We start from the raw sequence: 57,671 nt of genomic DNA, 5'->3' as shown, positions 1-57,671 counted from the left end.
GCCAATGGCGTGCGCCACATTTCTCCTAGACTGTACACACCTTGGCGAAAAATATTAATAATAAAAAAGTAACCGCCAGAGAATACTGACTTTTTTTGTTTATCATTACTATTTTGACGGCTTTTGAACAGTAAACTCATAATACCCCCTCAGCCAGTGGATCTTGGCTCATTCGTCCATCATGAAGCGTTAAACTGCGGTACTTCATCCGTGACACTAAGCCCAAATCATGAGTGGCAATTAAAACCGTGGTGCCATGTTTATTAAAGTCTTCAAACAGTCGTAATATTTCCATTGATAATTCAGGGTCTAAGTTACCGGTAGGTTCATCGGCTAGCAATATAGGTGGCGAATTGACGATGGCTCGTGCAATCCCTACTCGTTGTTGTTCACCACCAGAAAGTGTAGAAGGGTGACAGCGCACTTTATCTAACAAGCCCACTTTATCAAGCGCTCCATGCACACGTTTGGCAATTTGCTTGTGGTGAGTACCTTCAATAATTAAGGGCAAAGCAACGTTATCAAATACCGTGTATCGCTCTAATAATCGATGATTTTGAAAAATAATACCAATGTCGCGACGTGCATACGGAATTTGACGGGAATTTAATTTATTTAAATCCACGCCATTAATAAACACGTTTCCTGCAGAAGGACGTTCCATTAAGCTAATAAGCTTTAATAGTGTACTTTTACCAGCCCCACTGTGGCCAGTTAGAAAGGCCAATTCGCCAGGCTTTATATGAAAGTTCACTTTTTCAAGCGCGCGGTGTCCACCGGCATAGGTTTTACTTACTTGCTGAAAATTTATCATTTTTTATTATTGCCAATTTATTGTTAGCCTTAGGCTCTAAATAAAATGGTATTCCTCGCAATTAAAAAGGGAGCAGGCTCCCTTTTGGTAAATTAAGCGTCGTCCTCATCTTGACTAAATAGCGCGTCAATAAAGTCATCGCTCTTGAAGGTACGTAAATCATCAATACTTTCACCTACGCCAATGTAACGAATAGGAATATTAAACTTATCGGCAACGGCAAAAATAACCCCACCTTTAGCAGTACCATCAAGCTTTGATAATGTGATACCTGTTAAACCTACACATTGATTAAATAGGTTTACTTGGCTAATTGCATTTTGGCCTGTACCAGCATCAATAGTCAGCATCACTTCATGAGGTGCATCAGGGTCTACTTTTTTCATTACACGGGCTATTTTTTCAAGCTCTTGCATTAAGTTATCTTTATTTTGCAAGCGCCCTGCTGTATCAGCAATTAACACATCGACATTACGTGCTTTTGCAGCTTGAAAAGCATCAAATACTACCGATGCACTATCAGCACCTGTATGTTGAGCTATTACCGGAATGCTGTTGCGTTCACCCCATACTTGAAGCTGCTCTACCGCTGCAGCTCTAAAAGTATCACCGGCAGCAAGCATGACCGACTTACCTTGATTTTGGAATTGCTTGGCCATTTTACCAATGGTGGTGGTTTTACCTACGCCGTTTACCCCTACCATTAAAATAACAAAAGGTTTTTTATCTGCTGGTATTTCTAAAGGCTGCTCTGCTGTTTTTAGCATAGTTGCCATTTCTTGTTTCATAAGCTCATAAAGCGCATCGCCATCTTTAAGTTGCTTGCGATCGGCTGCATCAGTTAAGTTATCAATGAGCTTCATGGTGGTATCAACACCGAGATCAGCAGTAAGTAACTGAGTCTCTAGCTCTTCAAATAACTCATCGTCAATTTTTTTACCGCTAAAAATTGACGAAAAACCAGAGCCAATATTAACTCGAGTTTTAAGTAAGCCTTTTTTGAGACGAGAGAAAAAGCCTTCTTTTTTAGGTTTCTCCGCTTTCTTTGCTTCTTCCTCTGCAAGCTCTGCGGTCAGTCGCTGTTGCTCTAGACGCTCAGCCTCTTCTTCAGTTGCAATACGCTCTTGCTCTAAACGCTCATTTTCAGCTTGCTCTGCTGCAATACGCTGTTGTTCTAAATGCTCACTCTCTGCTTGCTCTGCTGCAATGCGCTGTTGCTCTAAACGTTCATTCTCTGCTTGTTCTGCTGCTATGCGTTGTTGTTCTAAGCGCTCATTCTCAGCTTGCTCTGCTGCAATACGCTGTTGCTCTAAACGCTCATTCTCAGCTTGCTCTGCTGCAATACGCTGTTGTTCTAAGCGCTCATTCTCAGCTTGCTCTGCTGCAATACGCTGTTGCTCTAAACGTTCATTTTCAGCTTGCTCTGCTGCAATGCGCTGTTGCTCTAGACGCTCATTCTCAGCTTGTTCAGCCGCGATACGTTCTTGCTCTAACAACATTTTCGCTTCTTGTTCAGCTAAACGTTTAGCTTGCTCTTGTCTTTGCTGCTCTGCATCCGCCTGTTGTTTAGCTAATAGCTCAGCGTTAGCTTGTTCAATCGCTCGTTTTTCTGCCTCCGCCGCGCGTTGTGCTTGCGCCTGTGTCTCTTGCTCTAAACGTTCAGCTTCTGCTTTTTCAGCTGCTATACGCTCTTGCTGTAACAACATTTGCGCTTCTTGCTCTGCTAAACGTTGAGCTTGCTCTTGTCTTTGCTGCTCGGCATCTGCCTGTTGTTTAGCCAATAGCTCAGCGTTAGCTTGTTCAATCGCTTGTTTTTCTGCTGCCGCAGCGCGTTGTGCTTGCGCCTGTTTTTCTTGCTCTAAACGCTCTGTCTCTGCTTTTTCGGCAGCTATTTGTTGTTCGGCTTTTTCAGCTTGCTCTTGCGCTAAACGTTCTGCTTCAGCTTGTTCAGCTGCAATTCGGGCTTGTTCTAAACGTTCGGCTTCAGCTTCAGCTTGTAAACGCTCTGCCTCGGCTTTCTCTGCTGCTAAGCGCTCCTGTTCGGCTTTTTCTGCCTGCTCGTTTGCCAATGCTTGTTGTTTATCAGCTTCTGCTTGTTTTTTATCTGACTTGCCAAAACCGAGCCACGACATGAATTTACTTTTTTTTGCCATACTTGCTAATAACCACTTATAAAAATCTGATAAACTAACGATAATGATAGCGTGCTTTTAAGCCTAAATAATTGCTTTTTAGCAACACGTTATCCTCGAGGGTGCATAATAGTAACACTTTTAGCGCAGTTGAAAAATGACACGCCGTGATATGATTGCAATATTATCTGAGCTAGATCATAGATACCAATTTTTAGTGAGTTAAATGAGAAAAAAAATCACACCAAATAACACCACCCATAAATCAGTCGATGGCGTTATTAGAATCATTAGCGGCCAATTTCGCGGTCGAAAACTGCCAGTAAAAGACGTTCAAGGCTTGCGCCCTACAACCGACAGAATAAAAGAAACAGTATTTAATTGGTTAATGCACGATACCCTCGATGCGCGCACTCTCGATTGCTTTGCCGGTTCCGGAGGTTTAGGGTTCGAAGCGCTATCTCGCTTTGCTAAAAACACCACATTTTTAGAGCTTGATCCGTTAGCAGCAAAACAGCTAACGCAAAATGTTGCCACCCTTAATGCGCAAAATGCACAGGTACTCAATACTAATACCCTGACCTTTCTTGAAAGCAGAAACACCAATGACACATTTAATTTAGTTTTTATTGACCCGCCATTTCGCAAAAATTTAGCCCAATCATGCTGTGATTTATTAGAAAATAATCAATGGCTCGACCCTGACGCACTAATATATGTTGAAGTAGAAACCGAGTTAACTTCGTTTAAAGCACCTAATAACTGGTTGTTAATAAAAGAAAAAAAAGCTGGGCAAGTTTTTTGCAGGCTATACCAACGGCATATAAATTAGCACTGTTTTAGCCGTCGGGTTTCTGTTAATATTATCCTTTACATGTGGTGTTGCTTCGGATTACAATACCGCACCATTTTTGAACCACTTGATCAATGTTTGATCAACTTGAGCAACGCTCATAATTTAGGTAGGTGAATTTTTAATGCCAGTAATTAAAGTAAGAGAGAACGAACCGTTTGACGTAGCACTTCGTCGCTTCAAGCGTTCATGTGAAAAAGCAGGTATCCTTTCAGAAGTTCGTCGTCGCGAGCACTATGAAAAACCAACAGCTGAGCGTAAGCGTAAAAAAGCAGCTGCTGTTAAACGTCACATGAAAAAACTTTCTCGTGATAACGCTCGTCGCGTTAAATTATACTAATATATTAGGTCTTGTATAAATGAGCCTTTTAATAACGCTAAAAGATGCGCAAAAAGATGCGATGAGAGCCAAAGACAAACAACGTCTTAACCCAATTCGTATGGTACTTGCTGCAATCAAGCAACGTGAAATTGACGAGCAAATAACACTAGACGACGCAGGTATTACCTCCGTTATAGTGAAGCTTGTTAAACAACGTCGCGACTCTTACACTCAGTATAAAGATGCTGGGCGTGATGATTTAGCTGAAATTGAAGCCAATGAGATTACAGCACTTGAAGCTTTTTTACCTCAACAATTGAGTGAAGAAGAAATCATTGCTCTCATTGACGCGGCTATTGCTGATACTAACGCAGCAGGTATGCAAGACATGGGTAAAGTAATGGGTATAATCAAAAGTAAAGCCGAAGGTCGTGCCGATATGGGCAAAATCTCAGGTTTAATTAAGCAACGATTAACTGCCTAATACTCCCACATACATTAAGTATGATTGAAGTAAACCGAGCCTTGAGCTCGGTTTCTTCGTTTAGAGCACTTCAAAAAAATATGCATTTGTGTTCCAATCTCTGCGTATTATAATTCGCTTTTAACACTTTTATATTTACCTTAGGGCTGTACTTTAAACAATGGCTGGAAAGATCCCACGCAACTTTATCGATGATTTATTGGCACGAACCGATATTGTCGACCTGATTGACTCAAAGGTAGGGTTGAAAAAAGCGGGCAAAGACTATCAAGCTTGCTGTCCTTTTCACAATGAAAAATCGCCTTCGTTTACTGTATCGCAAGATAAACAGTTTTATCATTGCTTTGGCTGTGGCGCTAACGGCAATGCTATTTCTTTTGTTATGGAATATGACAAACTTGAGTTTGTTGATGCAATTGAAGAGCTAGCCAGTTTACTTAACCTAGATGTTCCTCGCGAACAAGGAAGTAGTAATGGCCCAGAACGCACCGCAGCACAAAAACGTTCAGACTACGATTTAATGCTCCATGCAGCGCGTTTTTATCAACACCAGTTAAAACATCATAGTAATTCTGAAACAGTAATAGATTATGTAAAAGGTCGCGGCTTAAGCGGCGCAACAGTTAAAAAGTTTATGATGGGCTATGCGCCCAGCGAATGGGAAGGCCTCTGCCAACAACTCGGGCGAAACCAAGAGCAAAAAGAACAATTAGTTGAGCTAAAGCTCGCATCTGAAAAAACGCCAGGTAAGCAATTCGATTTTTTCCGTGATCGTTTAATGTTTCCTATTCGTGATAAACGCGGTCGCGTAATTGCTTTTGGTGGCCGTGTAATGCAAGCAGATCAGGGGCCAAAATATTTAAACTCTCCTGAAACACGAATATTCCACAAAGGCTTTGAACTTTATGGCCTTTATGAAGCAAAACAAGCACACAAAAAGCTCGATCATGTACTTATAGTAGAAGGTTATATGGACGTCGTTGCGCTGGCTGAACAAGGCATAGAATACGCAGTTGCCGCACTCGGCACAGCGACAACCAGCGAGCATATGCACACCTTATTTAGAACCACCGACAAAGTTATTTGTTGCTACGACGGTGACCGTGCAGGTAAAGATGCCGCGTGGCGTGCACTGGAAAATGCACTTCCTTACTTAAACGATGGCAAAGCACTGCATTTTGTATTTTTACCCGATGGTGAAGACCCTGATTCACTTGTACAACAAGAAGGTAAAGAAGCTTTTGAGCAACGCCTTGAAAACGCCGATGACTTCACTAAAGTGCTGTTTAATAAACTAAGTAAAGAGATTGATTTAACGCTCGATTCCGGTAAAGCTAAGTTACTCAGTGCAGCACTGCCATTAATTGAAAAGATCCCAAGTGAGTTCTATCAAGAAAATATCTTGGAGCAACTTGGGCGTTTAATTGGTCGCACCCGTGAGCAACTCAATAATCACTTAAAAACACCAAAACAGCAGCAAGCAATTGAACGTAAATTTAAAATTACACCGATGCGCCAAGCGATAGGCATTTTAATTCAGCATCCTAATTTGGCGAAAAGCGTGCCCTACTTGCCTGATTTAGCACAAATGAATATTGCAGGAATCGGCTTATTATTGCGCTTACAACATCAAGCGTTACAAAAAGATGGCATTACCACTGCACAAATTCTTGAATCATTTAGAGATACTGATGACTATGAGCCATTAACTAAGTTGGCTACATGGCAACATCAAATAAATGAAGAGCGTTTAGAGACTGTTTTTCAAAATACTTTTAAATTTATTGAAGATCAGTGTTTAAATTATCGACTAGAGACCCTATTAATAAAAGACAAGACACAGGGCTTAAATAGCGATGAACGACTAGAATGTCATTTGCTAATGACAGCGTTAAAAACGACTAACGGCTAGTCAGATTTGATTTAGGCTGTTATACTGTGCTATTCACTGCGTCACATTATTCTGGTTAGCCTTTGAGCAAACTCCATGATGGCGCCTGTTGTATCAACTTATCAGAGTGGAAGAAACAATCTCTATGGATCCAACTCCTCAGTCACAATTAAAACTTCTGATTCAAAAAGGTAAAGAGCAAGGTTACTTAACTTTTGCAGAAGTTAATGATCACCTTCCACAAGATATTATCGACTCAGATCAAGTAGAAGATATCATTAGCATGATTAATGACATGGGTATCAAGGTTAGCGAAAACGCGCCTGATGCTGATGAATTAATGATGCAAGAAACCACGACAGACGAAGACGCAGCGGAAGCTGCCGCTGCAGCCCTTGCTACTGTAGAAAAAGAAATCGGCCGTACAACAGATCCTGTTCGCATGTACATGCGTGAAATGGGTACTGTTGAACTTCTTACCCGTGAAGGCGAAATAGTTATCGCTAAACGTATTGAAGAAGGCATTAACCAAGTACAGATTTCGGTTGCTGAATACCCAGAAGCGATCACTTACCTACTTGAACAGTGGGATAAGTTTGAAGCAGAGGAGATGCGCCTTAGCGACATTATCTCTGGCTTTTTCGATCCTGATGCAGACGAAGCACCACCAATTGCTGCCACTAACATTGGCTCTGAATTAAGCGAAAAACAGCTTGATGACAGCGACGATGATGATGACAGCGATGATGAAGACGAAGAAGAAGTAGATACAGGTCCAGATCCTGAAGAAGCGCGCATCCATTTCGAAAACTTACGTGACTTATACACTAAAGCACGTGAAACATTCGATAAGAAAGGTCGCTCTCATCCAGAATCTCAAGCCGCTATTTTAGAAATTGGTGAGTTGTTCAGAACCTTTAAACTTGTGCCAAAACAATTTGACCGCATGGTTAATAACATGCGTGAAATGATGGACCGAGTTCGCGTTCAAGAACGTCTTATCATGAAGCATGCAGTACAAGTTTCAAAGCTTCCAAAGAAAACCTTTGTTAAGCACTTTGCAAACAACGAAACTGACACAGCATGGCTTGATATTGAAATTGCAGCTAACGAAAAGCATTCAGCTAAACTTGAAGAAGTGAAGCCTGAAATACTTCGTTGTATTAGCAAACTTTCTTCAATGGAAGAAAGTACTGGCTTAAGCATTGAGCGTATTAAAGATATAAACCGTCGCATGAGTATTGGTGAAGCGAAAGCGCGCCGTGCTAAAAAAGAGATGGTAGAAGCGAACTTACGTCTGGTAATTTCAATCGCTAAAAAATACACCAACCGTGGTTTACAGTTCTTGGATTTAATTCAAGAAGGTAATATTGGTTTGATGAAAGCGGTTGATAAGTTTGAATACCGTCGTGGTTATAAGTTCTCTACTTATGCTACGTGGTGGATCCGCCAAGCAATTACTCGCTCTATTGCTGACCAAGCAAGAACGATCCGTATTCCAGTACATATGATTGAAACGATCAATAAATTGAACCGTATTTCACGTCAAATGTTACAAGAAATGGGTCGTGAGCCAAATCCAGAAGAATTAGCTGAACGCATGATGATGCCTGAGGATAAAATCCGTAAGGTACTTAAGATTGCAAAAGAGCCAATTTCAATGGAAACACCGATTGGTGATGATGAAGATTCGCACTTAGGCGACTTCATTGAAGATACGACTATTGATTCGCCTATCGATTCGGCAACAATGGAGTCTCTTCGTGGCGCAACTAACGATGTGCTCGCTGGCTTAACTGCCCGTGAAGCGAAAGTACTGCGTATGCGTTTTGGTATTGATATGAATACCGACCACACGTTGGAAGAAGTAGGTAAGCAGTTTGATGTAACACGTGAGCGTATTCGTCAAATTGAAGCGAAGGCACTACGTAAATTACGTCACCCTTCTCGCTCTGATTTACTGAAAAGCTTTTTAGACGCTAAATAATCTAGCGTTACATTATGAGTTAACTCAAAAGGCCGCTGTAGCGGCCTTTTTTCTATTTCAAGGAAATAAACATGGCTTGGATCCAAATCCGTATCAATGCCAATGCTGCAACCGCAGATGCAGTTAGTGACTTATTAATGGAAGCTGGTAGTGCTTCTGTTACTTTTATTGATGCTAAAGACACCCCTATTTACGAACCCAAAATTGGCACTGTCGTTTTTTGGGCTGATACCACAGTAATTGGTCTGTTCGAAGCTAATCACGATATGAACGCCGTGGTTGCGTTATTAAAGCGCCATGATGAGCTCAAAGACAATTTAGTTTACAAAATCGAGCAACTCGAAGACAAAGATTGGGAACGTGAGTGGATGGATAACTTCCACCCTATTCAATTTGGCGAAAAACTATGGATTTGCCCTAGCTGGCGCGATATTCCAGATCCAGACGCAGTCAATGTGCTACTTGATCCTGGTCTTGCATTTGGTACTGGCACGCACGCCACCACCGCGCTGTGTTTAAAGTGGCTTGAAAGCCAAGACTTGAGCGGCAAAACGGTAGTCGATTTTGGTTGTGGTTCAGGCATATTAGGCATTGCAGCAATTAAACTAGGTGCAGAGCGCATGATAGGGATAGACATTGATCCGCAAGCGCTAGAAGCAAGCTTAGATAACGCTAACCGTAATGGCGTTGCTGACAAGCTTGAAGTTTATCTACCAGAAAACCAGCCTGAATTTACAGCCGATATTGTTGTGGCAAATATTTTAGCGCAACCTCTGCGTGAGCTTCATAGTGTGATTTTAGGATTATTAAAACCAGGCGGTAAAATTGCCATGTCGGGCATTTTAGAAGAGCAAGCAAAATCGGTTGCCGATATATATGCGCCCTTTATTGAACTTGATGAGATTGCCATTGAAGGCGACTGGACCCGAGTCAGTGGCATTAAAAAAGCATAATAGTGCGTTTTTAAAAGTTTAGAGTATTAACTCAAAAGTCGTTTCTAGAGCCTGTATTTAACAGGCTTTACTATTTTTTTACATAATAAAAAATAAAGACTTTTTATTATAAAAACAACGACCGTTCAAAATTCACACAAATAAACCGCTTCGTCATACGGTTATCAAATGTCAATACGAAAAGAGCAAAAAAAAGTCACTTTTGTTCAATTTATAGCCTTTGATTTTTGCGCAAAAAGCCGTAAACTTAGCGCCCCTTGAAAAGAGGCCTATTGAATATCGTGCGTATCGGTTCATACCAACTTGAGAATAATGTCATTGTCGCGCCTATGGCGGGCATAACAGACAGACCATTTAGACAGTTATGTCGTCGTTTAGGCGCTGGCCTTGCTGTGTCTGAAATGCTGTCGTCTAATCCGAAGGTTTGGAAAACCGAAAAGTCGATGAACCGAATGGATCATTCTGGTGAGTCGGGTATACGTGCGGTGCAAATTGCAGGAGCAGACCCTGAGCTTATGGCACAGGCCGCACAATTCAATGTTGCAAACGGTGCACAGATCATAGATATCAATATGGGGTGCCCAGCAAAAAAAGTGAACAAGAAACTTGCAGGCTCAGCCTTATTACAGTTTCCAGAACTCGTGGAAGAGATTATTGATGCCGTCGTTAATGCGGTTGATATACCTGTAACACTTAAAATCCGTACTGGATGGGATCAGGACAACCGTAATGGTGTAGAGATTGCAAGAATAGCTGAACGTTATGGCATTGCATCACTGGCTGTACATGGGCGCACGCGCGCATGTATGTACAAAGGTGATGCTGAGTACGCCACAATTAGGGATATAAAACGTTCAGTGTCGATACCTGTGGTTGCTAATGGTGATATTACATCACCTGAAAAAGCAAAGCAGGTTTTGGACTATACGGGTGCAGATGCCATCATGATTGGTCGAGCCGCCCAAGGTCGCCCTTGGATATTTAGGGAGATAGACCACTATTTGCGAACTGGTGAACATATGCAGCCACCTGCTATTGCAGAGGTGCGCAGTATTTTAATGGAGCATTTAACCAACCTCCATATGTTTTACGGTGAGCCAATGGGAGCACGAATCGCTCGCAAACATGTATCTTGGTATTTGCAAACCCATGACAGTGACGGTCAGTTTAGGCGAGTATTTAATGCGCTCGACAATTCCGAGGAACAGGTCGTCGCATTAGAGCAATACTTTAAAACACTAGCAGCTAACTAAGAAAGAAAGAGACTTTATAATGTTCGAACAAAACGTGACTTCTCCATTTATCACAAACCCTCATGTTCAGTCACACGAGAAACCGCAGCCATTGCGTGATGCAGTAAAAAAAGCTGTTCACCACTACTTAAAACAGCTTAACGGTCAAGATGTGCAAGACGTTTACGACCTTGTTCTTTCTGAGCTAGAAGCGCCATTGCTTGAAGAAGTAATGACTTACACACGTGGCAACCAGACTCGTGCGGCAATTTTACTAGGTATCAACCGTGGTACTTTACGTAAAAAGCTAAAAAAATACGGTATGAACTAATTGATGCCGTAATTGCTTTACCGCGCTTACTGATTCAATACACTGAGTGTTTTATAAAACACTCTTAAAAAAGCACCTTAGGGTGCTTTTTTTATCTGTAAAATTTATTAACGAAATTGCAAAATGCTCACGCTTTATGGGTCGTTATAAGTCGTTTTTTGAGTCGTAATCAGTTAAAATACGCGCTTCTAAGCTAGCTCATTAACTGAGGAAATCAAACTACAATGGATACACATCGTCCTATACGTCGCGCACTTTTGAGTGTGTCAGACAAAACCGGTATTGTTGAATTTGCCCGTGCACTAGAAGCACAAGGTGTTGAAATACTTTCAACTGGCGGCACTTGTAAACTACTTGCTGATAATGCGATTAAAGTTACCGAAGTATCAGATCACACCGGACACCCTGAGATCATGGATGGTCGCGTAAAAACCCTACACCCAAAAATTCATGGCGGTATTCTTGCTCGTCGTGGCCAAGATGAAGGCGTAATGGCAGATAACAACATTTCTGCTATCGACATCGTTGTAGTTAACTTATACCCCTTTGCGAATACTGTCGCTCAAGAAAACTGCAGCCTTGAAGATGCTATAGAAAACATCGATATTGGTGGCCCAACTATGGTGCGTGCAGCAGCTAAAAATCACAAAGATGTGACGATTGTTGTTAACGCAAGCGACTACGACCGTGTTATCAGCGAAATGCAAAATAACAACGGCTCAACGACTTACAAAACCCGCTTTGATCTAGCTATTGCCGCTTATGAGCATACAGCGCAATACGACGGTATGATTGCTAACTACTTCGGTAAAATGGTTCCTGATTACACAGAAGAAGCCGCTGAAGATACTAAGTTCCCTCGTACTATCAATATGCAATTCACTAAAAAACAAGATATGCGTTACGGTGAAAATTCGCATCAGGATGCCGCGTTTTATGTTGAAAACGACATCTCTGAAGCGTCAGTGGCGACAGCCACTCAACTGCAAGGTAAAGCATTATCGTTTAACAATATTGCCGATACCGATGCCGCACTTGAGTGTGTTAAAGAATTTGATGTACCGGCGTGTGTTATTGTAAAACATGCTAATCCATGTGGTGTTTCAATTGGCGAAAATATCTTAGAAGCATACGATCGCGCCTTTAAAACTGATCCAACGTCAGCGTTTGGCGGCATTATTGCTTTTAACCAAGAACTTGACGCAAAAACTGCACAAGCGATTGTTGAACGTCAATTTGTTGAAGTTATTATCGCACCAAGCGTGAGTGCAGAAGCCGCTCAAATAGTATCAGCTAAACAAAACGTACGTTTATTAGAGTGTGGTGAGTTCTCTGCTAAAGGCACAGGCCATGACATTAAACGCGTTAATGGCGGCGTTCTAATTCAAGACCGTGATTTAGGTATGGTAACGCAAGGCGACTTAACGGTTGTCTCTAAGCGCCAGCCTTCTGAGCAAGAACTTAAAGACTTACTGTTCTGCTGGAAAGTGGCTAAATTTGTAAAATCAAACGCCATTGTTTATGCCCGCGACGGTATGACTATAGGTGTAGGTGCAGGCCAAATGAGTCGTGTTTACTCAGCTAAAATTGCCGGTATTAAAGCCGCTGATGAAAACCTTGAAGTAAAAGGCTCGGTAATGGCATCAGATGCATTTTTCCCATTCCGTGATGGCATTGATGCTGCAGCTGCAGCAGGTATTACCGCGGTTATTCAACCGGGTGGTTCCATGCGCGATGAAGAAGTAATTGCCGCCGCTGATGAAGCCGGTATGGCAATGGTGTTTACGGGTATGCGCCATTTCCGCCATTAATCGCTTAAAGAGCTAACTGCTTCAGTTAGCTCTTTTTGTTTGCATCAAATTCACGTATTCTGCTTATTCTATAACCATGACTAACAATTATAATGTGAAGGATTAGACGATGAAATTTGCACTAAAATCTCTACTGGTTGCCACGCTGTCATTAAGTTCAACAATGGCATTAGCACACAACCATGGCCACGACTCAGCATTAACAAATGCAGTTAAAGCAAGCGAGCGCAGCAGTGAACGCGACCAATACCGCAATCCTGTAGAAACCCTCGAGTTTTTTGGCTTTAAACCAACAATGACTGTGGTAGAAATTGCGCCTGGCGGTGGTTGGTATAGTGAAATTTTAGCGCCAGCACTAAAAGAGCAAGGCACCTATTATGCCGCGCATTTTCCTGCTGATTCATCGGTAGGTTACTACCAACGTTCTCTTGCTGGTTTTAAAGCTAAAATCGCTGAAGATGCCCGCTTTAGTGACGTTAAACTTACTGAGTTTGCTCCTTCTACTCATTTAGATATTGCACCTGCAAGTAGCGCCGATATGGTACTTACTTTTCGTAATGTCCATAACTGGTTCATGAGTAAAGACAAAGACGCAGCAAGCAATGCGTTTAAGTCTTTTTATACAGCACTTAAGCCTGGCGGCACTTTAGGCGTAGTTGAACATCGCCTACCCGAAGAGCAAGCCGATGAAATGCAAAAGTCATCAGGTTATATGAAGCAGAGTGTGGTTATTGCACTTGCTGAACAAGCAGGTTTTGAACTTGAAGCAAAAAGCGATATTAATGCAAACCCTCTTGATACAGCCGATCACCCTAAAGGGGTATGGACCCTTCCACCGAGCCTTAGACTTGGCGAGCAAGATGCCGCTAAATATAAAGCCATAGGTGAAAGCGACCGTATGACGCTGAAATTTAAAAAACCGCTTTAAATAGGATATTCGCCATGAATGTATTAGTCATTGGCAGCGGCGGCCGCGAACACGCACTTGCGTTTAAGGCCGCTCAAAATACAAAAGTAAACACTGTTTATGTTGCTCCAGGTAATGCGGGCACAGCCCTTGAGCCAAAACTTGAGAACGTAGCAATTAACGTTGAAGATCTTGATGGGCTACTTAGCTTTGCACAACAAAATAATGTTGAGCTAACCATTGTTGGTCCAGAAGTGCCGCTAGTATTAGGTGTTGTTGATAAGTTTCGTGAACACGGCTTAGCTATTTTTGGCCCAACAGCAGGTGCAGCCCAGCTTGAAGGGTCTAAATCGTTCACTAAAGACTTTTTAGCACGTCATGCTATACCAACCGCTGATTACCAAACGTTTGAACAAATCGACCCTGCGCTTGCCTATTTAAAAGAGAAAGGCGCACCGATTGTTATAAAAGCCGATGGTTTAGCGGCAGGTAAAGGCGTGATTGTAGCTATGGATGAACGCGATGCAGAAGAAGCCATTCGCGATATGCTTGCGGGTAATGCCTTTGGTGAAGCTGGCAGCCGCGTTGTCATCGAAGAGTTTTTAGAAGGTGAAGAAGCGTCGTTTATCGTAATGGTTGATGGTGAAAACGTACTGCCATTCGCAACTAGCCAAGATCATAAACGTGCTTACAATGGCGATGCTGGCCCAAATACTGGCGGTATGGGCGCTTATTCTCCGGCACCGGTAGTGACTGATGAAATTCATCAACGCATTATGAATGAAGTGATTTACCCTACGGTAGAAGGTATGGCTAGCGAAGGCCACCCGTACACTGGCTTTTTATATGCAGGCTTAATGATAGATGACACCGGCACACCAAAAGTAATTGAATATAACTGTCGTTTTGGCGACCCTGAAACACAACCTATGATGCTACGTTTGCAATCAGATTTAGTTGAGCTGATTGAAGCTGCTAACCGTGTAGAGCTTGATAAAACTACCATTGAGTTTGATTCACGCGCTGCTGTAGGTGTTGTTTTAGCTGCCAAAGGCTACCCAGATAGCTACCCGAAAGGCGATGCGATTAGTGGCCTGAAAGTAACTTACCCTGAAGGCGAAAAAGTTTTTCACGCAGGGACTAAGCAAGATGGCGATAACGTAGTAACTGCCGGTGGTAGAGTATTATGTGCAACGGCACTAGGTAATACCGTTACCGAAGCGCAACAACGTGCCTATAAACTGGTTGATGAAATCAGCTGGGACGGCATGGAGTACCGTACAGATATAGCCTACCGTGCAATTGCTCGTGAACAATAATTATTGAGTTTTACTCATTAAACTTTATAAGCGCAGATTATCTGCGCTTTTTACTGCTACACTATAAAAAAACAATCAGGGCACAGGTTAATATTGGAATTTAAAACCTTGCGCTATCATGCGATAGCGGTCGTAATACTTATTTTTATCTTTTTTATTATCAGCACATTGGCAACAAACTTTGTGATGCCATCTCGCTATACCATAGATAAAATAACCCCTGTTTATCTTGATCATGCATATTACATAGACAAGAGTAAAACACAAAACTTCGCAGAAGTAATGAGCAATAAAGCGCAGTTTACACAGCAAAAATTTAACGATATTCCTTGGAGTTTTCAACAGCAAAATTATTGGTTACGCCTTGATTTAGAAAACAAAAGCAGTCAACAAGAAGATGTGGTGGCGCATTTTGATAATCCGATGGTGGATCACCTCACTATATATAGGCTCAATAGTAATAACCAGCTACTCGACACTTATAAGCTTGGTGATAAAGAGCCGCGTCTTACTTTATTTAAGTACAGCGTGCCCCATATTCGCTTTAAACTAGATGGTCAGTCTAAACAACAATTAGTCATAAAAATAGATACCGTGGGGATCAGTAAAACCCCAATTCACTTATATCGCCATACTGTATTTGTTGACTTAGTTCGCTCACAAACAGGCATTTGGGGAATTTTTGCTGGCGTACTATTAATGGCCTCGCTATATAACCTATTACTTTATTTTGGTATTAAAGACCGCGTATATTTAGTTTACATTGGCTACATTATTAGCGCTATTGCATTAATGGGCACCGTGCTGGGGTTTGGCTTTTATTTATGGCCGCTTGAATGGCAGTTATTTATTCACGAAAAAGTCATTGTGGTCAACTACACCATTGCGTTTTTTACCCTCGCCTTTTGCACACTGTTTTTACGTTATCATAAAGACGGTTGCTGGCGCTATAAATTAAGCATCGGCTTATTAAGACTGATGCTAGTTCTAGGGACATTGAGTTTTTTCATTCCTGAAAATATAGCCGCACCGATATTTTTTGTGATTTTAGGATCGCTCTATATTGTCTGCTTCATTTTAATTTACAACAAATTAAGAAGCGGTTTTCGTTGGGCTAAGTTTTACGTATTTTCGTGGGTGCCACTGATCATTGGCGCAGCTATCCAACCTCTAGAGCTCACAGGCGTTATTTCCTATAGTTTTTCAATACGCCATGCTTTTTTAATGGCCATTTTGTGTGAAATTGTCCTAATGGCAATGGCACTCGCTGATCGGATTCGTTATCAGCGTGAGCAAGCGCTATATCATGCAACACATACCCAGCAAACTAAGCTACTTAATAGCGCTAAACTAAAGTATGCCTTTATGGCACTTAAAGCCCAGCGACGCTCTACCACTTTATGCTTGGTGAAAATACGTCATTTTAACTCTCTAAATACCATTATCACGCCCTCGCAAGGGTATGAGCTAATTAAACATGTTGCTCACGAACTTGAATGCCAATTAAGCTTTGAACGAGAGTTTTTTCATCTCAACAATGGTATTAATCAGCCAGCTAAAATTGCTGATTTAGGCAGTGGCGTATTTGCCTGTATTTCCACTAAAAACCAGAGTCAGCATACGCTCGAAGAATTACTCAAACAGATCTTAAATAAGTTACCAAAAACATATCAAATTAAAGGTCTAGACTTACAACTTAATTACAGTGTTGGCATTAGTGGTTACGGTAAACGTGATGATTTTGAGTTTTGGTTAAAACGAGGCTATTTAGCATTACACGACGCTAAACATAGCCTAAGCAAAGTAAGCTCATCACTTGCGCATGATAACCTTACCATGGACGTTGCTCTTGCAGCCAAGCTACAGCAAGCGATAAGAGAGGATCAACTTGCCCTTTATTATCAACCACAAGTGAGCTTAGAGGAGTGCAGTATACATGGCGCGGAAGCCCTACTACGCTGGCCAGGTGCTGACTTTAAAAATATTTCGATAGAAAAGCTAATTATACTCGCCGAACACACTGGTATTATTAATGAATTAACAATTTGGGTTATTGAACAAGCCTGTAAAGACATTGCGAAGCTGGCATCCGATGGCATAAGCAATCATAGTATTAGTATTAATTTAAGTGCAAAAAATCTAGCCATTACTAATTTGACCGAAAAAGTAGAGAATATTTTGATTAAGTATCAGGTTGCTCCTCACTTATTAAAGTTTGAACTGACTGAGTCTGCTTTTGTCGAAAATCAAGATGCATTAGTCACCTTAGTTGATGAGCTTGCTACTTTGGGCGTTAAAGTAGTACTGGACGACTTTGGCACTGGTTATTCATCGCTTAGCTACTTGGTTAACTATCACTTTAGCGAACTTAAAGTAGATAAGTCATTCGTGTTTGATTTAACTGATAACCGTGCGCATCAGGTTATTGTGCAAACAGCCATAGATATGGCACATAATCTGGGCCTAACTATCACGATTGAGGGCGTAGAGACTCAAGAGGTTCATCAGCTACTTACAACAATGAACGCCGACCGTACTCAAGGCTACCTGTATGCCAAAGCACTCTCTTATGATAATTATTTAGACTTCTTAAAAAGCCAATACAGCCTAAAAATGTTAAACTCCCCTTTTTAACATCTTTGGGGCCAAGAAAAGATGCAAGGTACACTGCGTAAATTAAAGTCGAGCTTAACAGAGCCGGTTCAATACCACCTACCTATAGGTGATGAACTGGTTGATTTAAATGCCTTAATTGGCAAACAGCTGACCCTTACTTTTAGTGGCACAATTTTGTGCTCTAACTGTGGTAAAAAAACCAAAAAAAGCTATTCTCAAGGGCACTGCTTTGTGTGTATGCGCAAACTTGCCAGTTGCGATATGTGTATCATGAAACCGGAAACCTGCCATTACGACCAAGGCACCTGTCGCGAGCCAGAGTGGGGCGAAGAAAATTGCATGATCCCGCATTATGTTTACCTAGCAAATACCTCAGGATTAAAAGTAGGTATTACTCGCCATACACAAATTCCTACCCGTTGGATTGACCAAGGGGCAACCCAGGCCTTACCTATTTTTAAAGTGCAGACTCGTTTGCAATCGGGCTTAGTTGAAGTGGCGCTGGCACAGTTTATTGCTGATAAAACCAATTGGCGTAATATGCTTAAAGGACAAAACGACACGCTTGATTTAAAAGCAGCAGCCGCCGAACTTATTCCACAAATAAGCGAAAAGCTTACAGAGCTGAGTGAGCTGTTTGGCGCAACCGCCATTGAACAACTTGATGAAGACGTAGTAAACCTTGATTTTCCAGTTAGTGAATACCCAACTAAAATTAGCTCATTTAACTTTGATAAAAACCCTGTTGTTAGCGGTATTTTACAAGGTATAAAAGGTCAGTACTTAATTTTTGATAGCGGTGTGATTAATATTCGAAAATTCACCTCTTATGAAGTGAGCGTAGACTCAGAATAACCTTTTGCTGCTTGGTTATAAAATGCTATCCATTGCTGTCGTGTTAATGGATAGCAATAATGGTAACCCTGAATAATATTACAGCCTATCGTTGCTAAGTGTGTCTCTTGCGAGGCATGCTCAACTCCCTCAGCAACCACATCCAATCCTAAACTTGTCGCCATGGCTATAATCGCCGCAACAATTTGGCTATTGCCGTATTCATCAGGAATTTTCGCAATAAAGCTGGCATCTATTTTTAACGTATTAAAGGGCAGTTTGGTTAAATAGCTTAATGCCGAATACCCCGTGCCAAAATCATCAAGCGCAATATGTACACCTAACGTTTTAAGCTGTTGTAACTGTTCTTTTGCCTGTGAAAAAGAACCTATAAAGCTACTTTCGGTCAGCTCTATTTCAAGTAAACTCCCAGGTAATTGATAGCGATTAAGCATGACCTTAATGTTATCAGCTAACTTACCTTGGCTTAGGTGGCAAGCAGATACATTAATCGCCAAACGTCCGGGATTCATTCCTTGTGCTTGCCAAAGAGTTAACTCCTTACCGGCTTGGTTAATAACCCATAAATCGAGACGAACAACTAAACCTAACTCTTCAGCAAGCGGAATAAACTGCGCTGGCGAAATAGTGCCTAAATCAGGGTCTTGCCAACGCAGTAGTGCTTCAGCCCCCATAATCCCCCCTGTTTTTAAACACTGTTTAGGCTGAAAATAAAGCTCAAACTCATCATTTTCAAGTGCATGTTGAAAGCGGCTCATCATTGCCAAGCGCTCAAGGGAGCGGGCATTCATTGAGGGTTGAAACAACTGAAACGAATTACGCCCCACATCTTTTGAGCGATACATGGCAATATCAGCATGCTTTAATAATATTTCACTGTCTAAGCCATCATCTGGATAAACCGCTGCACCTATAGAGGCGGTAACACCCACTTCAAATCCTTCCAATTTAAAGGGAGTATTTAAGTGATTTAAAATACCCTCTGCAAGTCTGATAACAGCTGCTACGCTTTCAACCTCACACAAAACAATAAACTCATCTCCCCCTAATCGTGCCAGTGTATCTCCCTCATTGAGGGTGTTAATAATGCGCTCAGAGACTAATTTTAATAAGGTATCACCGGCGTTATGGCCCAAGCTGTCATTTACCTCTTTAAAACGGTCAAGGTCAATAAACATTACCGCTAGCATTTGTTTATCTCTGTGAGCAGAGGCCAGTGCCATAGAGAGCCTATCATTAAATAAGCGCCGATTAGGTAAACCGGTTAGTTCATCAAAATATGCTAGCTGCACTACTTTTTCTTCTGCACTCTTTCGCTCTGTTATGTCACTAAAAATAGCGGCATAAGTAACATCACTATGACTTGGCTCTTTTATTTCTATAATACTAAGCCACTCAATATAAATATCGCCAGATTTTTTACGGTTATGAATTTCCCCCTGCCATACGCCTGTTTTAGTCAGTGAATCCCACATTTTTATATAAAAGTTTTTATCATGACGTCCTGAACTCAACATATTAGGCCGCTTTCCTATCACCTCATATTCTTTGTAGCCGGTTAAATGAGTAAATGCAGGATTTACTTGCATAATCACTCCATTCGAGTCGGTGATCATGATGCCATCTAGGGAGGAGTCGATAATTTTATTGGCTAAAAATAAATTACGCTGTGAGTGCTGCAGTGCAATATCACGCTGCTGAAGTACCTTTTCAAGCTCACAACAATAAGCGGTTTCAATTTCATTAATTAAGTTTTCAAGTGATAATACGCCGTTAATTTGATTATTTTCGCTCACCACTAAATGCCGAATGCTACTTTCAGACATCAACCTGTAAGCATCAAAAAGGCTGTCTTGTGGGCTTATTTTATACAGAGGACGGCTCGCCAAATCCCAACAAATAAGATGATTATGCTGCTCGGTGATGAGTTTTAGTAAATCTCGCTGGGTAATAATGCCATGGATATTTTCATCTTCATTAAATACTAAAACAACTTTCTCGGCGTGTTCACGCATTAAGTTAACTGCATCATTGATGGCTAATGAACTTGGGACTACCCTAATATTTTTATTATATTGCTCGTTTATCGGTCTAAATTGCAGGTAATGCTCTAACCCTTGATTACTCACAATATCAGTAATACTAATCACCCCGCTTGGGTTATCATTCGCATCGGTTACCAGTAAGTGTCTTACGCCATGCTTATTAAACACCATGGCGGTATCGGTTAATAATTGCTGGCTGGGTACACTCAACACCGGGCTCGACATTACCTTTTCAATCATTATTTGTCTAAGTGTCAGATCAGAAAAGTTAAGCGTTAAGCAATCAGTTTCAGTCCACACCCCCACTATTTGCTGCTGATGTTTAACAAAAATAGCGCTAACATTGTGCACACGCATTAGTTTCACCGCTTCAATTAAAGGGGTATCCTTAGTACAGGCGATCACCTTATTGGTAAAAACATCGCATACTTTTTGATAGCGGCTAGTGTGGGGCATTGCTTTTACTTCCAAAATTAAACCAATGCACGATTATAAATTATTCAGTAAATGACAATTTGATTTAGGACAATATATGAGCATCAGTTACCCATTAATTATTATTTATAATAATGAGATTGAGCTATTAGAGCATGCCGATGAGTTACATGATTTTATTTATACTATGGACGTGAATGAGCAGAAAAACGTGGTTATTTTAGATAAGGTAAGTGGCTATCAAGGTTTAAATGGCGATGCGCATAATGCACTCAGTGCAATACAATTAGCGCAATTGGTAAAGGAATATTTAGCAAAAGAAGGACAATGTTGCCTCAGTAAAATAGAGCAGCTTACTCCTGATCAGGCATTTATGTTACTCGCCGAAATCAACTAAGGCTTTAACGTGTGCAATCGCGCTGCGCCCGAGGGCAGACAGTGAGTATCCTCCCTCTAGGTAAGAGATAATACCTAAGCAACTATGTTGTTGGCTAAATTGCGCTAACTGCTCAGTAAGCCATATATAATCACTTTCGACAAACTTTAAACTGGCCATATCATCTTCAAGGTGCGCATCAAATCCTGCGCTTATAAAAAGTAGCTCAGGCTTAAATTCAGTTAATTTTGGTAGCCACTGCTGCTCATAAAGCGCTTTTAAATCAGTACCATCACTAGCAATAGGCAAAGGTGAATTTACCAACGTGGCGTTATTTTTAATAGCGGTATTTGGATAAAATGGATATTGAAATAACGAGCACAGCAACACATTTTCATCATCCATAAAAATATCTTGCGTGCCATTGCCATGGTGTACGTCAAAATCGATAATGGCAATGCGTTTCACCCCTTTGCTTTGTGCATATTTAACCGCAATCGCAAGGTTGTTAAACACACAAAAACCAGAAGAGCTATCTCGGTTAGCGTGATGCCCTGGCGGGCGCACTGAGCAAAATGCAGCATCCAATTTACCCTCTAAAACCTCATCAACAGCGAGTAACCCTGCACCTACTGCACGCTCAATTGCTTTCAATGAATCGGGGCATAACCAGGTATCGCCGTCCAAATCGCTAAGCCCTTCGGTTGGGATCATACTTTCTACATGCTTGATGTGTTGTTCACTATGCGCCAATAAATAGTGCTCACGCGAGGCCTTAGGTGCTTGTTTCTGCTCGATAGCGACATCCAGCCCACTTGCAAGTAGACGGTCGTTTATCGCATCCAAACGCTCAGGGCACTCTGGATGATCGTCAATCATTTTATGTTTACGGCAGTGGGGGTGAGAAATAATCGCAGTGCGCATAGCTAACTCCAAAAATAAGTTGCTTAACGAGTATAACAAAGCCACCTGAGGGTGGCTTTGCGACTTTGGTTGATACTAAACGACTATTTAACCAAGGTTCTGGTTATTTAGCTTTTAAGTCAAGGTTTCTAAAATCAAAGCTAAAATCGGTCACCTGCGTTGAAACTGCGTTCATTTTCGCCGATTCTACACGGTTATCTGCACTCATAGAAAAACGAATAAAGGCATCTGCCTCTAATAGCTTTTCATCCCATTTAACAATAAAGGTATTACCTGTGTAATGCTCCAACTCACCTTTGAGGCGCTTTGTATGGGTAAAATCAATGCGTAATTTACCATCTAACTCTTCAATTATTACATCGCCATACCAATCATCATGCAAAGTACCGGTGTAATTAATGGTTGGCAATGCCGGCTGGATATCTGCAGGCACTGATGGAGCCGCGTTAGCATAGGCTTTTTCTTTACCTGCAAAGTGCTTTTTAGCTAAATCTTCAACCCAGTCTTTATCTTCAAGCTCTAGTACATCTTCAAGTACTTCATGAGTCACCGCCGATAATGCAGAAAACGCTTGTTGGTTGCTTAATATCACAATTCCCACATTTTTCTCTGGCAAAAGAGTAACCTGCGAGACCATACCTAAAATACCACCACCATGTGCCAGCTTCTTAACGCCGTGGTAATCTTCTATACTCCAGCCCAACCCATAACCTCTAAATTGTTGATGGTACGCTTCATAAGCACTTTTAGATGCTAGTGAGGTAATATGTGGGTGCCACATTTGTGCTTGCTGCTTTTCACTAAATAGCTGCTCGCCATTAGGCATTTTGCCACCAGCGAGTTGAGTACGTAGCCATTGGCTCATATCATTTACGCTTGATGCAATGGCTCCTGCGCCTCTGAAGTCTTCAAGGTAATTAACAAAAAAGGGATGCAATTTACCGTCCATTGGGATGTGTCCAATTGCCCAGTTTTTGTTATTTTTAGCGATACGCGAAAAGCCAGCCCGTGAGTTGCTCATATTGAGCGGCTGTAAAATATTTTTTTCAATGTAGTCGTTCCAGCTCATCCCCGATATACGGGCAACAACTTCACCAGCGGTAACAAACATTAGATTGTTGTAAGCATATTGGCTACGAAAACTGCTCGCAGGTTTTAAATATTGCAGCCCCGATAAAATATCGGCTACCGATTTATCAGTACTTGGCCAAATCATTAAATCACCTTGACCAAGCCCTAAACCACTGCGATGGCTTAGCAAATCGCGAATTCGCATTTCACGGGTAACGTATGGGTCATGCAATCTAAATTCAGGGAGATGATCAATTACGCGATCATCCCAGCTTAATTTGCCTTCATCCACCAGCTTAGCCAGTGCTGCACTGGTAAATGCCTTGGTATTTGAAGCAATGCCAAATAAAGTGTCTTTATTCACCTTGCTATTTGTATTGAGGTTGGCAACACCAAAGCCTTTAGCAAATACTACTTTGTCATTTTCAACAATAGCAACGGCCATTCCGGGTACATCAAAACGTGTCATTGAAGCGTTGATCACCTCTGAAATTTTATCGGTATCAACCGCTGCAGAGCTCGTGAACGCCCAGCCAACCAATAATGCGGCTGTGGCTAATTTTGTTAGTTTCATAGTGTTACCTTAGGTTATTATTTTTGTTTAATCTTGATGAACCGCAAATTCTATGTCGGCGCGCGCTTTATTCGTATCTTGCTTACTAGGATAAGCTAAAATACGTTGACTATAATGCTCTGGCACACCGGCCTCAAGCGCACCACGATATACATGCTGCACGTACCAATCATAAGGTAGCAGTGTATCGTCATGTGTGTTTGCTATGTAGCAATGCACATTAATGTCATCGTCATCTAAAAGGCTCACGGTTAAATCAACACAGTCGTAATTAGGGCCTTCAATTTTATCTAAGATCTCTTTTTCGGCCTCATTAAGCTGATACACCACCCCATATACAACTGCATCGGGTTCGTTGGTGGGCACAATAGTGCATTTACCTGAACCATCAGCAAAGGCCATATTAAAGGTTAACTTATAGCCTTTTAAAAGCGCCGTACCCACACGTTTTGCGTTAGGTAAACGTGCCAATAAACGATTAGATGACATATTGGAGCCAAACGAAAAATTATATAACGCCATACTATTCCTTAGGGTCTATCAAATAACAACTCGCACAGCCAGTGCGATTAAAATAATGCCAATGCCACGATCGAACCAATAGCCACTTTGTTGAAAAAAGTTTCGCACACCTGCTTTTGATAACAATAGCGACAAAATAGAAAACCAAGCCCAAGTTGCCAGCGCCATATAAACACCATACCCCACTTGCACTATTACCGGTGTCGTTGGGCTAATCACCAAGGTAAACAAAGACATAAAAAATAGCGTAGCCTTAGGGTTTAATGCATTGGTAAAAAAACCACGGCGAAACGCACGCCATGGTGACTCAGGTGCAAGGCTGGGTTTTGCAGTCTGTTCTGATGAGGTATTTGAAGGTTTAGCAGCGCGTAGCGCCTGCACACCTAAATACGCTAAATAAGCACCGGCTATATATTTAAGTGCCATAAACAACGAAGGCGATTGAGTTAAAACCAGCGCGACTCCCAACACACAATAAGCTATGTGTAATAAAATAGCAGCGCCTACACCTGCACTGGTCCATAGCGCATTATGCCTGCCGTACTGTACGCTTTGCTTAAGTACCACAGCAAAATCTGGTCCGGGGCTGGCCACTGCAAAAAAGTGAGCAATGGCAATTAATAAAAACTCATCAATATAAACCATGGTTAACTGGCTTGCTCTGGCGAAAAAGCCAACAACAATGGATTAGCCGACTGGTTAACCAACGCTTTTATTTCTTTTTGCGCTTTTTTAAACTGGCCTCGTAAATGCGGCTTTAAATGTTTTTTAGAGTGTTTATCTTGCTTAAAGTAGCTTACTAAAGCATGCATAAATACAGTATGGGTTTCACTGAGCGTGGCTTCGCGATTGGCATATGGGTTGTAACATGAGCCACAACCCCCCTTAAACTGGTACACGGTATTGCTCATCATCACCCCAAAACCTAAAAAGCACGCTAAAGCATCCGTTGCTTGAGGTAAGAACTCTTTACCACCTGGAGGTAATACGCCTACATGATGAATTAAAATGGTAGCAAGAGTACCTGCAAAGCTAGCTACTAAATCTTGTGGCTGATTAATTTGGTTTGGGTTAAACGACACATTAATTGTATGGCTTGGTGGCACCATTAAATGGCAGTGCTCACCACGTAGATGCTCACTAAATTCAAAATGTGGAAACACCTGAGGTTGTAATTGTTGCGGTGCAACAAGTGTTATAGGCCACTCATCCATACCAGCATAGTGTTTAACACGCGCAAACACTTTACTGGCCATTTCTTCAATGCTTGAAACAGAATCAGGAAAAAACTCGACCGTTGGCAAAATAATTTGGCTGTGCTTAGTAAAAAAATTCAGGTCAAAGTTTTCTGCAGCCCAAATAAAGGTATCAACTAGCCACTGTTGTTCTTGTTCTGCCAATAAGGGTTTTGATTTAAATAGGGTTAACATAAACTATTCTTGCCCCTTCGCCCATTGCCATGCTTGTGTATTGTATAAAGGCACCGTAGAAAGCGCGTGATGATGACTGCCCGTAGATTCTTTCGTTGAGTACGATAAATACAATAACGTATGGGTTTTAGCATCATAAATGCGACGAACTTTTAACGACTTAAACAAAATACTCTTAGATGATTTAAACACGACTTCACCCGACTTACTACGGTCAATAGACTGTAATTGGTCTGCGGTAATTGGCCCTGTTTGGCGACAAGCAATCGACATATCTGATGGGTCTGAAAAGTCTAAATTAGCCTCAATATGACTAATATGACAAGTAACCCCTGTAACAAGCGGATCTTGCTGAGAGTTAACCACCACGTCTTTAGTGGTAAACAGCCCTAAACTCACTGAAGCAACATCATCAGAACACCCTGTAAGCCCTGCTAAACACGCAATTAGACTACCCATTTTGAGATACTTCATAGCAAGTCCTTCGTTCATATTAAAATTAAGTTATGCCTTATACTAAACGCTTTCACTGCGATAAAACAAATTTTATAAGTAATAAAAAAGGCACGCCCGAAGGAGTGCCTTTGCAAACAAATACAGCTAAAAATAATTAAAAGCTATATTGTGCACCTAGATAAACATAACGACCGGCACCGCCGCCGTAGCCACTATAAAAGTTACCTCGGCCACTTGGATAAAATGCCCCTTTGTCGTCAAATACATTATTAATCCCACCAAATACACGTAAGTCACTCTTATCTGTCAGTGCCATAGTGTAAGACGCTGATAAACTATGCTTTAAAAATGAGCCATAGTTTTGATATGCCAGTGGCTCAGGGTTAGCAATACAACCGGCATCGCCCGTAGCACAGCGTTCATCATTTGCAGCAACATATTCAAGGTAATCTTTCTCATCTTCTTGGCTTGCTTTAAAAGCACCTACGTAATTTGTACGCCAGCGGATACGTAAGTCATCCATTTTCCATACAATCGACATAGCGGCTTTATCTTTTGAACGGCCATAACCTGCATACTGAGAAGTCACACTAGAACCATCTAACCCTTCATAGGTTTGCGAGTTTTCAATAATATGATTGTAATCAAGCTTAAATGACAGGTTACCATAGCTACCTATGTCATATTTGTAAGTTGCAACTACATCGTAACCGCGCGCTGTTAACTCATCTAAGTTATATTCACGCTGTAGTATTTTTACAATGTTACCTTCGTCGTTACGGGTAATATCGTTACAATATTCGTTATCACTACCCCACGCAGCCTCTGAGTCATAACATTCACGCATGATGTTTTCGTTACTTATTTCATCAATTGCATCAACAATGGCAATGTCGTAGTAATCCACCGCTAAGTTAAAGCCATCTAAAAACTCAGGTGAAACAGTAATACCAAAGGTATAGGTATCGGCTGTTTCTTCTTTTAAGTTTGGATTACCCGTATTTGGTGAATAGTTATTGTCTTCACTTTCAAATTCAAAATTAGGATCATCAGCCAGCTTTTGTGCCAAGGTTGGCTCTAAACGGCAGTTATCGTGCCCTGGGTTTGTTGATGTTGCAGTTAAGCCATCACAAATATCATCAAATGAATCAAAATCGCCGCGAGGGGGCGATAATAGCTCAGTAATAGTTGGGGCACGCTGTGCACGCGCATAGTTAGCACGTAGCATGTATCCATCAATTGGCTGCCACAATAATCCTAACTTATAACTGGCTACGGTACTGATATTATCAATACTGTAATTTGCTAATCGTAGCGACGTTTCTGCCGACAAACTTTTAGCAAATGGCGCATCTTTTAGCAGTGGCACTGCAAGCTCTGCAAACGCCTCATACACTTCTACTTCACCATAAAAAGAAGGCACAACGTTAAACGTAATACCGCCCGCTTTCATATCATCACTGGTATCTAAGCTTTGCGAGTCTTTACGATACTCTGCTCCAAATACTGCAGACACATTACCTGCTGGCAATTCATATAAGTCACCGGTGATATAACCCATTACCGTGTACTGTTGAATCTCAGTATCAATAATTGGATTTGTACGGATCCAGTCTGCCATGTCAGGGGTAATAGACCCTTCACCAAATAAATTAAGCGGGACACATCCTTGCGCTCGCGCTTCGGCGTCTTTACATTGAATAGTGCCATCGGCTAATTTTTCAGCTTGCAGAGCTTGGTTGACACGTACCGTGTTTAGCTCGTTACTGCGGATTTGATGCTGTTTAAATTGACCATATCCGGCAGAAATATCCCAATCCCATGTATCATCAAACATCATACCTTGCAGGCCAGCCCAGGTACGAATAGTCGTACGGTCGTTATCGGTGCTGATATTACCTACTTCACCAAAACGACGATCCCAATAAATACGGTCTTTGTATGGGTTACTGTCAATAATTTCTTGTGGCACATATGGGTTATCAATAGGAATATAACCTGGCGCAATATCATCGATAGGATCCCCTGTCACTGGGTCGTAGCGAGGTACGTAAGCCCCTTCGTATTCATCTTCTGGTGACTTATCGTTGAACGAGCCACTCTTACTGTATTGAATTTGGAAATAACTCATGATGTCGTCTGTTACATCATAATCGACTTTTATTGCAGTCGAAAAGTTATCACTCGGCACATCAAGCATGACGTATTGCTGTGAATTAATACCATAAATTTCTTCATTGCCTTTCCAATCATCACGTAGCGTTTGACCGTCGTACCAAAACTGAGTGTCGTTATTATTATTCTCTAAAAATACACCACCTAAGGTACCATCGCTTTTGCTTGCCCAATCAGCTTGTGTAATACCACTCATACACTGATAGCCATCGGCGGTGTACATTTGATTACACATCAGCTCATCATCGTAACTATGCGCCGCTTCTATTTGCGCTCGGTCGCGATCGTAAAAGGTCATACCAAAATCACGGTCCCAGTTTGAGCTGACAAATACATAACCGCGATCATCAGCAAATGACGTTCCGTAGTTTAAATCAAGCGTAAATTCGCGACCGCCACCATCTGTTGTTTCACCGCCACGGGCTTGAAATTCAAAACCTTCTTTTTTTGACTGGGTAATAATATTAACAACACCGGCTACCGCATCGGCACCATAAGTGGCCGACGCACCACCACTAATAATTTCAACGCGTTCTACCATACCACTAGGAATGGTATTTAAACTGACATAATTACCGCCGTAACTATTAGAGACAACACGGCGGCCATCAATCAATGTCAACGTTCTATTAGCGCCTAAGTCACGAAGCTGGACTGTTGATAAACCAGTACCCGAAATGCTTGATTGGCTGGTTGTGTTGCCAATACTTTGGCTCAGTGCAGGCATATTATCGATTAATACATCTGAAAGATTGCCTAAGCCTGTATCCTGAATTGATGCTCTGTCCATGGTAACCAGCGGAGTTGTGACCGAAAAACTATCACGCTTTAAACGCGAGCCTGTTACTGTTATTTTCTCTGGTACTTTTTGTACCACTTCTTCGCTTGCCTTAGCAGTTGATTGACGAACAATTGCCTCGTCATTTGCTATTACATGCCCAGATAGACTCGCTGTTATAGCCAAAGCTAAAGCGCATTTTTTGGTTGATATTTTACTCACAGACTTCCCTCATTTTTTATTATCCCATTAGTAGCTTTTTTATTAACTTTTTAGTTATTAAATCTGTTTTGTACTAATTGGTTTGTTTTACTAATAACAGGTTGTAAGTAATCGTGAATAAAAGCACAATGAGAGGTGTCTCGTTTATATCCCTATTTTACATCTATTTAATATCTATTTATTTATAATCATGGACTTATATTTATTGTGTTAGAATGTTGTAAAATTGAATATTAACTAATTATCGTGTTACTTTGCATTAAACAACACGTACAAACATCGCTAATAACTCATACTAGGAAGAGGTTTAAATACACATACTATGAATACTCAACAGCCTTTTTCAATTGGAAATTGCCAAATATCGGCGTTTGAAAATAAGCTGTTTTGTGCTGATAAAGCCTGTATTTTACAACCTAAATTTATAGAGCTGCTGACCTACTTAGTAGCGTGTTATCCAAATGCGGTGAGTCGCGAACAACTAATCGAAAACGTATGGGATGGTAATCAATATGTGGGTGAGAAAGCGCTCACTAATGCCATATGGCACCTTCGTAAAAGCTTTAAAGAGCTTGACCCCGACAACACCTACATAGAAACACTGCGTAAAACAGGTTATCGCTTAGTGCAAAAACCAATAATGCCAAACGCGCAGAACAGTATTAATACATCCTCTACTCGCCCTAAATATATTTTCGCTGTAGTCATGGCTATCGTGGTCTTGTTATTCGCTGGAGTCTGGGGTTACAACGCTTTTAGCGATGAAAATAAGCCACTTGCGCTATCGCAACAAGCAGAGCGCTTATACGATCATGTTGAAACCATTACTACCAGCCCTGGACGAGAGCTATTCCCTGCTATATCCAGCGACAGTCACTTTTTAGCATATTCTTGGCGCCGCCCTGGTCATAAAGCAAATTTATACTTACGTGATTTACATTTACCCAAACAAGCTGCAATAGCACTTACCGACACCCCATTCATTGAAGGGCGAGCGGTATTTAGCTCTGACTTAACCTTTATTTATTATTATCGCCGTATATCTGGTCAAGGCTGTGAGGTTATTCAGCAAAATATTGCCTCGGGAAATACCACTATTTTAGGGAAGTGCGGCAGCAAAGCGAGTACCGATATAGACATAAATGCCCTAGGCACTAAACTGGTTTATATTAGTGAAGATGATGAAAATAATCTGACTCAACTTAACCTTGTTGATTTAACCTCATCGCCATACACAATTACTCAAATACCTTGTATTTCAGCATGCCAATATAACGATGAGTCGGTTGTGTTCTCCCCAGATGCAACTCAACTTGTAGTATCTCGTAACTTACCAACGGGGTTTGAAGAATTATTTTTAATCGATATAAAAACAGGCAATGCAAAGCAGTTAACTACTGGGTTTATTGATATGAGAGGCGTTGATTGGCACCCCTCTAAGGCGCAACTCGTTTTTTCTGGTGTAAAAAAAGGTAAACGCCAAGGGTACTTTTACAACCTTAAAACACAACAAATGATCAATGCCCGCATAGATGGCTTAAGCTACCCAGAATTTGCCAGTAATGGCAGTTTGTATTTTCATCAGTGGAATATAGACTCGGCTTTAATGCGTTTAGAGGTTAATAATGCGGTTGCAAGCTCTCCTTTCCCAGTGTTATCGAGCCATTTTAGTACCCGCTTTCCTAATTACAATAAAGCCAGAAACAAACTCGCGTTTGTCTCTAATGAGTCGGGCTCAATGGAATTGTGGACCGCAAATAAAGACGGTACGTCTCGAAAGCAGCTCACTAATCTCAATGCCAATATTTACCACCCAGTATGGTCGCCTGATGGTGATTATATTGCTTTTGTTGCCTCGCACCCTAGTGGTCATGCGTTATACCTGTATGACTTTAATAAACAAACCAGTGAATTATTACCTACGGGCTTTAGCGATCATGGCAAACCGAGCTGGGCTGCAGACAGTAAAAGCGTATTAGTCTCTGATGATCAGCACGTGTATCGCTTCGATTTAAATGGTAATAAACTCGAACAAGCCATAGATTCTCCAACATTATATGCTTATGAAAACAAGCAAGGCGCTTTAGTTTTTGCCAACCAAGCAACTAATCAATTATGGATCAAAGATCCTGATAGCCAAACTGAGCAACCACTGGTTAGCGAAATTAATTTATCTAATCATAATTCGTGGTACTTTTTTGAAGGCGACACCTTAGCGACATCGCGTATTTACTATTTTAATGTAAAACAAGGTGATTACCGTTTGAGTTATTACGACTTTTCAACCAAAAGCCATCATGACGTTATACGCCTTCCCGAACGCGCATTTAGTCGTACCTCTGGCTTAACCTATATTTCAAATACCAACTGGCTGGTATACTCTTCGTATAAGTCACCACAAATTGACATAAAACGTATCAACCATCAATATTTGCCCTAAAAGCAACAGCCTGAACTATGCTAAGCCAAATTTTTAAAAATTAAGTTCCATAGGGTTAGCGTGTACAAACCCGTTTGGTATAATTAAACAAACCAATCTAAAGAGGATACGCTAAATGCCACACATTATTATTGAACACTCAGAAGATCTGCCTTTATTACCTCAGGTTCTCGTGGAAAAAATCCACACAACAACATTTGAAAGTGGCTTATTTGATTTAGAAACAATAAAAACTCGTGCTATTGCGTATCAACATTACCAATTAGGTGTGGGTAAAGAAGGGTTTATTCATATTGCTGTACATATTATGGCTGGGCGCTCTATTGAGCAAAAGCAAAAGCTAAGTGAGCAGTTACTAGCGTGCCTACAAACATACTGCAGAGCCTCTGATAGCTTAAGCGTTAATATTTACGAAATGAATCACGAGATTTATCGTAAAAATTAACGGCTATTAAAACATCATAGTTATAGGCAAGTGCTCTATAACTATGATGGTATCCCCGCTCTGCTAATTTTTATAAAACCGCGGTTAAAGCGTAAACTTACCTAGTAAATCCCTTAAAATATTCGACTCTTTATTTAAACCATTACAAAGCTGCTCTGACTTTTTCATATTTTCTTTGGTTTGCTCTGCCGAGTCGGAGATCATTACAATATTTTGGCTAATTTCTGAGGTTGCTAACGTTTGCTCTCGCGTTGCTGTAGCCACTGAGTTATTTAACTCGCTTAACAGTACAATTTCCTGTGAAATACCATTTAATGTATGGCCTGTTTCTTTTAATCGTTCGGCATTTTCTAAAGTGTTTTTGCTGCCCAATTCAATCGCAGTTACCGTGCTTGAAGCTTTAGCATTTAACGAAGCAATCATCTCATTAATTTGCTCTGTAGACTCCGCAGTACGCTGTGCAAGCGTTCTCACTTCATCAGCAACTACTGCAAAGCCACGCCCTTGCTCTCCAGCTCTCGCCGCTTCAATTGCCGCATTTAACGCCAATAAGTTAGTTTGCTCAGAAATCCCTTTAATGACATCCAATACATGAGAAATTGATTTAATCTCTGTCGAGAGCTCTAACACCGAAGCCACAGAATTGGCCATCGATGCTTCTAACTGTTCCATTTGTTTAATTGTGCTTTGCACAAAACCAACGCCTTTATGCGTCGTTTCTTCGGTTTTAGTCGCAATATCTGCCGCATTGCTGGCACTGCCAGAAATATCCTGAACCGTAACTTCCATCTCATTAACCGCTGCCGCCACCGTTTGTGTACTCGATGACTGTACCTCAGCTAAATTAGCTGCTCCTTGTACTTGCTCAAGTACATCTTGGGAAATACCTTTAACATGAATTGCCGACTCAGAAACCTGTTTAAACATATAATGTAACTGCTCTAAAAACAGATTAAACTTAATCGCCAAGTCTGAAATTTCATTATTATCGTCAGTAGGAAGTCGCGCTGTTAAATCGCCATCTTTTTCTGTTAACGCATTCACTGCTGAAGTAATGTTTTCGATTGGCCTAAATATTTGCCCTACCAACACGCGTGCTGACGCTAAACCGACAAGAGCAATAATTACACCAAAAATGATATTAGTATTAATAGCACTATTAATTGGGCCATATAATTGCTCTTGGGGAATTTCAGCAACTAGATGCCAACCTAATGAGTTTACAGGCGTACTTGATACAACATAGTCATCACCATCAATTACTTTACTTTGAATTGCCCCATTTTTAATCGGCGTCAAGTCAACAGATTGCCCTATTTTAGTTTTATTACCATGCAGCATAATCTCGCCACTACCAGAGACCAAATAAACAATGCCGCCCTCACCTATCCTATATTCACTTATGAGATCCACCATAGAATCGAGCGAACGGCCAATTCCGGCAATTCCTTGTCGTTGCCCATCAAGCTCAATGGCATAATTAATAAATACCATCACCTCAGAGCTGCCTTTATCTATGTCGAGCGCTACTTCAAATGGTCTATCCGATGCTAAAAAAGCATCAAACCAAGTATCACTACTATCTATTTGCCTGGAAATACCTTCATCGGTGTAATAGTTACGGGAGTTTTTAGAAATAATATATGCGTTACTGGCTTGGTTTTTATTTTTTATATGTTTGAGGTAATCAATAAATTTACCTCGGCTTTGCGCATCTTCATTATTATTCATCCATTGCTGCACAAATAAGTTTTGCGCTATTTCTTTGCCTACAACAATAGGTGTAGAAAGTTCCAGCTCTATTTGGCTTTTAACTTCACTAAGCGCAGTCGGTAAATCTACTTTTGCTAGTTTTTCTTCTGTATTTGAGCGAATACTATTGGAAAAGATTAGAGTAGATATTGCTAAAGGAGCAACAACAGCCAGAATAAGGCTGAGGTATACTTTTCGTTTTAATAACATAGAGCACCTAAGGAGTAACTAAGCAGTATTTTATATACCGCACACAATTAACAGTAGCGACATTAAAGGGCATAAAGTAAAGATTTTTATAATAAAACCCCATAACACTTTAATAGTAGATTCAACTGTGTTTATTGCAATGTATTCAATAGAATTAATAAAAAAATCAGTGTACTGGTGAAAAATACGATAGAAATAACAAAAGCGAATTTTATAAACTAGGAAAATGAGTTTTTATTTACTTGGAAAGCTTGTAAAAGTGGTGGCCCCTCCCAGACTCGAACTGGGGACCTAACGATTATGAGTCGTGTGCTCTAACCAACTGAGCTAAGGGGCCATCTTTGTATAACTGTAAGCAGTTAATTTTTGAAGCGTTTAGCCACAGAGCGACTAAAGCGGGTTGCAGTATAAAAAGTTTTTAGGGGCTTGTCACTAGCAAAAAGCTTTATTTTAACAATCAAGGGGCTAACTGCTCAAATAGTAGGCTTTTAGATTTATTGGTGATGACTTCGAAGAAACGAACTCGTTAAATAATAGTAGTCTGAGTAACTAATACACATACCTTACGATGGCAATTAGCAACTCAGTATTAAATGTATTACTGCGATACGGCGTTATTTTTTGGCGATAATATAAATCGCATGAATTAATCCTGGGAAATAGCCGAGCAAGGTTAGCAGAATATTTAACCAAAAGTGCATCCCTAGCCCCACCTGTAAAAATACACCCAGTGGTGGTAATAAAATAGAAAAAATAATCCTGATGATATCCATAATCTAACCCTTCTAACGTTAGCAAAGCAAAAAGCCCAGCAAGGCTGGGCTTTTAGTATAGTGTATTATTCTGCAATAACAGTTAATTCATCAACTACTTTGCGAACATCTTCAGCGTTCTTAGCAATTTCCATCGCTAATTGCTTTTCAGCATCAGACTCAACTGAACCTTTAAGAGTTACTACACCATTATCGGTATCAACATCAATGTCTGTACCACCTACTTCAGAATCAAATAAGTAGCGTGTTGTGATCACTGTTGTGATTTTGGCATCGGTTAAATCACTTTCGGTATCGTTACCCATCATTTTAGAATCATGCTTCTTCATTTCGGTGTTTTTTACCACAGTTAGACTGTTTTCAACGTCAGTTACACCATCTAGGCTTAGCACGAGTTCTTCAGCAAGTTCTTTATCTACATCGCTGTTTACTTTACCTGTTAGCATTACCTTGCCGTTTTTTACGTCCGTGTTGATATCAAAGTTGTTTAGATTGGTGTTCATCAGCAGTACTGTTTCTGCCTTTCCATCAATCCAAGCATCTTTGCTTTCGTTTTCCCAGCTGCTAGCTTGAGCGCCCATTGCGGTTGTTCCTAATACTAGGGCTGCAATCATAGACTTATTAAATGTTTTCATAATCGTTCTCCTTTTGATTAAAGACACTTAAACTAATGCGAACATCGGGCCAACTATTTTTACATTTAAATTTCAATGACTTAAATCAAAACTACCGATACTGACTTAAACCTACGAAGTAAACATTTACAGACCATTGCGTAAAACTTTCTCGAATAGCGAAACTTACTAAATAATTGTATATTTGGTTAATCTGTCGTTAATATAATAAAGGATGAAAAAACAAAAAAACATAAAGTAATGATTTTAAATGAATTAATATTTGGTATAAGGCTTGCTTTGAACTAGCCAGCAACCTTAAAAGGATAATTTAAATGTCTGTTAAAATTGAAGACCGCCCTATCGAGCAAGTTCGTGAGCAAGTAATTGATCAACTCATTTATAATTACAGCCATGGTGTCATTTCTGTAGAAGCATTTGAGAGGCGCTTAGACGATGCAATGGCAGCGAGTGACAATAGCGCGCTTATGGCCCTTGTTGAAGATTTAACCTTAAATACTGACCAGCAATATAAGGCACAAAAGCACTCGCAGTTTGCACCTAATTATAGTGCGCAGCATGAGACTGATGAAGAGCCACTTACATTAAGAAGCATTCTTGGTTCAAGTGAACGAAGCGGCCAATGGGTGGTGCCTCAAAACATTTATATAGAAAACTACATGGGGTCAATCAATCTTGATTTTACGGATGCTATTTTTACCCACCAACATGTCACTATTCACGTTAATTGTTACTTTGGCAGCGAAGAAATATATGTACCTGAGCACGTTAATGTAGTTTCTAAAATGTTTTGTATTTTAGGCAGTTTTGAAAATAAAACAGTTTCACTCAATAAACGCCAAGGGCCAACGATTCAAATTGAAGGAAAAACTGTTTTAGGCTCTGTAGAAGTTAAAGTTAAGCGCACTATTAAAGAAAAATTTATTAGCTTTGCAAATGATCTAAAAACTCAACTTGGTATGAATGGTAAACATTATTAAATATGCTAAACATTTGATGAAGCCAAAATAGTTGGCTTCATTCATATTATAAGTCGTTATTTCGCTCACTAGGTACATCACTCATATACTCTACAAACTCAATCTCAAACCCTGCGGGATCAATATAATAAATGTTCTTTCTAAATGGATTTACAGCGCCTTGCTTACTTATTGCAAAGCCCGCATGCTTTAAGCGCGCTATTACTTCATTTAAGTTATTGGTTACATAGGCAAAGTGTGCCAAGCCAATTTGATGCCCTGATAAGTCACGATTTTTCCCTTCACCGTGATCGCTTATAGCAATATATTGATCGTTATCACCAAAATGTACCCAGCGCCTTGCTTTACCATACCAAGTTCCTTCTCCCTCACTTCTAATTGACCAATAGGGAAACGCTGCTTGGTAAAACTTAAGCATGGCGTCTATATCACTTACAACTAAATTTACGTGTTCTAATTTCATAATTTTCTTCCTGTTAATTGAATATAGAACATCATAAAACCTCAAGCTCACTTTAGGTAAAGCGCTAATTTACAAATTTATTGCTTGTTTTTATTTCGATAAATATATCGAAAGATCATAGCTGTACAAAAAACACTCACAAGTATTTAGGCTTTATGGTTTACTTTATGGCAAAAACCGCTAAAATACGCCGGCTTAAATATATAAACGTTCTTTTACAACCCAAAGGTAATACCATGCATCCAATGTTAAACATTGCGGTTCGCGCTGCGCGTAACGCAGGCAAACTTATTCTTCGTGCAAGTGAAGATTTATCAAAAGTTGAAGTGCAACAAAAAGGCACCAACGATTTAGTTACTAACATTGATAAAGAAGCCGAAGCCGTAATTCGTGACACTATTTTACGTTCTTACCCTGATCACTGCATCGTTGGTGAAGAGTTAGGCGAACACAAAGGTAAGGATGCTGATTACCAATGGATTGTTGACCCACTTGATGGCACAACTAACTTCATCAAGGGTATCCCTCATTTCGCAGTATCTATTGCACTTAAAGTTAAAGGTCGTTTAGACCAAGCCGTAATTTACGATCCAATTCGTGGCGAGCTTTTCACTGCTTCTCGCGGTCAAGGCGCACAGTTAAACAGCAAACGTTTACGTGTATCTAAAACGGTTGAACTTGCTGGTTCTGTTCTTGCTACAGGCTTTCCTTTCAAACAAAAACATCACTTAGATGCATACTCTGAAGCGTTTAAAGCGTTATTTGTTCACACGGCTGATATTCGTCGTGCAGGCTCTGCTTCGCTAGATATGGCGTATGTTGCAGCGGGTCGTGTTGATGGTTTCTTTGAAATTGGTTTAAAACCTTGGGATACAGCAGCAGGCGAGCTATTAGTTAAAGAAGCTGGCGGCATGATTGTTGATTTTGCTGGCGGTAATAACTACAACGTGAGCGGTAACGTAATCTGTGGTGCACCTAAGCTAACACAGGCGATTGTTCGCGAAATGCGCCCAGTATTATCTGAGTCGTTATTACGTTAATCGTAATTACGTACTAAAAAAAGGAGCCTAGGCTCCTTTTTTGCTTTTGGTTAGCCACTTTTTTTACTATTGGATAAACGTACAATAGCGGGAGCAGGCCTTCTTCGATTACATATAAATAAGTAGCTTTGACGATAACGTTTTGCTTCTTTTTTAGCATCTGTCGCTAATGCCGCTACTTGATGACTATTTTTGCACTGCTGCAGATCAGGCTCAACTAAACCTATCGATAATGTAAGTAAAGGTACAAACTGCTTTTCGCCCTCTCGATTAGTTGCCCAATACCCTTTTCCAGCAATATGCTCTGGCGTAAAAAACACGCGTGACTGTAGTTCAAATTGCGTGATAATGGTATTACAAATCTCCACCGCATCTTTTTTTTCAAACACCACCATAAAGTCATCGCCGCCAATATGCCCGACAAAGTTAGCGCTGTGCGCACACGCTTTTACAGTAACATCGGCCAGAAGTTTTATTACGCTGTCACCACTGGCATAGCCATACAAATCGTTAAATTGTTTAAAGTGATTTAAATCGATATAGGCTAGTGAAAATGGCTGTTTATGTTGCAGACGCTGCTCTATTACCTCACTAATTGCCACATTACCCGGTAACATGGTCAAAGGGTTAGCATGTTGAGCGTGGCGGATTTTTTCTGCTGTAATGTGCTTTAGTATGTCTCTGAGCGGTGCCAAGCCTAAATATTTATTGTTGCAGGTGATAACAATATGGCGACGAATATCAAAGTCTTGCTCTGTTATTTGCTGGGAGACAATATCAAGCATTTGATTTTCATCAACCACCAAAGGTTGTTTATCCATTAACTCAGTGACTTCACATTTATCATAAAGTGCATGCCCATAAGGCGCGGCAAACACTTCTGTTAGCTGATCTTTGTGTAACAGCCCTATTGGCTGCTGACTGCTATTTAATACCGGTAAGCTGATTATGCTTTTGTCTTGCTCAAAAAGTGCATGAGCTTCTTTACAACGCGTATGACTGCTAATAGCAGGCTGAGCAACAGCAAGCACACCTATTGCCATTGATTGTTCAAACTTTGAGGCGGCTTGGGTCGAAGTGAGCGATTGTAACTGTTTACAGTTGTAGTCATAACTTGGCTGTTGACTCGGTCTTTCTAACAAGAACCCCTGAACATGACTCATGCCTATACTTTTAACTAAATCTAGCTCTTCGGAACGTTCGATTCCCTCTGCAATCACCGCTGTATTTGTTGCCCGTGCTAACACCATAATTGATTTTAGAAATTCTTTTTTAACTTCGCTTTGATCGCAATGATCAATAAAGTAACGATCAATTTTTACAATATCTGGGCATAACTGCGACCATTGCTTTAGTCCTGAATAACCTGCACCGAGATCGTCAATAGCAATCGTAAAGCCTAACTCTCGATAATGAGCGATGGTTTTTAACAGTAAAAAGCCATCATCTACTTTTTCTTGTTCAGTTACTTCAATCACCACTCGATTGGCAGCAAGACCAAACTGTTCAATTAAATGTAAGGTTTCGCCTTTAGGGTGGCTCGGATCGAGTAGAATTTTTGGGCTGACATTTAAAAATAACTTCCCTTGCAGACTGAGTTTTACAAAATTTTCAATGGCGCGAGAACGGCATAAAAGCTCAAGCTCTGAAATCAATTGGTATTTATGAGCCGCTTCGAATAGCTTATTTGGCATGGCTAACGGACCATTTTTAGGGCCGCGGCTAAGCGCTTCATACCCAATAATAGATTGCTTAGCTATATCGAAGATAGGTTGGAACAAGGTTGTTATTGCTCCTTGTTGTAAAATTGACTCTAAGACTTGTCGTTGCTCAGTCACTACTAGCTCAAATAAAAATTTAATAAGAGCAATAAAATACCAACTGAGTATGACTATTATGTGACTTATCTAGGAGGCAATAAAAAACCGCTCACTAGGAGCGGTTTTGTTTTAAGAATAGTTTAATCTCAATTAAGGCATTGGATCTAAATCAGCGCCTTCTTTTTCAATCACTTCTGGTATTAAATCTTCTTTACTTACGCCCATGGCAATAGCCACCGAGCTGGCAACGTAAACTGAAGAGTAAGTACCAATAAATACACCAAATAGTAGTGCAGTAGCAAAGCCATGAATGGTTTGGCCGCCCCATACAAATAACGCAATCAGTACTAAAATAGTAGTGATTGAGGTTACTAAGGTACGGTTAAGTGTTTGCGTAAGCGAGATATCAATAATTTCAATCGTGTCGTCAATACGCACTTTGCGGAAGTTTTCACGAATACGGTCTGATACAACAATGGTATCGTTTAGTGAGTAACCTATCACGGCAAGTATTGCTGCCAAAATAGTTAAGTCAAACTCTAAACCTAGCACCGAGAATAAACCAATCGTAATGATTACATCGTGTAAAAGCGCGCCAACTGCGCCCACAGCAAAACGCCATTCAAAGCGAAACGCCACATAAATTAAGATACAAATAAGTGCAGTTAACATGGCAAGGCCACCCTGCTCTTTTAAGTCTTCACCTACGCTTGGGCCTACAAACTCAATGCGGCGCATTACTACGCTATCATCGGCTTGTTTAAGTGCAGCAATCACTTGGTTACCAATTACTTCTGCTTTTACATCATCACCGCGAGGGGCTAAACGGACCAGTATTTCTTGGCTTGAGCCAAAAAGCTGTACCGATGCATCAGCAAAGTCGTTTTCAGCCAGTACATTACGTACTTTTTTCAGATCGGCAGGTTGCGAAAAACCCACCTCAACTGCTGTACCGCCGGTAAAATCTAAACCGAAATTTAAGCCTTTAACAAAAAGTGACGCCAGCGACGCTATAATTAATAACGTAGAAAAGCCCATTGCCACTTTTCGAAGAGACATGAAACGAAGGGTTTTTCCGCCCAATCTTAAAATTTGCATGTCTGCTCCTTAAATTGAAAGTTTATCAACACGTTTGCCACCAATAAATAGGTTGATCACCGCACGGGTACCTATAATTGCTGTAAACATAGAGGTTAAAATACCAATTGCTAGGGTTACCGCAAAACCTGCAACAGGACCGGTACCAACAGCAAACAAGATAATCGCCGCAATTAATGTGGTGATATTGGCATCAAAAATAGTACTAAAGGCGCTATCGTAACCAAAATGAACCGCTTGTTGAGGGCTGCGGCCATCGGCTAGCTCTTCACGAATACGTTCAAATATAAGTACGTTCGCATCAACTGCCATACCAACAGTCAGTACAATACCAGCTATACCCGGTAGGGTAAGCGTTGCACCAGGAATTAATGACATAACACCAATGATAAGTACTAAGTTGGCAGCCAGTGCAATATTCGCAACAAGGCCAAAACCTTTGTAGTAAATAAGCATAAAGGCCAATACAAACGCAAAGCCAAGAGCTACAGCGGTCATACCTGCTTCAATGTTTTCTTGACCTAGGCTTGGCCCAACCGTACGTTCTTCTACAATTTGAATAGGCGCAACCAGTGCACCCGCGCGAAGTAGTAAACTTAAGTTATGTGCTTCAGCTGGGTTATCAATACCGGTAATGCGGAATGAACGGTCAAGACGCGCTTGAATGGTTGCTACGTTAATAACTTCTTCCACTTTAATTGGCGGAAGTGCTTTACCGTCACTGTCTTTTTTACCTGATGGCTTGTATTCAATAAACACGGTAGCCATACGTTTACCGATAGCACGCTTGGTAAAGGCATTCATTTTTGCCCCACCTTTACTATCGAGTTTAATGCTTACTTGTGGACGCTGGTACTCATCTGCACCTGACTGCGCGCCAGTAATATGGCTGCCTTCAAGAATAATGCGTTTTTTTAGCACCACAGGATAACCATCACGGCTCATGATCATTTCAGTACCCGGTGGGATACGACCTTGAGCAGCGGCGCTTATGTCAGCATTTTCGTCAACTTCACGAAACTCAAGTGTTGCCGTAGCACCTAAAATTTCTTTAGCGCGAGCGGTATCTTGAATCCCTGGCAATTGCACAATAATACGTTCAGCACCTTGGCGCTGTACGTTTGGCTCTGCAACCCCAATTTGGTTGATTCGGTTACGAATAATAGTTTCGTTTTGCTTGATAGCATAGTCACGAATTTCTTTTAGCTTTAGCTCACTCATAGTGGCAAAGAATGCGTTATCGTTACTGCTATCATCAATGTAAACGTTTAATGGGTAACGGCTTTCTAAAAAGCGCTCTGCAGCGTCTTTATCTTCTTCGTTACGCATTTCTACACGCATGCGCTCAGAACCAGCTACACGGCGCACACTACGATAACGTAGTTTTTCTTCACGCAGGTCGCTACGGAAATCTTGCTCCATTTGCTCTAACTGATTATCCACCGCAGTGACCATATCGATTTCCATGGTGAAATGTACACCACCACTCAAATCTAGGCCTAACTTCATAGGATTACCGCCCAGCGACTTTAACCACGCCGGTTGTGCAGGAGCCATATTAATAGCTGAGATATAATCGTTACTTAGCGAGTTACGCAGTAAGTCTTGTGCTTTTAGTTGGTCTTCAACATTTTTAAAACGAACAAGAATTTGCCCATCTTCGAGCTTTGTCGATTTAGCGCTTACGTTGTCTTTTTTGAGGATTGCGTTTACTTTGTCTACAACACTGAGGTCAACATCGGTGCCTTTAGCGCCAGAAACCTGTATGGCCGGATCGCGGCCATACAGGTTTGGTGAAGCATATAAAAGGCCAATGGCTAACACAGCTAAAACAAGTAAATACTTCCAAATTGGAAACTTGTTTAACACGGGGTCGTCCTTATTATTTTTATAGCGACTTCATTGTGCCTTTAGGCAATACAGCAGATACTGCTGATTTTTGTACTGTTACTTCTGCTTGCTCATTTAATGAGATCACGATGAAGTCTTTATCTTCAGCAATTTTTACGATTTTACCCACTAAACCACCTTGGGTTAGCACTTCATCGCCTTTTGCCATCGCGCTCATTAAGCTTTTATGCTCTTTTACACGCTTTGCTTGCGGGCGGTAAATTAAAAAGTAAAAAACCAAACCAAAAATCGCTAACATAATTAGCATTTCCATACCGCCGCCTGCTGCAGGTGCACCAGCGCTTGCATGCGCGTTTGAAATAAATAAACTCATAATACTTCCTCTTTAATTTTTAAATTTTAATTTGTTGTATCAGCTAGCTCTGGCACTGCTTGGCCTCGGCGAGCGTAAAAATCGTGGACAAATGTCTCTAGTTGACCTTCGCTAATAGCATTACGCAAACCTTCCATAACACGTTGATAGTATCGTAAGTTATGGATAGTGTTTAGTCGTGCACCCAAAATTTCGTTACATTTGTCTAAATGATGCAAGTAGGCGCGCGAATAATTTTTACAGGTATGGCAATCACACTCGGGATCAAGTGGACCAGTATCTGTTTTATGCACTGCGTTACGGATTTTAATGGTACCCGTTGTAATAAATAAGTGACCATTACGTGCATTACGCGTTGGCATTACACAGTCAAACATATCAATACCACGACGAACCGACTCAACTAAGTCTTCTGGCTTGCCTACACCCATTAAATAACGTGGTTTGTTTTCTGGCATTTTATAAGCACAATGGTCAAGAATATTAATCATTTCATTTTTAGGTTCACCAACCGATAAACCACCAAGTGCATAGCCATCAAAACCAATTTCTTCAAGGCCCGCTTGTGATTGTGCACGAAGCTCAGGATACATACCGCCTTGAATAATACCAAACAATGCTGATGGGTTGTCGCCATGCCCTTCTTTTGAGCGCTTAGCCCAACGAAGAGAAAGCTCCATAGAGTCTTTGGCTTCTTTTTCAGTGGCAGGATATGGCGTACATTCGTCAAATATCATCACGATATCTGAGCCAAGATCACGCTGCACTTCCATTGATTTCTCTGGCGACATCATAATTTGATCACCATTAACTGGCGATTGGAACATTACGCCTTCTTCAGTGATTTTACGCATTGCGCCAAGGCTAAATACTTGGAAACCGCCTGAGTCAGTAAGAATTGGGAAGTCCCAGTTCATAAAATCGTGTAAATCACCATGCTGTTTGATGATTTCAGTACCTGGACGCAACATTAAGTGAAATGTATTGCCTAAACAGATTTGTGCACCCGTTGCTTTAACTTCATCAGGTGTCATGCCTTTAACTGTGCCATAAGTGCCTACAGGCATAAACGCTGGTGTTTCTATTACACCTCGGTCAAAAATCAAGCGACCGCGGCGTGCTTTGCCATCGGTGCAGTCTAATTCAAATTTCATAATATCCTCTGTGTCGGAAAAACAGTCCAACAAGCTATAATTTAACCGCTCGATTCTACCCTTTTTACCACCCTATTACTATTAGCAGTGATAAATTCACTGTGCTTAGGAGTAAAATAAAAACCAATAACGCTGTAAATTATTTACGGGTCAAAAACATCGCATCGCCATAGCTAAAAAAGCGATACTGTTGTTCAATCGCAGTATTGTAAGCACCCATAATATTGTCTTGCCCTGCAAAGGCACTGACCAGCATAATTAGGGTTGATTCAGGTAAATGGAAGTTGGTGACCATGGCATCAACAACGTTAAATTGATAACCTGGGAAAATAAAAATATCGGTATCACCAAAGTAAGTATCTAACTTGCCGCCATGTATTTTTGCTGCCGACTCTAGTGAGCGAACTGAAGTTGTACCTACTGCAATCACACGCCCGCCTTTGGCTTTAGTACTGGCAACCGCATCCACCACAGCTTGCGGCACTTCAATATATTCAGAGTGCATGATGTGCTCATCAACACTTTCTACCCTAACCGGCTGGAATGTACCTGCGCCAACATGCAAGGTAACAAAGGCCATTTGTACGCCTTTATTTTTAAGTGCAGCCATGAGTTTATCATCAAAATGAAGGCCTGCTGTTGGTGCTGCAACGGCGCCTGGCTTTTCGCCATATACTGTTTGGTATCGCTCTCGATCCGCTTCGTTATCTGGGCGGTCAATGTAAGGAGGAAGCGGCATATGGCCAACATCATTTAAGATGTCGAGCACATTTTCACTGCGGTCAAACTCAAGCTCAAATAACGTATCGTGGCGTGCCACCATAATGGCTTTTGCTTTGCCCTCTAAAATGAGTACATTGCCCGGTTTTGGCGATTTACTAGCACGAATGTGCGCAAGAACGCGGTGTTCATCTAATACACGCTCTACCAGCACCTCAACTTTACCGCCAGATTCTTTTTGACCAAACATACGCGCAGGTATTACTTTGGTGTTGTTAAAAACCAATAAGTCGTTTTCGTTAACAAGTTCGAGAATGTCACTAAATATTTTATGCTCAACAGTACCGCTCGGCCCGTCTAAGCTCAATAAACGGCTACTAGTTCTGTCTGCTTTTGGAAAACGAGCAATTAATTCATCAGGTAAGTCAAAGCTAAAATCAGCTACGCGCATTGTTAGAATTCCACATCATTTAAAATCGCGCCAAGTGTATTACTATTACTGATGAAGCTCAAGATACCCCCTATATTCTCCCTAATTACTATTACTAATGAAGCTCAAAATATCCCTTATATTCTCCCTAATTGGCCACTAATGAACTACATTTAAAATAGCGGTTAAATACGCTTGTTCTTATGGCTAAATATCATTACTCTTACAGTTTTATGATCTGCATTTCTCGGAGTGGTACCTAAGTGGCGAAACAGCTTAAATTGCTAATATTAAATGCAAGTAATGATGAGCGCCAGACTATACGTGCCACGCTGGAGAGGCTTAGTGTGTTTGAGTTTATTGAAGCCTCAGACAGCCAAGATGCGTTAAAAATATTAAAAAACCAAAGTGTAAATATAATCATAACCGGCTTAGATGTAGGTAAAATTGATGGTTGGCGGTTTTCACGTATGATCCGCTCTGGTTTACTTAAAACACCGAAAAACACGCCTATTTTGCTAATTCCGCCCATTTATTGTGAGCGTATCGCCGAAACTACCGCACGTAGCTATGGTATAGATGCGGTACTGCCTTTTGAACGCCAAGATATATTGCCGCAAATACTAGCAAACGTGTTGTCGAGCCATTTAGAAAAAAGTAGTCGCTTAAACCTATTGTTATTAGAACCCTTTGCCAGCAGAGCAAATGATATGAGTGAACAGTTAAAGCTAAACTTTGCAATTACTCATGTTACTAACGAAAAAGCCGCGCTAAGTGCCTATAATCAGCAGCCGTTTGCTATCGTGCTACTCGATGCCACTGCAGCACAAGCTGAGAGTTCAAATCAATTAGTTGAAAAGATTCTGCAGCATAACCCTCAACAAGCCATTGTTACTATTATTGATAAAAACGATGCCGATTACGCTGAGCAGTTATTACTTTCAGGCGTTACCGACTTTATTCGTGCTCCTTACGATCCCTCATTTTTAAATAAAGTCTGTGATCATGCTGCTCGTCGAGAAGATTTTATGGTGAGCTATGCTGAGTTTGCTAATAAGGTACAGCAGCTAAGTATTAGTGAAGTTAAATATCGCGACCTGTTTTCAGCACATCAGCGTATTTTATTGCACTTAAACACGGTTGTACTTGAACTAGACCAACAAGGGAATATTCGCTTTATAAACCCTGCGTGGGAATCTCTGAGCGGCTTTGGAGTTAAGTCGACCTTACAACAACCACTCACTGCATTTTGTACCACTGAACATAAACAGTCATTACAATCAACAATTGATGATATTTTACAAGGTGGTGCGAACAAACAAAAAATAGAAGTTAAGCTGAGCCAAAAAAATGGTAACTCAGTGTGGGTAGAATGTCGGCTTCAGTTAATAAAAAATAGCAGCAACAACGCCACTATCACCGCCACACTCGATAACATTCATGAGCGCAAACAAGCAGAGTTGCAATTGCGCCATTTAGCCCTGCATGACACCTTAACAGGACTACACAACCGTTATTATTTTGACCAACAGCTTAACTATATATGCCAGAGCGAAAACACCCATACAAATATTGAACATGCGCTTATTTATATTGACCTTGACCATTTTAAAATAATAAATGACAGTAAAGGCCACCAACAAGGTGACATTGTTTTAAAAGAAGTGGCGCAGCTATTTATTGCCAATATTAGTAATGAGCATCTGATCTGCCGTGTCGGTGGTGATGAGTTTGCGGTGATACTTAAAAATACCAATTTATTGGATGCACATTTAATTGCAGAAGGGATTTGTAGTGCCATTGAAGGCAACCAATTTAAATCTGAAGAGCAAATCTATTCAATTAGTTGCTCGATTGGTTTAACCCAAATTACCGCTGATAACTGCGATCCAAATGAATGCTTAAAGCAGTCAGATATTGCGTTATATATTGCTAAAAATTTAGGCCGTAACTTAGTACATTGTTATTCAAAACAAGATGGTGAGAACAATGCGCTGCAAACGGGTTTAGAGTGGGGCCATGGGGTACGTCAAGCACTCCAACAAGACAGTATAGAGCTTCATTATCAACCCATTTGGGATTTTAAAACTAATCAGGTTGCCTACTTTGAAGTACTGCTAAGGTTAAAGCTAGACGACGAACTTATTTACCCTAATCAATTTATTCCCTCATTGGAAATGCTTAACGATACCTTTTTAATGGACCAATGTGTTATTCGTAACAGCATTGCGAGTGTTGCTGCACATCCAGAGCTTCTTCAGATTGCAATAAACTTATCGGCACAGTCATTTTTAGATGAGCGTTTGCTGCCATTAATAGAGTCGACCCTTGAGAAGTATCAAGTGTCTCCTGCGAAAATTATTTTTGAAATAACCGAATCGGCCAGTATTAATAATTTAGCGGCGACACGAAAAATGATTGAACGACTAAATAATTTAGGTTGCCACTTTTCAATTGATGACTTTGGCACCGGCTTCAGTACCTTTAATTACCTTAAACAATTACCAGCCCAACACGTAAAAATTGACGGCTCATTTGTTCGCGATATGCTCAATGACTCCATTGACTTAGCGCTAGTGAAAGCCATAAATGACATCAGTCGCTCACTAGATAAGCGCTCTGTTGCCGAATATGTAGAAACTGCAGAAGTATTTTTTGCACTTAAAGAAATTGGTATCGACTATGGGCAAGGATACTTTATTGCTCGCCCTGTACCAATTGACAAGGTACTGATTGAGTTAGAAAAAATTAAAAACAACCCTATTTTTTATCAAGACACCCTCACGTCACTATAAACATTAATAAACAAATTTAAGCAATTTATTACTTCCAAATTTGCCCATCTAACCTATACTTTGCTTATCGGCAGCACAATGTCATGAAAATTAAGTGATTACCTTAATTTTACGTGACATCTTTATTTCTTATCGTCTAGATGTCTATACTGTTAAAGGTGGACATAGGGGCATAAGGAGGATGTTTATGACGCAACTAATCACGTTATTATTGTTTATACACTTTGCTATTGCGCTTCAATGTTACAAGTATGCCCAGATTAAAGGCTACCCTGTAAAAACCTTTACAGTGCTTGGGCTAGTCCCGTATTTTAATGTTGTTGTATGGGTTTACTTACTATTTTTACCGCCGCTAGAGAGCTACCACAGTCAGCATAAGCAGCCTCTATAATTCCCCGTGTTATTTAGCGTATTAATTAAAATACGCTTTTTTTTACCTATTTAAAATCAACACTGCACTGCTTTTTCAAAAAGACCTCTAGTTGTTGGCTAAACAATTTAAAGTCACGAATGCGCCCTGTTGTTTTACGCCACAATACACCAATATCGCGATAGGCATCGCCTTGCGATGGCGTAGCTAGCATGTTTTTGTTTTCTAAAATACCTGCATTAATCGCCATTTGCGGCAAAAACGTCACGCCAAGTTTATACTCAACCATACTCAATAAAGTATGTAAGCTAGCCGCCTCAAAGGGGTTTATACAGCTAGAGCGATTTAAATGGCACGCACTGAGCGCATGCCCTGTCATACAGTGTTCTCGCTCAAGTAAAAATACACTGGCTTCTGGTAGTAAATTAAAGTCTTCAATGCCTTTAGCTGGTGTGTAGTCTTTATGGTGCACTAAACTAAAGTGATCTTGCGCTAATACTTGGGTATGAAATTTATCGGTTTCGTAGGGCAGCGCTAATAATGCTAAATCAATTTGACCATGCTCTAACTTATCAAGTAACTTATCGCTGGTGTCTTCAATCAATACCAACTCTAAATCTACAAATGTTTGCTGACAAAAGTGATACAAAGGCGCTGCAATAAAGCTCGCAATCGTAGGAATAACACCTACCGTTAATGTACCACTAAGCGGTGTTAAAAAGCTTTTAGTTAACTCTTTTAAACTAATTGTATCGTTGATTATTTTTCTTGAACGCTCAACCACCTCTTCACCAATGGTGGTAAACATTAGGCTGCGATTTTCTCGCTCTATAAGCTGACATCCTAAAGTTTCTTCTAGGTTTTGAATCGCAGTACTGAGCGTTGACTGACCGATAAAACAGGCACTGGCTGCTCGGCCAAAATGTTGATGTTGATGTACAGCTAATAAATACTGCAGCTGTTTAATACTAGGGAGATTGGTCATTTTTCTTTCCACAAATAAAAAGACCCCAACACCAAGGGCATTGAGATCTTTTCAAGCTAAAAGTCTTTTAAGTACTTTTTATTAAACCCCAAAGGCGGTTCTTAGTACGTAGAAAATAACAATAGCAAGGGCAGCACCAACTGGCAATGTAATTACCCAAGAAACTACAATATTTCTTATTACACCCATGTTAAGTGCGGCAATTCCACGTGCCATACCTACACCCAACACAGCGCCTACTAAGGTTTGTGTGGTTGAAATAGGTAAGCCTGTGCCCGATGCAATAACAACGGTAGAGGCAGCAGCTAATTCAGCAGCAAAACCACGGCTTGGTGTTAAATGAGTAATACCTTCACCAATGGTTTTAATTACTTTTTTACCTAAAATAGCAAGACCGGCAACAATACCTAAACCACCTAGTGGTAATATCCACCAAGCAATAGCGGCTTTCTTCGCAATTTCACCATTGTTTTCAACAATGTTTACAACAGCAGCTAGAGGCCCAATTGCATTAGCAACATCGTTAGAACCATGAGCGAATGCCATACAACAAGCTGTTAGTACCATAAGTACCGCAAATACTTTTTCTACATTGTTAAACTGCATTTCTCTATCCGCTTTAGGATCGATATTTAAACGAGAAATAGCAATTTTACCAATAACAGCAACCAGTACCGCTATACCAATAGAAATAGCAAAACCTTCAACGGTACCTAAATTAATACCAATGTGCTTTAAGCCTTTTTTAATGGTCACAAGTGCCATGATAAAGCCAGCTAAACCCATGTATATTGGTACAAAACGCTTTGCGTTTTTAAGTGGGGCGTCGGTGTCAAAAATCAGCTTTTGCGCACTCATAAATATTAAGTAAGCTATAAAACCTGATATCGCTGGCGTTACAACCCAGCTACCTACAATACCGGCAACTTTACCCCATTGAATAGCCTCTGTACCTACTGCAACTAGAGCAAAACCAATAATAGCGCCAATGATTGAATGAGTAGTCGATACCGGCCAACCTAAAAATGAGGCCATTAATAACCAACTGCCTGCGGCGAATAAAGAGGCGATCATACCTAAAACCATCAGCTCAGGAATATCGGCAAATGGTGCCGCATCAATAATCCCTTTACGAATTGTTGATGTTACTTCACCACCCGCTAAATAAGCACCTGCGAACTCAAAAATCATCGCGATAAAAATCGCTTGTTTAATGGTAAGTGCTTTTGAACCTACTGATGTACCCATCGCGTTGGCAACGTCGTTTGCGCCAATACCATAAGCCATAAAAAAGCCGACTGCTGCGGCAATTAAAATTAATACCGTGCCGTAAGATGCAATGATATCCATTGTGTAACCTTAATCTTTCGTGTTTGAACTGATTTTAAATTAACGAGCTAACATCAGCTCAAGACGTGATCCTACGCGCTCTGCAATATCTGCAAGCTCGCCAACCCATTCAATGATTTTGTATAAAAACATCACATCAACTGGATTTAGCTCACTTTCTACTTTACGTAGTTGGCGGCGTATTCTAATTTGCATTTCATCCGTGTCTTGTTCTATGGCATCCAATTCTACGAGCATTTTTTCAACCAGAGTTACTTCTCTGCCTTTAAAGCCCGTTTCTAACAATTCTTCTAACTCATTGATCGCTTTAGATGCTTGTTTAGTTGCATCAACACAACGAGTTACGTATGCCAAAAAGTCTTCTTGAATCTCTTTTGGTATGATCATCTCACGACCAATTACACGCCCAGCAATGTCTTTTGCCTTGTTAGCAATTTTGTCTTGTTGGGTTACTAATTCGAGCAGATCTGTACGCTCTACCGGCATAAATAATCCGCCAGGTAATTGTAAACGTATAGTTCTTTTCATTTCATCAGCTTCACGTTCTATATTACGAATGGTTAAACGTAGCTCTTCTGCTTGTTGCCACTCTTCTTTAAAAACATGATTAAAAAAAGGTATCAAACTTTCGCTAGCTTGATGAGCCTTTCTGATGTGTTCTTCTATTGGCTTTATAGGTGATTTTGCAAAAACACCTAAAAAATTTGTTGGCATAACTGACCCTTTAATCAATTCAATATGCTGTTCAACCTGAATTTTACAGCATTAAGCTAGATTGTGAACGCTTTTTCTTATTCAATTATTTACAAAAAATAAAAAAGGCAGTGTATTACTGCCTTTGATATTTTTTAGTTATTCGTATCACTACAGTGATTTTTCAATATCTTCTTGAGATGTATGACGAATATCTTTGCCGTTTACAAAATAAATGACATATTCAGCGATGTTTTGACAACGATCACCGATACGCTCTAATGAGCGAACAGACCATACTAAATCCATAATTTTTGGAATTGAGCGCGGATCTTCCATCATGTAGGTCATTATTTGACGAGTAATTGCTTCATACTCTCTATCTACTTTAGCATCCTCTTTGTGCACTTCAAATGCGCGTTGCACATCCATACGTGCAAACGCATCTAAAACGTCATGCAACATTTTAGATACTTGGCGACCCATATTTTCAATGTTTACTAATAAATCTTGTTGATCCTTAGTAAATGAGTCTAGTGCAACTTTAGCAATTCGCTTAGCTTCATCGCCAATTCTTTCTAAATCGGCAATGGTTTTTGCTATTGCAATAACCAAACGTAAATCACTGGCTGCTGGTTGGCGCTTAGCAATAATACGGGTGCAATCTTCATCAATACTGACTTCCATTGCATTAACCTTGTAGTCGTTTTCACGTACTTTTTGTGCCAATACCGCATCGTTTTGGCTTACTGCATCAAGCGCGCTATTAAGTTGTTGCTCAACCAATCCACCCATGCTTAATACATGATTACGAACATCTTCTAGCTCTTGATTAAAACGACCAGAAATATGTTTATTAATGTTGTGTTCCATAATGACCTTCTTTAATAATTCATTGCTTTCGCGTTTTAACCCGACTAGCCGTAACGACCAGTAATATAATCTTCTGTTTTTTTCTTCGTAGGCGTCGTAAATAAGGTATTAGTATCAGAATACTCAATCAGCTCACCCATATACATAAACGCTGTTTGATCTGAGACACGGGCCGCTTGTTGCATGTTGTGAGTAACAATAACCACGGTAAACTTATTCTTTAAATCATTAATTAGTTCTTCGATTACTAAGGTTGAAATCGGATCGAGTGCTGATGTTGGTTCATCAAGTAGTAATACCTCAGGCTCGATCGCAATAGAGCGGGCAATAACTAAACGTTGCTGCTGACCACCCGATAAACCAAATGCGCTATCGTGCAGTCGGTCTTTTACTTCATCCCAAAGAGCCGCACCACGTAGCGATTGCTCTACCACTTCATCTAGCTTACGCTTTTCTTTAATGCCTTGCAGGCGAAGACCGTAAACCACATTCTCATAAATTGATTTTGGAAATGGGTTTGGACGCTGAAACACCATGCCAACATTACGACGAAGGGCTGCAACATCAACGCTTTTATCGTAAATATTTTGTCCATGCAGCATGATTTCGCCTTCAATACGACAAATATCAACCAAGTCGTTCATGCGGTTAATACAACGTAATAAGGTTGATTTACCACAACCTGACGGGCCGATAAATGCCGTTACTTGGCCTTTAGGAATATTCATATTTACTTTACTCAGTGCTTGTTTATCACCGTAGTAAAGGTCGAGATCTTTAATTTCTAGCGCTTTTTGTTCGTCTGTTAAATTATTTAAATCTAACTTCAAGCTTGGCTTTGCTTGGTTTACTTTTGGAGCGACTGTAATCATGTTTGTTACCTATACTAAATTAATGCTCAAGCGATCTGAATTTTTCACGTAAATGGTTACGTATACCAATGGCTGTGATGTTAAGGGTAATAATAACCGACACTAACAAAAAGGCCGTTGCATATACCAGCGGACGCGCCGCTTCAACGTTCGGACTTTGAAAGCCAACATCGTAAATATGAAAACCTAAGTGCATGAACTTTCTGTCTAAATGTATATATGGGAAGTTACCATCAAGCGGTAACGTTGGCGCCATTTTTACCACACCCACCAGCATAAGCGGTGCAACTTCACCCGCAGCACGAGCAACCGCTAAAATTAACCCCGTCATAATTGCAGGGCTGGCCATAGGAATAATGATTCGCCATAGCGTTTCTACCTTAGTCGCACCCAGTGCTAATGAACCATCACGCACTGTACTAGGAATACGAGATAAACCTTCTTCGGTTGACACTATTACCACAGGCAACGTTAATATAGCCAAGGTAAGTGCCGACCACATCACACCAGGTGTACCAAATACAGGGGTAGGCGATGACTCAGGATAAAATAATTGGTCAACACTACCACCAACCATATAAACAAAGAAGCCTAAGCCAAATACGCCGTATACAATAGACGGAACACCCGCCAAGTTAATAACCGCAATACGGATCATTTTAGTAATTGCGTTTTTAGCCGCATATTCATGTAAGTAAATAGCAGCAACCACGCCAAATGGCGTTACAATCACAGCCATTAACATCACCATAAATACCGTACCAAAAATAGCAGGAAATACGCCACCTTCGGTATTGGCTTCACGTGGGTCATCTGAAACAAACTTACCTAACTGCACAAAGTAATGACCTAGTTTAGCAAAAAAGCCCATATCGTTTGGAAACCATACATCCAACACTTGATATAGCGGGATTGTAACAACCTCACCACGCATATCCTTTACGGTTACTTGGTCACGTTTAGCCTGTTTACGCAGTGCGAATAACTCTTTTTCTAATTCGCCATATTTCGTACGTAAATCAGCACGCGCTTGAGCAAGTTCAGCAACACGTTCGTCGGTTAGCTCGTTATCAAGCAAGTAGGCTTTTTCCTGTAAACGTAAACGCTCTAGCTCATAGTTAATATGCCCTATGTCGCCATTTTGTAAATCAAGCGCTTCGTCGTTTAAGTCAACCGCACGCTCTACAAGGTCATGTAAGGTTTCAACTTTATCTGCTGTTACCGTCTGACCGTCTTTAATGACGCTTTCTACATACCCGTAGAAATTACCGTTTTTGCTGCGCTCAAACACCGCAAGCGCTTTAGGCGCTGAGCTTTGTTTGATATCGGTTTCGAGTATCCAGCGAAAATCTAAATCAACATACTCACGGTTACCTGTTTTAATTAGTAAACGCTCAACCTCGTCTTTTTCAAATTTAGAAACATCAATACCGGTTGCCGCTAAACGCGACTTAGGTACTAATTCACGGTCATAAATTTCACCAATAACTGTTTGCTTCGCAATTGAACCTTCAAGCTCATACTGCATAACTTGAGATGGCCAAAAAAAGCTTAATCCCTTCCATGCAATCATGGCGAGTAAACCAATTACTGAAATTAAACTGATGCTGACAGCACCACCGGTCATCCAAATCCAAGGAGAACCAGACCTAAACCACTGCTTTACCATGTCGTGTTTCTCCACTTACATTGAGCTGTATTTTTCACGCAGCTGCTGACGAACAAACTCAGCAACTGTGTTGAAAATAAAGGTGAATATGAATAATACAAAGGCGGCTAAGAATAGAATTCGGTAATGCGAACTCCCTACTTCCGACTCAGGCATTTCGACGGCGATATTAGCGGCTAAGGTACGCATGCCTTGGAAAATACTCCAATCCATAATTGGGGTATTACCGGTAGCCATAAGTACAATCATAGTCTCGCCTACGGCACGGCCTAATCCCATCATTACTGCAGAAAAAATACCTGGGCTGGCGGTTAATAACACCACACGAATTAGGGTTTGCCACTGCGTAGCACCTAATGCTAACGAGCCATTTGATAAATGTTTAGGCACACTAAATACCGCATCTTCGGCAATTGAGAAAATAGTTGGAATAACCGCAAAGCCCATCGCGATACCCACTACTAATGAATTACGCTGATCGAAGGTCATGCCTAATTCATTAGTTAGGTATTGACGCACATTGCCATCAAACATCCATAACTCAATACTTTCGCTCATCGCAAACGACAACCAACCAATAAATAACACCACTGGTATTAATAAAATTGAATGTGAACCTTCAGGGATTTTATGGCGAATAACCGCAGGTAATTTATTCCAGCCTAAAGCGGTTGCTAAAATACCCAATGGCAGTAACACCAGTAAACCAACAATAGCCGGCAAGTGCTCTTCAATTAAAGGCGCTAACCACAAGCCCGCTAAAAAGCCGAGTATTACCGTAGGCAGAGCTTCCATTATTTCAACCGTTGGCTTTACCACACGGCGCAATTCGCTCGACATAAAATAAGCGGTATAAATAGCGGCTGAAATAGCAATAGGTACAGCAAATAACATTGCGTACATAGCAGCTTTTAAAGTACCAAATGAAATTGGCACTAGTGAAAACTTCGATTCAAAATCATCACTGGCAGAAGTAGATTGCCAAATATAACCCGGCTCAGGGTAGCCTTCGTACCACACCTCTTGCCAAAGCGCTGACCACGTTACTTCTGGATGCTCGTTATGAACTTCTAAAACCGTCAGCTTGTTATCAGCTAAAATTAGCGCCGCATTTGAACGCGGAGCAATAGCAAACTGTTCAATTTCACCATCACTGACTTTACCTTGCCATAACTTTGCTTCACTGGTGGTGTAATAAAGCCCTAATTCACCATTTTGACCCGTTGTAAAAAAGGTACGACGATAAAACTCAGTAAAAATATTCAGCTTGCTTTGTTTGGTAGTTTCAAACGAACGGATTTTTTGAAATTCACGCCCTGAGTCTGTATTGATTTCAAACCACTGGGATATTTCACCGTTATCATTGGCCAACATCAGTGAGTTTGCACCAGCCAATAGTTGCGATGACACTATATTCGCGTTTTCTTCATTGGCAGATAATAATTGAATTTGCTCAACTTCACTTGGGTAGCGGGTATCGAATACGTAAATTTGATTGGCAGAACGAACAAATGTGCGGGTGGTATCTGGCGACATTAATAGCTCATCTACGCGACCATCAACGTTAAGCTCGGTGCGCTCTACTTGCCATTCAACTTCACCGGTAAACATATTTTCTTCGGCTACAAAGCTACTAAATACCACACGTTTATCGGCAGTAAGTGCCACAACGGCTGTTTTGTCTTCATAATGGCTAAAGGCAAAACGCTTAATAGCGGCACCTTGCTTATCAACTTCGAGTGCCATTTCACCCAGTGGATAACCTAAACGCGGAGTTAGCTTACGCTCATTATTAGGGAAGGTGACTAAAAACTTAGGTGCTACAATTGTCACTGTGCCATTTTCTAAACCATACGCATAATGCCCTTGAAAAGGAGCACTATTTGCAAAACTGGTTACCTGCGCGGGTAAAGTAGCATTAAGTGTTTTTAGTTTTTTACCAAACTTTGCTTTATCAACACTGTAGAAGTTAACTTGACCTTGATCATCAAGTAAATAAGCAACCTCAGTTTGCTCCTCAACACCAAGCCCTACTATTTGCTCAGCATTAGCAACATTAAAGCTAGCGCGTTTTTCAACTTTAGCTGACTCGAAAATAGGCTGCACTACATAAAGAAGGTAAAAGAAGATCAATAGCAGTGCTATTAATACCATTATACCGCCTGCGGTTATGCCAAACTTAGCAAACCGGTCTTTAAATAGACGGCTTCGATCCGTATTAAAAGTCGGTTTATTCGGATTTGAAGTCATCAAAACACCCTTATATCTTAACGTTGGGCGCATTATATTTCATCAAAGTGACAGTAATGTTACAGTCGTAATAATTCTTTACTTATATAGGGTCTGTTTGTCTTTGCAGATTAAA

Annotated in this window: 48 protein-coding genes and 1 tRNA gene (1 of these 49 only partly in view); 20 read left to right on the top strand and 29 right to left on the bottom strand. The window is 40.7% G+C overall.

The window, feature by feature from the left end:
* From ftsX to ftsY, 3 genes are all read right to left on the bottom strand, one after another.
* A protein-coding gene (gene ftsX / locus MTF66_RS22970) for a permease-like cell division protein FtsX (protein ID WP_008114892.1) crosses the window boundary here: on the bottom strand, positions 1-140 show its 5' end (the start). It extends 847 nt beyond the left edge of the window; the window shows 140 of its 987 coding nt (coding positions 1-140); it begins with the start codon at positions 138-140; its stop codon lies off the left edge, out of view.
* Positions 137-814 carry a cell division ATP-binding protein FtsE gene (gene ftsE, locus MTF66_RS22965; RefSeq protein WP_008114891.1) on the bottom strand — a complete coding sequence of 226 codons (678 nt, stop codon included), beginning with the start codon at positions 812-814 and terminating at the stop codon, positions 137-139. Before ftsE ends, ftsX begins: the two co-directional genes overlap by 4 nt.
* Before the next feature lie 92 nt (positions 815-906).
* Entirely contained in the window at positions 907-2,967 is a 2,061-nt protein-coding gene (gene ftsY / locus MTF66_RS22960) for a signal recognition particle-docking protein FtsY (RefSeq protein WP_248528906.1), read from the bottom strand.
* A 205-nt stretch (positions 2,968-3,172) separates the two neighbouring features.
* Here ftsY and rsmD point away from each other — a divergent pair, with 205 nt between their 5' ends.
* The 13 genes from rsmD to MTF66_RS22895 all read left to right on the top strand — a co-directional run bounded on the left by rsmD (position 3,173) and on the right by MTF66_RS22895 (position 18,507).
* Complete coding sequence (rsmD, locus tag MTF66_RS22955; protein WP_138622326.1) at positions 3,173-3,778, top strand: 16S rRNA (guanine(966)-N(2))-methyltransferase RsmD; 606 nt, start codon at positions 3,173-3,175, stop codon at positions 3,776-3,778.
* A gap of 145 nt (positions 3,779-3,923) precedes the next feature.
* Complete coding sequence (rpsU, locus tag MTF66_RS22950; protein WP_002957797.1) at positions 3,924-4,139, top strand: 30S ribosomal protein S21; 216 nt, start codon at positions 3,924-3,926, stop codon at positions 4,137-4,139.
* A gap of 19 nt (positions 4,140-4,158) precedes the next feature.
* Positions 4,159-4,605 carry a GatB/YqeY domain-containing protein gene (locus tag MTF66_RS22945; RefSeq protein WP_008114877.1) on the top strand — a complete coding sequence of 149 codons (447 nt, stop codon included), beginning with the start codon at positions 4,159-4,161 and terminating at the stop codon, positions 4,603-4,605.
* A 160-nt stretch (positions 4,606-4,765) separates the two neighbouring features.
* A complete protein-coding gene (gene dnaG, locus MTF66_RS22940; protein ID WP_008114875.1) occupies positions 4,766-6,517 on the top strand; it encodes a DNA primase in 1,752 nt (583 codons plus the stop codon).
* A 124-nt stretch (positions 6,518-6,641) separates the two neighbouring features.
* The gene (rpoD, locus tag MTF66_RS22935; RefSeq protein WP_010391796.1) at positions 6,642-8,483 is read left to right on the top strand and encodes an RNA polymerase sigma factor RpoD; all 1,842 of its coding nucleotides are present in this window, start codon (positions 6,642-6,644) and stop codon (positions 8,481-8,483) included.
* Positions 8,484-8,554: 71 nt separating this feature from the next.
* Entirely contained in the window at positions 8,555-9,436 is an 882-nt protein-coding gene (gene prmA, locus MTF66_RS22930) for a 50S ribosomal protein L11 methyltransferase (protein WP_054202602.1), read from the top strand.
* Between the two features lie 281 nt (positions 9,437-9,717).
* Positions 9,718-10,689: a tRNA dihydrouridine synthase DusB gene (gene dusB, locus MTF66_RS22925; RefSeq protein ID WP_010391792.1), complete on the top strand. Its 972-nt coding sequence runs from the start codon at positions 9,718-9,720 to the stop codon at positions 10,687-10,689.
* Between the two features lie 19 nt (positions 10,690-10,708).
* Entirely contained in the window at positions 10,709-10,999 is a 291-nt protein-coding gene (fis, locus tag MTF66_RS22920) for a DNA-binding transcriptional regulator Fis (RefSeq protein ID WP_002957804.1), read from the top strand.
* Between the two features lie 224 nt (positions 11,000-11,223).
* Positions 11,224-12,810, top strand: coding sequence for a bifunctional phosphoribosylaminoimidazolecarboxamide formyltransferase/IMP cyclohydrolase (gene purH, locus MTF66_RS22915; protein ID WP_138622328.1), 1,587 nt, complete (start codon positions 11,224-11,226; stop codon positions 12,808-12,810).
* A 109-nt stretch (positions 12,811-12,919) separates the two neighbouring features.
* Positions 12,920-13,738 (top strand): class I SAM-dependent methyltransferase, encoded by an 819-nt coding sequence (locus MTF66_RS22910; protein WP_075169883.1) that lies wholly within the window; start codon positions 12,920-12,922, stop codon positions 13,736-13,738.
* 14 nt (positions 13,739-13,752) lie between these two features.
* Positions 13,753-15,036 (top strand): phosphoribosylamine--glycine ligase, encoded by a 1,284-nt coding sequence (gene purD / locus MTF66_RS22905; RefSeq protein ID WP_054202604.1) that lies wholly within the window; start codon positions 13,753-13,755, stop codon positions 15,034-15,036.
* Between the two features lie 93 nt (positions 15,037-15,129).
* Positions 15,130-17,670 (top strand): EAL domain-containing protein, encoded by a 2,541-nt coding sequence (locus MTF66_RS22900; protein ID WP_138622332.1) that lies wholly within the window; start codon positions 15,130-15,132, stop codon positions 17,668-17,670.
* Positions 17,671-17,691: 21 nt separating this feature from the next.
* Positions 17,692-18,507: a DUF2797 domain-containing protein gene (locus MTF66_RS22895; RefSeq protein ID WP_010391775.1), complete on the top strand. Its 816-nt coding sequence runs from the start codon at positions 17,692-17,694 to the stop codon at positions 18,505-18,507.
* Here MTF66_RS22895 and MTF66_RS22890 read toward each other — a convergent pair.
* Positions 18,480-21,008: an EAL domain-containing protein gene (locus MTF66_RS22890; RefSeq protein WP_171043262.1), complete on the bottom strand. Its 2,529-nt coding sequence runs from the start codon at positions 21,006-21,008 to the stop codon at positions 18,480-18,482. The two genes, MTF66_RS22895 and MTF66_RS22890, sit on opposite strands and share 28 nt — an antisense overlap.
* Before the next feature lie 76 nt (positions 21,009-21,084).
* Between MTF66_RS22890 and MTF66_RS22885 the strand changes: the two genes are divergently transcribed.
* Positions 21,085-21,384 (top strand): hypothetical protein, encoded by a 300-nt coding sequence (locus MTF66_RS22885; protein WP_075169887.1) that lies wholly within the window; start codon positions 21,085-21,087, stop codon positions 21,382-21,384.
* Here the strand turns inward: MTF66_RS22885 and MTF66_RS22880 are convergent.
* The 7 genes from MTF66_RS22880 to MTF66_RS22850 all read right to left on the bottom strand — a co-directional run bounded on the left by MTF66_RS22880 (position 21,364) and on the right by MTF66_RS22850 (position 29,515).
* Positions 21,364-22,287 (bottom strand): histone deacetylase family protein, encoded by a 924-nt coding sequence (locus tag MTF66_RS22880; RefSeq protein ID WP_138622336.1) that lies wholly within the window; start codon positions 22,285-22,287, stop codon positions 21,364-21,366. The two genes, MTF66_RS22885 and MTF66_RS22880, sit on opposite strands and share 21 nt — an antisense overlap.
* A 103-nt stretch (positions 22,288-22,390) precedes the next feature.
* Positions 22,391-23,932, bottom strand: a complete 1,542-nt coding sequence (locus MTF66_RS22875; RefSeq protein WP_138622338.1) for a serine hydrolase — start codon at positions 23,930-23,932, stop codon at positions 22,391-22,393.
* A 27-nt stretch (positions 23,933-23,959) separates the two neighbouring features.
* Complete coding sequence (locus MTF66_RS22870) at positions 23,960-24,454, bottom strand: gamma-glutamylcyclotransferase family protein (RefSeq protein ID WP_010391767.1); 495 nt, start codon at positions 24,452-24,454, stop codon at positions 23,960-23,962.
* 18 nt (positions 24,455-24,472) lie between these two features.
* Positions 24,473-25,099 carry a LysE family translocator gene (locus tag MTF66_RS22865; protein ID WP_109874074.1) on the bottom strand — a complete coding sequence of 209 codons (627 nt, stop codon included), beginning with the start codon at positions 25,097-25,099 and terminating at the stop codon, positions 24,473-24,475.
* 2 nt (positions 25,100-25,101) lie between these two features.
* On the bottom strand, positions 25,102-25,884 hold the full coding sequence (locus MTF66_RS22860; protein ID WP_055012408.1) for a hypothetical protein: 783 nt from the start codon (positions 25,882-25,884) through the stop codon (positions 25,102-25,104).
* Between the two features lie 3 nt (positions 25,885-25,887).
* A complete protein-coding gene (locus MTF66_RS22855) occupies positions 25,888-26,358 on the bottom strand; it encodes a CreA family protein (protein ID WP_041708852.1) in 471 nt (156 codons plus the stop codon).
* Positions 26,359-26,494: 136 nt separating this feature from the next.
* Complete coding sequence (locus MTF66_RS22850) at positions 26,495-29,515, bottom strand: TonB-dependent receptor domain-containing protein (RefSeq protein WP_138622340.1); 3,021 nt, start codon at positions 29,513-29,515, stop codon at positions 26,495-26,497.
* A 322-nt stretch (positions 29,516-29,837) separates the two neighbouring features.
* Between MTF66_RS22850 and MTF66_RS22845 the strand changes: the two genes are divergently transcribed.
* Both MTF66_RS22845 and MTF66_RS22840 read left to right on the top strand, forming a co-directional pair.
* The gene (locus MTF66_RS22845) at positions 29,838-31,955 is read left to right on the top strand and encodes a winged helix-turn-helix domain-containing protein (protein WP_138622342.1); all 2,118 of its coding nucleotides are present in this window, start codon (positions 29,838-29,840) and stop codon (positions 31,953-31,955) included.
* Between the two features lie 115 nt (positions 31,956-32,070).
* Positions 32,071-32,400, top strand: a complete 330-nt coding sequence (locus MTF66_RS22840) for a 5-carboxymethyl-2-hydroxymuconate Delta-isomerase (protein WP_008114843.1) — start codon at positions 32,071-32,073, stop codon at positions 32,398-32,400.
* 84 nt (positions 32,401-32,484) lie between these two features.
* On the opposite strand, the gene MTF66_RS22835 is transcribed toward MTF66_RS22840, so the two are convergent.
* The 4 genes from MTF66_RS22835 to MTF66_RS22820 form a co-directional block, all read right to left on the bottom strand.
* Positions 32,485-34,362 carry a methyl-accepting chemotaxis protein gene (locus MTF66_RS22835; protein ID WP_010391757.1) on the bottom strand — a complete coding sequence of 626 codons (1,878 nt, stop codon included), beginning with the start codon at positions 34,360-34,362 and terminating at the stop codon, positions 32,485-32,487.
* A gap of 260 nt (positions 34,363-34,622) precedes the next feature.
* Positions 34,623-34,699: transfer RNA gene (locus tag MTF66_RS22830), tRNA-Ile, on the bottom strand.
* A gap of 277 nt (positions 34,700-34,976) precedes the next feature.
* Entirely contained in the window at positions 34,977-35,135 is a 159-nt protein-coding gene (locus tag MTF66_RS22825) for a YqaE/Pmp3 family membrane protein (protein ID WP_008466367.1), read from the bottom strand.
* Positions 35,136-35,200: 65 nt separating this feature from the next.
* Positions 35,201-35,770: a BON domain-containing protein gene (locus MTF66_RS22820; RefSeq protein WP_138622344.1), complete on the bottom strand. Its 570-nt coding sequence runs from the start codon at positions 35,768-35,770 to the stop codon at positions 35,201-35,203.
* A 314-nt stretch (positions 35,771-36,084) separates the two neighbouring features.
* Here MTF66_RS22820 and MTF66_RS22815 point away from each other — a divergent pair, with 314 nt between their 5' ends.
* Positions 36,085-36,750, top strand: a complete 666-nt coding sequence (locus MTF66_RS22815) for a LiaF domain-containing protein (protein WP_008466362.1) — start codon at positions 36,085-36,087, stop codon at positions 36,748-36,750.
* A 46-nt stretch (positions 36,751-36,796) separates the two neighbouring features.
* On the opposite strand, the gene MTF66_RS22810 is transcribed toward MTF66_RS22815, so the two are convergent.
* Entirely contained in the window at positions 36,797-37,213 is a 417-nt protein-coding gene (locus MTF66_RS22810; RefSeq protein WP_138622346.1) for a VOC family protein, read from the bottom strand.
* 236 nt (positions 37,214-37,449) lie between these two features.
* Here MTF66_RS22810 and suhB point away from each other — a divergent pair, with 236 nt between their 5' ends.
* Positions 37,450-38,253 (top strand): inositol-1-monophosphatase, encoded by an 804-nt coding sequence (gene suhB / locus MTF66_RS22805; protein WP_054202669.1) that lies wholly within the window; start codon positions 37,450-37,452, stop codon positions 38,251-38,253.
* A 50-nt stretch (positions 38,254-38,303) separates the two neighbouring features.
* Here the strand turns inward: suhB and MTF66_RS22800 are convergent, their stop codons facing one another.
* The 6 genes from MTF66_RS22800 to queA all read right to left on the bottom strand — a co-directional run bounded on the left by MTF66_RS22800 (position 38,304) and on the right by queA (position 45,720).
* Entirely contained in the window at positions 38,304-40,091 is a 1,788-nt protein-coding gene (locus tag MTF66_RS22800; RefSeq protein WP_138622348.1) for a bifunctional diguanylate cyclase/phosphodiesterase, read from the bottom strand.
* Between the two features lie 132 nt (positions 40,092-40,223).
* Complete coding sequence (gene secF / locus MTF66_RS22795) at positions 40,224-41,171, bottom strand: protein translocase subunit SecF (protein WP_008466355.1); 948 nt, start codon at positions 41,169-41,171, stop codon at positions 40,224-40,226.
* 9 nt (positions 41,172-41,180) lie between these two features.
* Entirely contained in the window at positions 41,181-43,040 is a 1,860-nt protein-coding gene (gene secD / locus MTF66_RS22790) for a protein translocase subunit SecD (protein ID WP_010391748.1), read from the bottom strand.
* 19 nt (positions 43,041-43,059) lie between these two features.
* Positions 43,060-43,395: a preprotein translocase subunit YajC gene (gene yajC, locus MTF66_RS22785; RefSeq protein WP_010391747.1), complete on the bottom strand. Its 336-nt coding sequence runs from the start codon at positions 43,393-43,395 to the stop codon at positions 43,060-43,062.
* 26 nt (positions 43,396-43,421) lie between these two features.
* Positions 43,422-44,549 (bottom strand): tRNA guanosine(34) transglycosylase Tgt, encoded by a 1,128-nt coding sequence (gene tgt / locus MTF66_RS22780; protein ID WP_138622350.1) that lies wholly within the window; start codon positions 44,547-44,549, stop codon positions 43,422-43,424.
* A 139-nt stretch (positions 44,550-44,688) separates the two neighbouring features.
* Positions 44,689-45,720 carry a tRNA preQ1(34) S-adenosylmethionine ribosyltransferase-isomerase QueA gene (queA, locus tag MTF66_RS22775; RefSeq protein WP_075169901.1) on the bottom strand — a complete coding sequence of 344 codons (1,032 nt, stop codon included), beginning with the start codon at positions 45,718-45,720 and terminating at the stop codon, positions 44,689-44,691.
* Positions 45,721-45,962: 242 nt separating this feature from the next.
* Between queA and MTF66_RS22770 the strand changes: the two genes are divergently transcribed.
* Positions 45,963-48,494 carry an EAL domain-containing protein gene (locus MTF66_RS22770; RefSeq protein ID WP_109874055.1) on the top strand — a complete coding sequence of 844 codons (2,532 nt, stop codon included), beginning with the start codon at positions 45,963-45,965 and terminating at the stop codon, positions 48,492-48,494.
* 187 nt (positions 48,495-48,681) lie between these two features.
* Complete coding sequence (locus MTF66_RS22765; protein ID WP_010391740.1) at positions 48,682-48,885, top strand: hypothetical protein; 204 nt, start codon at positions 48,682-48,684, stop codon at positions 48,883-48,885.
* Positions 48,886-48,931: 46 nt separating this feature from the next.
* On the opposite strand, the gene MTF66_RS22760 is transcribed toward MTF66_RS22765, so the two are convergent.
* The 7 genes from MTF66_RS22760 to MTF66_RS22730 all read right to left on the bottom strand — a co-directional run bounded on the left by MTF66_RS22760 (position 48,932) and on the right by MTF66_RS22730 (position 57,556).
* The gene (locus tag MTF66_RS22760; RefSeq protein WP_010391738.1) at positions 48,932-49,849 is read right to left on the bottom strand and encodes a hydrogen peroxide-inducible genes activator; all 918 of its coding nucleotides are present in this window, start codon (positions 49,847-49,849) and stop codon (positions 48,932-48,934) included.
* An 81-nt stretch (positions 49,850-49,930) separates the two neighbouring features.
* Positions 49,931-51,199: an inorganic phosphate transporter gene (locus MTF66_RS22755; protein WP_055012403.1), complete on the bottom strand. Its 1,269-nt coding sequence runs from the start codon at positions 51,197-51,199 to the stop codon at positions 49,931-49,933.
* Between the two features lie 39 nt (positions 51,200-51,238).
* A complete protein-coding gene (locus MTF66_RS22750) occupies positions 51,239-51,913 on the bottom strand; it encodes a TIGR00153 family protein (RefSeq protein WP_010391736.1) in 675 nt (224 codons plus the stop codon).
* Positions 51,914-52,063: 150 nt separating this feature from the next.
* Positions 52,064-52,765: a phosphate signaling complex protein PhoU gene (phoU, locus tag MTF66_RS22745; RefSeq protein WP_010391735.1), complete on the bottom strand. Its 702-nt coding sequence runs from the start codon at positions 52,763-52,765 to the stop codon at positions 52,064-52,066.
* Positions 52,766-52,809: 44 nt separating this feature from the next.
* Positions 52,810-53,637: a phosphate ABC transporter ATP-binding protein PstB gene (gene pstB / locus MTF66_RS22740; RefSeq protein WP_008114812.1), complete on the bottom strand. Its 828-nt coding sequence runs from the start codon at positions 53,635-53,637 to the stop codon at positions 52,810-52,812.
* Between the two features lie 19 nt (positions 53,638-53,656).
* Positions 53,657-55,306 carry a phosphate ABC transporter permease PstA gene (gene pstA / locus MTF66_RS22735; protein ID WP_054202637.1) on the bottom strand — a complete coding sequence of 550 codons (1,650 nt, stop codon included), beginning with the start codon at positions 55,304-55,306 and terminating at the stop codon, positions 53,657-53,659.
* Positions 55,307-55,321: 15 nt separating this feature from the next.
* Positions 55,322-57,556, bottom strand: coding sequence for an ABC transporter permease subunit (locus MTF66_RS22730; protein WP_138622352.1), 2,235 nt, complete (start codon positions 57,554-57,556; stop codon positions 55,322-55,324).
* Positions 57,557-57,671 lie beyond the last annotated feature (115 nt).

This window comes from Pseudoalteromonas sp. 2CM39R (assembly GCF_023161845.1).
Note: the sequence above shows the minus strand (reverse complement) of the source record. Positions and strands in the feature narration are given on the sequence as shown.

What these genes read in the sequence shown, in the direction of transcription:
- fis (WP_002957804.1), top strand. Translation starts at nt 10,709, where the DNA reads ATGTTCGAACAAAACGTGACTTCTCCATTTATCACAAACCCTCATGTT.
- MTF66_RS22880 (WP_138622336.1), bottom strand. Translation starts at nt 22,287, where the DNA reads ATGCGCACTGCGATTATTTCTCACCCCCACTGCCGTAAACATAAAATG.
- rpoD (WP_010391796.1), top strand. Translation starts at nt 6,642, where the DNA reads ATGGATCCAACTCCTCAGTCACAATTAAAACTTCTGATTCAAAAAGGT.
- suhB (WP_054202669.1), top strand. Translation starts at nt 37,450, where the DNA reads ATGCATCCAATGTTAAACATTGCGGTTCGCGCTGCGCGTAACGCAGGC.
- secF (WP_008466355.1), bottom strand. Translation starts at nt 41,171, where the DNA reads ATGCAAATTTTAAGATTGGGCGGAAAAACCCTTCGTTTCATGTCTCTT.
- ftsY (WP_248528906.1), bottom strand. Translation starts at nt 2,967, where the DNA reads ATGGCAAAAAAAAGTAAATTCATGTCGTGGCTCGGTTTTGGCAAGTCA.
- rsmD (WP_138622326.1), top strand. Translation starts at nt 3,173, where the DNA reads ATGAGAAAAAAAATCACACCAAATAACACCACCCATAAATCAGTCGAT.
- purH (WP_138622328.1), top strand. Translation starts at nt 11,224, where the DNA reads ATGGATACACATCGTCCTATACGTCGCGCACTTTTGAGTGTGTCAGAC.
- MTF66_RS22875 (WP_138622338.1), bottom strand. Translation starts at nt 23,932, where the DNA reads ATGAAACTAACAAAATTAGCCACAGCCGCATTATTGGTTGGCTGGGCG.
- ftsE (WP_008114891.1), bottom strand. Translation starts at nt 814, where the DNA reads ATGATAAATTTTCAGCAAGTAAGTAAAACCTATGCCGGTGGACACCGC.
- MTF66_RS22895 (WP_010391775.1), top strand. Translation starts at nt 17,692, where the DNA reads ATGCAAGGTACACTGCGTAAATTAAAGTCGAGCTTAACAGAGCCGGTT.
- MTF66_RS22760 (WP_010391738.1), bottom strand. Translation starts at nt 49,849, where the DNA reads ATGACCAATCTCCCTAGTATTAAACAGCTGCAGTATTTATTAGCTGTA.
- MTF66_RS22820 (WP_138622344.1), bottom strand. Translation starts at nt 35,770, where the DNA reads ATGAAAACATTTAATAAGTCTATGATTGCAGCCCTAGTATTAGGAACA.
- MTF66_RS22755 (WP_055012403.1), bottom strand. Translation starts at nt 51,199, where the DNA reads ATGGATATCATTGCATCTTACGGCACGGTATTAATTTTAATTGCCGCA.
- MTF66_RS22810 (WP_138622346.1), bottom strand. Translation starts at nt 37,213, where the DNA reads ATGAAATTAGAACACGTAAATTTAGTTGTAAGTGATATAGACGCCATG.
- MTF66_RS22840 (WP_008114843.1), top strand. Translation starts at nt 32,071, where the DNA reads ATGCCACACATTATTATTGAACACTCAGAAGATCTGCCTTTATTACCT.
- pstA (WP_054202637.1), bottom strand. Translation starts at nt 55,306, where the DNA reads ATGGTAAAGCAGTGGTTTAGGTCTGGTTCTCCTTGGATTTGGATGACC.
- yajC (WP_010391747.1), bottom strand. Translation starts at nt 43,395, where the DNA reads ATGAGTTTATTTATTTCAAACGCGCATGCAAGCGCTGGTGCACCTGCA.
- MTF66_RS22885 (WP_075169887.1), top strand. Translation starts at nt 21,085, where the DNA reads ATGAGCATCAGTTACCCATTAATTATTATTTATAATAATGAGATTGAG.
- MTF66_RS22825 (WP_008466367.1), bottom strand. Translation starts at nt 35,135, where the DNA reads ATGGATATCATCAGGATTATTTTTTCTATTTTATTACCACCACTGGGT.
- MTF66_RS22815 (WP_008466362.1), top strand. Translation starts at nt 36,085, where the DNA reads ATGTCTGTTAAAATTGAAGACCGCCCTATCGAGCAAGTTCGTGAGCAA.
- queA (WP_075169901.1), bottom strand. Translation starts at nt 45,720, where the DNA reads ATGCGCGTAGCTGATTTTAGCTTTGACTTACCTGATGAATTAATTGCT.
- pstB (WP_008114812.1), bottom strand. Translation starts at nt 53,637, where the DNA reads ATGATTACAGTCGCTCCAAAAGTAAACCAAGCAAAGCCAAGCTTGAAG.
- MTF66_RS22765 (WP_010391740.1), top strand. Translation starts at nt 48,682, where the DNA reads ATGACGCAACTAATCACGTTATTATTGTTTATACACTTTGCTATTGCG.
- MTF66_RS22910 (WP_075169883.1), top strand. Translation starts at nt 12,920, where the DNA reads ATGAAATTTGCACTAAAATCTCTACTGGTTGCCACGCTGTCATTAAGT.
- MTF66_RS22750 (WP_010391736.1), bottom strand. Translation starts at nt 51,913, where the DNA reads ATGCCAACAAATTTTTTAGGTGTTTTTGCAAAATCACCTATAAAGCCA.
- MTF66_RS22730 (WP_138622352.1), bottom strand. Translation starts at nt 57,556, where the DNA reads ATGACTTCAAATCCGAATAAACCGACTTTTAATACGGATCGAAGCCGT.
- rpsU (WP_002957797.1), top strand. Translation starts at nt 3,924, where the DNA reads ATGCCAGTAATTAAAGTAAGAGAGAACGAACCGTTTGACGTAGCACTT.
- phoU (WP_010391735.1), bottom strand. Translation starts at nt 52,765, where the DNA reads ATGGAACACAACATTAATAAACATATTTCTGGTCGTTTTAATCAAGAG.
- MTF66_RS22845 (WP_138622342.1), top strand. Translation starts at nt 29,838, where the DNA reads ATGAATACTCAACAGCCTTTTTCAATTGGAAATTGCCAAATATCGGCG.
- tgt (WP_138622350.1), bottom strand. Translation starts at nt 44,549, where the DNA reads ATGAAATTTGAATTAGACTGCACCGATGGCAAAGCACGCCGCGGTCGC.
- prmA (WP_054202602.1), top strand. Translation starts at nt 8,555, where the DNA reads ATGGCTTGGATCCAAATCCGTATCAATGCCAATGCTGCAACCGCAGAT.
- MTF66_RS22855 (WP_041708852.1), bottom strand. Translation starts at nt 26,358, where the DNA reads ATGAAGTATCTCAAAATGGGTAGTCTAATTGCGTGTTTAGCAGGGCTT.
- purD (WP_054202604.1), top strand. Translation starts at nt 13,753, where the DNA reads ATGAATGTATTAGTCATTGGCAGCGGCGGCCGCGAACACGCACTTGCG.
- MTF66_RS22945 (WP_008114877.1), top strand. Translation starts at nt 4,159, where the DNA reads ATGAGCCTTTTAATAACGCTAAAAGATGCGCAAAAAGATGCGATGAGA.
- MTF66_RS22890 (WP_171043262.1), bottom strand. Translation starts at nt 21,008, where the DNA reads ATGCCCCACACTAGCCGCTATCAAAAAGTATGCGATGTTTTTACCAAT.
- MTF66_RS22860 (WP_055012408.1), bottom strand. Translation starts at nt 25,884, where the DNA reads ATGTTAACCCTATTTAAATCAAAACCCTTATTGGCAGAACAAGAACAA.
- MTF66_RS22870 (WP_010391767.1), bottom strand. Translation starts at nt 24,454, where the DNA reads ATGGCGTTATATAATTTTTCGTTTGGCTCCAATATGTCATCTAATCGT.
- MTF66_RS22835 (WP_010391757.1), bottom strand. Translation starts at nt 34,362, where the DNA reads ATGTTATTAAAACGAAAAGTATACCTCAGCCTTATTCTGGCTGTTGTT.
- dnaG (WP_008114875.1), top strand. Translation starts at nt 4,766, where the DNA reads ATGGCTGGAAAGATCCCACGCAACTTTATCGATGATTTATTGGCACGA.
- MTF66_RS22865 (WP_109874074.1), bottom strand. Translation starts at nt 25,099, where the DNA reads ATGGTTTATATTGATGAGTTTTTATTAATTGCCATTGCTCACTTTTTT.